The following is a 57,671-nucleotide window of genomic DNA, read 5'->3' on the forward strand; positions in this document are numbered from 1 at the left end:
AAAACTCTAACTTTTGGGGGTCGCCACCTTCGTGGGTTTTCTTTATTTTTGACCGAATAATAGGATTAGGTCAACGGTAATGTGATCAAGGGCGCTGGCGGCTGCGATTTGGTCTTCGTCGGCGTGCCACATGAGTGGTGTCATCTTGATTAAGTCGGACATCTGCGCACTATTTAATGGTACGCGACGTTCAAAATGGGCTGATCCGACATTGCGGAAGGCTGCTTTGAACTTTTCAGTTGATGGGGTCGGGTCTTGAAGACGGTCGGCTTCATCAGCAATGACGATTTCGCGTAATTCGCGTAAGTAATGTGGGCCAGGGATGACCTTGATAAACCAGGCATTGTCTTTCATGACGCGTTGTAATTCTGGATAGTTGGACGGTGATAAAATGGTCAAGGCACCGTCAATACTGGCTTCTTTGAATGGGAGCTGGCTTAAATCTGCGACCATCCATAGGGCGTTAGTGTAGTGCTTGGCGGCCACGAGGATGCCATCCTTGGCCAAGTCTAATCCGAGTGCATTGACCGCTTCGGCTTCAACAGCGCCGGTCCTTTTCCCCCAAGTATCTACGAAATGGTGTAGGTGGGTGCCTTCGCCGGTGCCAAGGTCGATGATTCTTGGCGGACGGGCATTGGTTAATTCGATGCCTTGGGCGATTAATAGATCCAACATTTGGTCGTAAATGCCGTCGTATAATAGGGCTTCGGCCATAATGCGGTAGCGGGATTCGAATAAATCCTTGTTGTAGTGGGCTTCTTGGTGGTTAGGGGCGAGGTTGATGTAACCTTGCTTGGCTAGATCGAAGCTATGATTGTTGCTGCAACGGACTTGGTTGTCGGTCCATGCGAGCGGACTGTGGCAGATGGGACAGGTCATGTCGCTGTCCCAGTTTTGAAATTTCTGAATGGCGCGTGTGCGTTTTGATTCCATAGGTGTCACCTTCACTATATCTATTTTCTTGAATTTGGGATGCTAGGACAAAAGTATAAATCCATAGATTATTGTCCTTACAGCGTTTGTTCCTTGTGAGCCGTGGGACCAACTTAGGATGAGAGAAACAGCGTTTAACCCTCAACCAGTGTAAGAATAGTGATGACGATGACGGTAGTCATCGACAAGCTATTCTGAAGTGGGCAGAGGGTTGCTTTTTCGAACTCGACTTGAAAGCCAAGGTCTTTAACTTTGAAATCGAGCCATGGTCTCGATTTCATCCTTCTTCACGGCTAAGGAACAACACTTCCAGTCCGTCATAATTTCCCATGAAATAATGACTGTCACTGGCCTCTTTATTTGAATAAGGTTTTTGTCCCAGTCTCTGTGCGTTTTTATTATAGCATTTTCCACCGGCTGACTGTGATTAATCACAGGGTTCTGATTTTCTGCAGTTTTTTGTTATAATAAGGTATAAAAAATGCACGTTTTAGAAGTGAGGACAAAATGCGAAACAAAAGATTGATATACAGTGCGTTTATCGGCAGTATTATGAGCCTATTGCACGTCATGTTAGAAATGTGGTTTCCAAACCCTAGCTTCCAAGCCATTCTCCAAGACGGCCTGGCAGTACAGAAAGGATTTTATTATCCCGTACTATTCATCATCTATTGCTTGATTTATACCATGCTGACATTTTCATACTATCTCGTTGATTTTCGTTTGCCCGGACCAAGAAAAGTCAAAGCACTCTTATTTGTCATTTCCGAGCTCATCATCATCCTAGCCTATCGAGCGGAACCCATGCCGCACTTAGTCGATACAGATTGGGTCATCAATCCCATCAAAACCTTGCTGATCTTCATGGTTCAAGGTCCCCTGATTTATCGACTACTCGCACGGCAACGACTCATGTACAAACCCAAACCATTCTTCTACACACGCGGTTTGTACGTCTACGTCCTAGTATTTGCCATATTCCGTCTGATTGCTTACATGGCTTTCGGCGTTTACGGACCAGAATCCGCTCAATTACCACCGGCCATCCTGTGGGCAGGCATCCTCGGATTAGCCATAGGCCTCGCTTTTTCCGCCTTACAACGCTATATCGTCCGTCAGAACCAAATGGGTAAGACCAACCAGTTTACCTTCCAATTCTTCGCCTGGATCGCCCTTGCCAATTACGCCATGCTGTACCTGCGTTTTGACATCGGCATCGTCGACTTCATCGCGCGCATGGGCATGGACATCCTAGCCGTTTGGGTTGCGACCTTCATCGTCCTTCACTGGCAAATCAACGAACGCACACCCGTCTACCCGCTAGACACCAACTCACAAATGTAATCATTTCGAGAATCGATGCCCGTCATCGGTTCTTTTTTCTTTTGGGAAAAGGGCAGACCTTGTTTCGGGCAGGACTAGTAGAATCGTGGTTGCAGCCACTAAAATCACCGCCTAGAAACCCACCAACACGGCTGATCGCATACAAAAAACGGCACCCACCTTTGAAGATGGATGCCGTTTTTTTCACAGTCAGAATCAATTAAGCTTCTGCTTGTTCGTTTGCGTAAACTTGGTCTAATACTTGTTGGAAGACTTCAACAGGTTGTGCACCAGAAACAGCGTATTTATTGTCAAATACGAAGAATGGTACGCCTTGAACGCCGACTTGGCCAGCTTGGAAGATATCTAAGTTGGCTTCAGCTTTGAATTTGTTTTCGTCAGCTAAGATGTCGCGGACAGTTTGGCCGTCTAAGCCAACAGATTCAGCTAAAGTAACGATGGTATCTTCGTCACTGATTAAGGCGCCGTTTTCAAAGTATGCATGGTAGAAAGCTTTGAAGTATTCGTCATCTTTGCCTTCAGTTTTGGCATATTGGAATACACGGTGTGCTGGCATTGTGTCTGCCATTTTCATTTGAGACATGTTGAATGTAAGGCCAGTACGTGCAGCCATTTCAGTCACTTGGTCATTCATTTGTTTTGCTTGTTCGTAAGTTGTCCCTTTCAAATCAGCAAATGATTGATAGAAGTCTTTGCTTGGGTCATGTTTTGCACCAGGCATTAATTCGAATGATTTGTGTGAAATAGTGATTTCGTCGGCGTGGTCAAAATTCTCCATCGCGCGTTCTAAATGTGTTTGTCCGATGTAGCAGAAGGGACATACGAAGTCTGACCAAATTGTGATTTCCATTAAATAAATCGCTCCTTAAATATCTGTTATTTGTTGTTGTTTAATTGACTCAAGTCCACCGTTTGGAAAGGACTATTTGTACTTGCGGCGTCTTGATTTGCTTGATCCGCAGGCATGCAGATGCCAGTTGTGAAGTCGCAATACATACCAGTCGCAGCAGTTTCATCTGCTTTGGCCGTTTCTTTCGCTTTATCCTTGTCCGGATCACCATCGAATGTAACGAGTGATGCGAATAAATCTTCTAACTCAGTGGATTGACGGTTTTCAATGCCCATGATAATGGCTCCTCTCTACATGTTGTCATTGCTTGTATTATAAACAGAGTGGGTGAAAAAAGCAAAAAACTCGGCTTTTCTGAAGGCCTCTGAGTGATACCGTGTAGCTAGTTCTAAATCAGGGCCATTCATCCTCATGCAAGACAAAAACGGGTATGTGTACTGAATGGCATCTCATTCAATAGAAAAACGAAAAATCGTATGGAATGAAGTCCCATTCCATAAAGAAGTGAAAAGTTGTATGGAATGGCGTCCCATTCCATAAAGAAGTGAAAAGTTGTATGGAATGGCGTCCCATTCCATAAAGAAGTGAAAAGTTGTATGGAATGGCGTCCCATTCCATAAAGAAGCGAAAAGTTGTATGGAATGGCGTTCCATTCCATAAAGAAATTGAGATTCGTATCGAATACAAATGCATGCTATACAAAAATGGAAAATCGTATTGAATGGCATCTCATTCAATAGAAAAACGAAAAATCGTATGGAATGAAGTCCCATTCCATAAAGAAATTGAAATTTGTATCGAATACAAATGCATTCTATACAAAAATGGAAAATCGTATTGAATGGCATCTCATTCAATAATCATGATTCTGCTTGTAGATGAGTGCGAGACTCAGGCGCTATTTTCTATAACACATATACAAAAGCAGAAATTTCTGGCTTGAAGGCGCAAGTACTTTTGCCATCACCACCAAAAAAAGAAGCCGGGCGAACCCAACTTCTTTTCATTTCGAGCACTATTTAAATTTCGTGGGATTAGTATTCGTAACCGTATGGGTTGTCGAATAATTCTAAACCTTTAAGGTCTTCAACAGTGTTTGCACCAGTTAATTGCATTACACGTTCAAGGTCTTTTTGCATGTAGTCTAATACTGAGTAAGCACCTTGCCATCCACCTAAAGCTAAACCGAATAATACTGGACGACCTAAAGCAACAACGTCAGCACCTGATGCTAATGCTTTAGCGATGTGTTCACCACGACGTACACCTGAGTCAAAGACGATAGGTACACGTTTGTTTACACGTTTAGCGATTGCAGGTAATGTATCGAATGAACCTGGCGCTTCGTATAATTGACGCGCACCGTGGTTAGATACCCAGATACCTGAAGCACCGGCTTTGATAGCCATGTCAGCATCTTCTGGATGTTGGATACCTTTAACGAATACAGGTAGACCAGAGTAAGCTGCGATATCTTCAATATCTTTAGGAGAGATTTTTTGTTTAGATGCGCCGTAGATGTTGTTCAATGACATACCTTCAGCTGAACCACGTAAGTAACGTTGAACAATTGGCATACCGAATGGGTAAACGAATTTGTTTTTCACGTCACGGTCACGGTTACCAGAAACTGTAGAGTCAGCAGTTAAGATGATTGCAGTTGCGCCATCAGCTTTTGCTTCAGCTAAGATGTCACGGTTTTGTTGGTCATCTTTAGCCATGTAAATTTGGAACCAACGTGGGCCGCCGTTTAAACCTTCAGAAATTTCTTCGAAAGTTGCACCAGAGTAAGCAGAGATTGACATGATAGTACCAAATTCTGAAACAGCTTTAGCAGTACCAGCTTCTTTAGTAGCATGTGCTAAACCGTGAGCAGCGATTGGTGCCATGATGAATGGTGCTTTGATCTTGTGGCCTAAAATTTCAGTAGTTGTGTCTGGATGTTCAACGTTTTGCGCAACACGTGGGTATAACAATTTATGTTTCCAAGCACGGTCGTTTGCACGTTTTGTCCATTCGTCAGCAGAAGCACCAGCGATGTAGTTGAATCCACCATGTGGTACAACTTTACTTGCTTCTTCTTCTAAGTCGTAAGTATTTACGACATCAATGTATTTAACCTCGGTAGGGGCGTTGTATACTACTTCTTCTTCACTCATGAAATGTGTCCTCCTTGTAGAACAAAAAGATTTTTATTTTTTTAAAAGCTTAACAAGCCTATCAACAATGCAAGTTTAATATCTTTTGAACAAAAAAGAAAGTGTTTACATATACTTTCCGTTTTTGGGTAAAATCTTGCAAAAATTTTTGTTTGTTAAAAAAATGAACAATCCCTATTAAAACAAGATTTATTTTTCACAATAGTCATATTAATGACAATATAAATATTATTTATATGAATACAATATTGTACTAAATAATATGGATTTTAATGCAAAAAAGACGTTTTTCCCAAAAATATCATTCAGTCAATTAAACGCTTACATTACATAAACATGAGTGCTTTTGGTATCGTTTTCTTAAAATTAAAAAAATTGACATTTCATAAAATATATGGAAAATGCTCACCCAAGACACACCCCTTAAAAGGGGATTGAAAACGCCTGTTGAAGGTTTGGTCCCAACACCATCCCGAGCTTTAGTGGTTGGTTCATTACGAATGTTAAGGAGGATTTTGGGGTGTTATTTTGGCATCGCCCATATCGAGTTTAAAAAATACGAAATTTGACTACATGAAGGGGCTGTATGAACATTTATGAGAAAAAATGGTTCACAAAACAATCTGTGTGATTCGACTTCAAAAAAGGAAATCACACAGCCCTCTGTGTGACGCAAATTTTCTCATTTTGAACACTTCAGGGCCCTGAAGTGTTCAAATAGTGGTTATTTCAATTTCAATTAATACAATCCTCAACAAGGCGGCTAAAATCCTAAACTATCAGTGTGAAATCCACTGAATCACCTGTAAAAATCAAAATGAAAAGAGGGCCATGCAGCCCTCTTTCCTTATCATCCTATGAAGTTGAATTTATTTGTGTAGATAGGTTGCCATTTCTAGGCCTGGATCCCCTATACGCCAGCGCCACCATTTAATAAAGTTGAGCTCCAATAAGCAGACCCAACTCCACTTCAGAGATATTTGCAGCAAGCTGTGCTTGCTACTGCATATCTCTTCCAGTGTACCTGTCTAAACGCCCGCGCTCGCATCCTGAAGGTCCCACGGCTATATAGAACGTACACTGTAAGGACGAAAATTGAAGGTTTTACATTTTTCAATGGGTTTACATGCCCAAATAAAAAAAGACTGAACCCGAAGGCCCAGTCTTGAAAGTCGTTATTATAAAACGGCTAAGATAATGAAGTTTAATAGGAATAAGAATGAAGATACCCAGATGATTGGGTGAACTTCTTTGGCTTTGCCTAATGTTACTTTCACGATTACGTAAGTGATGAAACCAGCTGCGATACCGTAAGAGATTGAGTAAGCGTAAGCCATGAATACTGAAGCGAAGAATGCTGGAACAGCAACTTCTAGGCTTGTCCAATCGATTTCTTTCAATGAAGACATCATCATGATACCAACGATGATCAAGGCAGGTGCTGTTGCAGCACTTGGTACTAAACCAACAAATGGTGCGATGAAGATACTTAAGAAGAATGCGATAGCGATGAATACTGAAGTTAAACCAGTACGTCCACCTAAGCTGATACCTACAGTTGATTCAGCGTAAACAGTTGTGTTTGAAGTACCGAAGATAGCACCTAATGAAGTACCAACTACGTCACCGAATAATGCTTTGTCTAATTTAGTAGACATACCACTTGATTTGTCCATGTTTTCGATGTCTTCTTTGCTGAAGATACCTGAAGCACGACCTGTACCGATGAAAGTACCGATTGTATCAAATACATCTGATAATGAGAAGGCGAAGATTGTCATGATTACTAATGGGTAACGAGATGGGTCAGAGAATAATGAAATTAAACCTTCTTGACCGAATGCTGCACCAAAAGTTTGTCCTAATTCACCGAATGAAGCGCCTAAACCTGATTGGTCAAAGTTTACAGCTGCTAATGCTTCTGGGTTCAATACTAAGTGAACGGCTGTTACAACAAGGATACCAATTAAAATTGCACCTTTAACGTTTTTCAATAGTAAAATAATGATAAGTAGTAAACCGAATAATGCTAATAAAGAAGTTTGATCAGTGAAAGAAGAGATAGAAGGTAATGTTGCACCTGTTGAGTTGATGCTTAATAGTCCACCTTCATAAGTTGTTTGTGCTGCGTCGAATGGTTGGTTGTTTACTGCTGTGATGTTTGCTGCTTCAGTTGTGAAGTTGATGAAACCTGCATTTTTAACACCAATGTAAGCAACGAATAAACCGATACCTGCACCAATTGCGTGTTGTAATGATTCAGGAATTGCTTTGATGATTAATTGACGGAATTTTGTAACTGTAATTAGGATGTTGAACAAACCACAGATAAATACCATTGCTAATGCTTCTTGCCAAGTAAAGCCTAATGAGAAGACTACTGTATAAGTGAAGAAAGCATTTAATCCCATCCCTGGTGCCAAGGCGTAAGGTACGTTGGCGAATAATCCAATAAATAATGTCGCTAAACCAGATGAGATAACTGTTGCTAAGAATACACCTTGGTAAGGCATGCCTGTTTGTGACAAGATACCAGGGTTAACAAAGATGATGTAACTCATTGCAAAGAATGTAGATAAACCAGCAATAAGCTCAGTTGAAAAGTTGGTGCCATTTTCCTTTAAATGGAAAAATTCCTCTATTTTTTTCACTTTTCTTGCTCCTTTTTTGAAAAAATTTTAGTTATTTGTTGAGTACTTTTCCTATTATAGTCACATTTAAGAAAAAAGCAAGAAAAACACGAATATTTGTTCAAATAAATTTGCTATCGTTCGCTTAATAATAATCTAGAAGGGATAATGATGATGAAAAACATACTAATACTAGGAGATTCCTTGACTGATGCCGGTCGAGATAAGAAAAATGAGAAAGACCTCGGTCAAGGTTATGTCCGTACTATCCAAAACGAAATGCCGGAAACAACTGTAATCAACCGCGGTTTCAATGGGGCGCGCGCCATTGATTTACTATTTGAAGTTGAAAATTTAGCTACTGAAATTCAGGGGGCAGATGCTTTAGTCCTATTTATTGGGGTCAATGATGTGTGGTCCAGTCAATATCGTTCGGAAGCAGATTGGGCCAGCAAGTTGGAAAGTTTCACGGGGCATTTTGCTTTATTAATCGATAGCATTTCCAAACATTTGCCTGCACAATCTTCGGTCTATATTGTTTTGCCATTTGCGCGATTTGCCAAGGATACGGAAGATGGGCAAATTTTACGGGATAGACTCGAACAGCTGAATGGGGTTATCCGTCAAATCATTACAGACTTCAAACCTGACTATATAATAGTAGATTTACGCCAACAATTAGAAAGTGCCGGCTTTGATTGGCAAGGGGGACTAGCGGTTGATGGGGTCCACTGGTCGTCAGAAATGCACGAGTTTGTAGGCAAGGAGATGGCTGATGTCTTGGGGCGTTTTGTACTTTAAATAATAATTCTCATCAATTTCAAAGGATTTGGGCGATTTATATTGGGTGCTTATGCTAAAATGGGTATAACATGATAGAGTTTACATTTTATATAGGAGGGCGCTCATGGCTAAGGTAACGAATTTAACGTTACGTCACAAAACCTTGTATAAGTTATTTGTTCGCAATTTCTCGAAGGAGGGCACGTTTAAGGCGATTTTGCCGGAACTTCCTCGATTGAAGGAGTTGGGTGTGGACATTATTTTGTTAGAGTCTATTTTTCCAACGACGGATATTAAGACGGCGGACAATTTGAAAGGGAATCCCTTGGTGGTGAAGAATTATTCGGAGATTGATCCTGAGTATGGGACGATTGATGATTTTCAAGAGTTGGTTGATCAAATCCACAAAATGGGGATGCAAGTGATGATTAATTTGCAGCTCTTCCATTTGGCCAAGGATTCGGAATTAGTGACGAAACATCCAGAATATTTCATGCATAATCCACAAGGTGAGTTGATTAGTCGAATTAATATTTACGATACGTCGTATGATTTGGACTATACCAACCCGAAATTGTGGGATTATTTAATTGAGAATTTAAAATATTGGGCGAAGTTTGTGGACGGCTTTGCGGCCAACCATGCCCAATTAGTACGTCCAGAGTTTTGGTCGTCTGCGCGTGCTGAGGTAGAGGATGTGCATCCATATTTCTACTGGTTAGCATCTACTTTGCCGCTATCTATTTTGAGCAAATTGCAAAAATTAAGCATTCCGTATTGGTCAGAGGGCGAATTATTCCAAAACTTCGATGTTGTGGACCAATTCCCATTTCCTTTTGCGGCAACGCGTTATTACAAGGGCAAAATGAGTTTGGACAACTTGGTTGCGAGTATGAATTATCGTGAACTGATGATGCCAACGACTTATGTCACGATGCGTTCACTTGAATATGAAGAGTTACCACGTTTTGCGACATTAGTAAAACCAGGAAATGAGCTCGAAAACTGGACAGCTATGGCCTTTTTCCAAAAAGGAATGGCTAGCCTAGCGATGGGGCAAGAGTTCGGGGTGACTGAATACTTCGATTTTAGAAGTGCGGCGCCAATGGATTGGACAGTGAAGCAAGATCTTACTACCTTAATTAGTCGTTTGTCGCGTATCAAGAAACGTGAAGTATGTAAGAGTGGTTACTATGCGATCATGCCATCAGGCGATAATATTGTCGTGATGTCTTATCACTATTACAACCAACATCTATTCGGTGTTTTCAAATTAAAGGATGACGGTTTGACCCATGAAGTCGAATTAGCCATTGTCAACGGCGAATACACCAACCAAATTAGTGGTGAAGTCTACCAAGTCAACAATGGCCGCATGGTCTTAGGTGACAAACCAGTCATTATTTCATATGAAGGTGACATGATTTTACCAGTATATTTTAAAGAAGAAGGGAAATAATCTATGTATAAATTAGTAGCGTTCGATATTGATGGTACTTTAGTAAATTCGAAAAAAGAGGTAACCCCTGCAACACGAGAAGCCTTGCATAAATTGCATGACGCTGGCATTCATGTAGTGATTTCTTCTGGTCGTCCATACAAAGGTGTCTTATTAAATGCTGATTTACTTGGTCGAGAAATCGTACCTTACGTATCATGCTTTAATGGTGGCTTAGTGAAAGAAGTGGCGACTGACCGTACAATTTACAGCCATACCTTAACGAACGAAGACATCCAATACTGGGCGAAATTAGCAATTGATAATGATTTAGACGTGCATGCCCATAATGACGAAAACGTCTTGATTTACGATGAACCACGCGATCAATATGTAGATGTGGAAGCCCGTTTAAATGAAATGCCTACTGAATACGTAGATTTCTTTGATGGTGAATTGATTGCACCAAAAATCATGATTACCGCAGAACCAACGAAATTAGATGCTTTCATTGAAACATTGGATCCAGCCGTTTATGACAAATATTCAATTGTAAAATCTGAACCGTTCTTCTTAGAAATCATGCCTCAAGGCGTATCTAAGGGTGAAGCGTTAGCACATTTAGCTGAAAGTTTAGGGATTGAACAAAGTGAAACTATGTCATTTGGTGACCAAGCCAATGACTTGACCATGATTGAATGGGCAGGTTGTGGTGTGGCAATGGGCAATGCGATTGATGATTTAAAAAATGTTGCGCAATATGTCACAGCATCTAATGATGATGAAGGAATTGCCAAAGCCTTAGAGGCACTTATTTTTAACGCTGAATAATGATAGCCCAAGGGTGTAGTCTTGGCCAAAGTTTGTGCTTTTATACCCAAAGACAAAAGAGCAATAAATAGAGAAACAGGTCTAATTTTGTTATAATGGATTTATCATCAGCTGTTAGTTTTGATTGATTGTATGTAGAGAATTTAAGGAGTGAAATGAATGTTTGACAACACGGATATTTTAGCAACAAATGCTATTCGAGCTTTGAGTACAGATATGGTGGATGAGGCTAACTCAGGCCATCCAGGTTTACCTTTAGGTGCGGCACCAATGGCCTATGCGCTTTGGTCTAAACACTTGCGCCAAAACCCAAAAAACAGTAAATGGACAAACCGTGACCGTTTTGTACTTTCTGCAGGACATGGTTCAGCTATGTTATATAGCTTACTTCATTTAGCAGGTTTTGATTTAAGTATTGAAGACGTGAAACAATTCCGTCAATTTAACTCAAAAACACCTGGTCACCCAGAAGTTCATCATACAGATGGTGTTGAAGCAACAACTGGTCCTTTAGGCCAAGGTTTTGCGAATGCAGTAGGTATGGCTATGGCTGAAGCACATGATGCAGCTGTTTATAACAAAGACGGCTTAAATGTTGTGGATCATTTTACCTATACAATCGTCGGTGATGGCGACTTAATGGAAGGTGTTTCTCAAGAAGCAGCTTCATTAGCGGGTCACTTAAAATTAAATAAACTAATCGCTTTATACGATTCAAACGACATTTCATTAGATGGTCCTACTTCTAATGCCTTTACTGAAAATGTTGGCGACCGTTTCAAAGCTTACGGTTGGGAACACATTTTAGTTAAAGATGGTAACGACTTAGAAGAAATTAATGCTGCGATTGAAAAAGCAAAAGCAAACATTAACCAACCAACTTTAATTGAAGTGAAAACAATCATCGGTTTCGGTGCGAAAAACCAAGGTACTTCAGGTGTCCACGGTGCGCCATTAGGAAAAGATGGTTCTGCAGTTGCCAAAGAAAACATTGGCTGGAACTACGATCGTTTCGAAATTCCTACAGAAGTTTACGACCGCTTCAACGAAGTTGTTGTAGAACGTGGTCAAGCTGAAGAAGAAGCTTGGAACAAAGTATTTGCAGACTACAAAGCTGCATACCCTGAATTAGCAGCGCAATTCGAACGTGCTTACGCAGGCGAATTACCTGAAGGTTGGGATGCAAACTTACCAGTTTATGAAGTTGGCGACGCTGCAGCAGCAAGTCGTAAAACTTCTCAAGCAGCTATCCAAGAAATTGGTAAAGCTTTACCTGAATTCTGGGGTGGTTCTGCCGACTTATCATCTTCAAACAATACAATGAACGATGCTGACGAAGCTTTCCAACCAGATTCTTACCAAGGACGTAACATTTGGTATGGTGTACGTGAATTCGCAATGGCAGCAGCTATGAATGGTATCGCCTTACACGGTGGTTCTAAACCTTACGCTGGTACATTCTTCGTATTCTCTGACTACCTACGTCCAGCAGTTCGTGTAGCAGCAATTTCTGAATTGCCTGTAACATACGTATTTACACATGACTCTATCGGTGTTGGTGAAGATGGTCCGACACATGAGCCAGTTGAACAATTAGCGTCATTCCGTGCAATGCACAATGTGAACGTTGTTCGTCCAGCTGACGGTAATGAAGTTGGTGTGGCTTGGAAGATTGCGATGGAATCTACTAAAACACCTACTATGTTAGTGTTAACTCGTCAAAACTTACCAGTACTAGAAGGTACAAAAGAATTAGCTGAAGAGGGTGTACGTAAAGGTGCATACGTGATTTCTCCAGCTAAAGGCGACCAAGATGGTATCTTAATCGCTACAGGTTCTGAAGTTAGCTTAGCAATTGAAGCACAAGCAAAACTTGCTGAAGAAGGCATCAACGTTTCTGTTGTATCTATGCCATCACAAGAATTGTTCGATGCTCAAGATGCTGCTTATAAAGAATCTGTGTTACCAGCAAACATCACAAAACGTGTTGCAGTGGAAATGGGTTCAACATTTGGTTGGGCGAAATACACTGGTACTGCTGGAGCAGTTGTCGGCATTGACCGTTACGGTGCATCTGGACAAGGTGAATTGATCCAAGAAGCTTACGGTTTCACTGCTGAAAATGTTGCAAATACTTTTAAAGGCTTATAATAGCTAATTTTTTACAACATCATTGTTTCTTATTACTCAGGGATTTAGCTACAGGAGGCTTTTAACAAATGAAATTTTTCTTAGATACAGCGAATATTGATGAAATCAAACGTATTAATGATTTAGGCCTAGTAGATGGTGTAACAACTAACCCTACTTTAGTTTCTAAAGAAGGTCGCGATTTTGAAGAAGTAATTAAAGATATCGCGAGCACAATCGATGGTCCTGTTTCAGCGGAAGTTACTGGTTTAACTTACGAAGAAATGGTTGAAGAAGCACATGTCATTGCAAAATGGGCTGACAATGTTGTTGTAAAAATCCCTATGACGGAAGCTGGTTTGAAAGCTGTAAACACACTTTCTAAAGAAGGTATCAAAACAAACGTTACGTTGATTTTCTCTGTAGCGCAAGGTTTACTAGCTGCTAAAGCTGGTGCAACTTACATTTCACCATTTATCGGCCGTATCGATGATTTAGGCCAAGATGGTTTGAAATTAATTGCTGAATTACGTGAGGTATTGGATATTTATGACCTTGATGCGGAAATTATTGCTGCATCAATCCGTCACATTGGCCACTTTGAAGGCGCAGCTTTAGCTGGTGCCCACATTGGTACTATTCCAGGTACTTTATTCCCTAAATTATGGAGCCACGCATTAACTGACAACGGTATTGAAGGTTTCATGGCTGACTGGGAAACTTACAAAAAAGCACAAAATAAATAAGCTATTTAAATAAAAAATAGTGTTCTTAAGGAAGGTCAACTGACATGGATGAGGTAAAGCGTATATTTCAAACATATGAAGCTCGCCCCTTAGACGTAGAAAAGGCCTATGCAGTGCTGATTCCCCTCATTGAAATTGACGGGCAACTGCATATCCTTTTTGAACACCGGGCAAGCGGCATCTCTCAAGCAGGGGATGCCGCTTTTCCTGGTGGTCGCGTTGAGGCTGGGGAAAACTTCAAAGAGACGGCAGTGCGTGAAACTGTGGAAGAATTGGGAATTTCCCCGGATAATATTGAAATTTTTGGCGAGATGGATTATCTGGTGAGTGGTAAACGGATTATTGGCTGCTATGTGGGGCAATTACATATCGACAGAATCGAGGATTGTCATTTTAACCCGGATGAGGTGGATCACGTCTTCACTGTACCTTTGGATTATTTAAAGGAAATGAAGCCGGATGTGCATTATGTAGCGCAACGCTCTGAAGTGGATGATACCTTTCCGTATGACCGAATCCCCGGTGGTAGAGACTATGGTTTTGGCAAACCGACACGCCAAGCCATTCATTTCTACAACATCAAAGGTGAATACTTATGGGGGATGACGGCCAAATTAACTGCACGTTTCGTTGAGATTTTAAAACACGAACGCATAACCTTTAATCAATAAAAATCCTACAAGAAGATGATGTAGGGGTTTTGCAATCGCTTCAATTCGTGGTAAGATAGCATTTGTATATGGAGCCATAAAAGGCAGAGCATTTGACTTTTGCTAGGTTCCTAAAGAAGGATATCAGAATTAGAGGTTATGATTATGGGTCATGGAAAAGAACGTACAGCGAGGCTAACAGTCATTAGCCTTATACTGGCGATATTAATTATTCAAACATTTGTGCCTGGGATTGGTTACATTCCGATTGGACCAGTTCAGGCAACAATTATTCATTTAACAGTTATTATTGGCGCAAGTCTTTTTGGTGCGCAAACCGGCTTAATTCTTGGGGCATCGTGGGGTGTCTTGCGGATGATTAAGGCAGCCATTATGCCGGATATTATGTCCATCGTCTTCTTGAATCCACTGGTATCAGTGATTCCCCGGATGTTGGTTGGTTTGATTTCAGGCTTATTAGCCACTTATTTAGATGGAAAAGTGAAAGACAGAACCAAGTTTATTATTACTGGTGTTGTCGGATCCATCGTCAATACCGTGACGGTATTAAGTGCCATCTATTTCTTTGCCGCGGATTCTTATGCATCGGCATTGGGCATTCCAACTTCGGCCTTGATTGGTACGTTTATTGTTACCATCGGGACCAATGGGATTTTAGAGGCCATTACATCAGGTATTTTGACGCCAATTATGGCAATACCACTTGCAAAATCATTGAAACGCACTCAAATGGAATAAAGGAGCAATCACCTATATGGAATCAATTACTTGTAAACGAACCAAAGCGGTTCAATCACACCGTATCATGCCAAATGAAACCAATTTTTACAAAAACATGTATGGTGGACAACTCTTATACATCTTGGATAATATTGCCTCTGTATCGGCTAGTCGTATGACAGAATACGGTACGATGACGGGTAATATGGATAGTGTCAACTTCCTAAAACCTTTACCTGAAGGGGATGTTGTGCATGTAGAAACATATGTGACGGGTTCTGGAAAACGATCAATGGAAGTTTTTGCCAAGGTGATTGGTGAAAGTAGACGCGGCGAACGTTATTTGGCGGCGACTGGTTTTATGACATTTGTGGTTTTAAAAGATTATGCCAAAGAGGGCTACGTCCTACCGAGCGTTGTACCTGAAAGCGAAGAAGAAAAATTCTTGTGTGCGGGCTATCTTGAACGTAAACAACAACATCAAGCTAATCGTCAATTAACACAAGAAATGATTCAACATTTAACGGTCGAACTACTAGATTAAGCCGTTCAAATATTGACATTTTGCCCAAAATAACGCAAAATAGGTCTGTAGCAACATACATATATGAGAAATAAAATTTGTAGACTAGTAATTTAGTAATGGCCAGCAAGCGAGATGTGAATTGGTGAGAGCACATCCCCACTAACTAGATGAACCTCCTACTTTGCACAAGCATTTTGGCCTTGAAAAAGGCACGGTGGCGCCGTTACCGCATTCGAGAGAAGTGGGGGATTCCCTGCTTAACAAAGGTGGCACCGCGAGCATTTCGTCCTTTATTGGATGGGATGCTCTTTTTTTATATAGAACAATGTAAATGAGGATGGGACAAGACCCTTTTTAAAATAGCAGAATGTCTATTTTGTGAGGTGAGTTAAAGGACTGGAAGTGCAGTTCCGTAGCCGTGAAAGAGGATGCAATCGAGACCTTGGCTCGATTTCAAACCGGGAGACTTTGGCTTTCGAGTCGAGTTCGAAAAAGCAACCCTCTGCCCACTTCAGAATAGTTTGTCGATGACTAACGTCATCGTCGGCACTATTCTTCCACTGGTTGAGGGCTGAACGCTTTTTCTCTCATCCTAAACTGATCCCACGGCTCACCAGGAACGTACACTGCAAGGACGAAAATCTATGATTTTATACTTGTCCCAACCCCAAAAACAAACAAAAAAAGGAGTAATTACGATGGCAAACAACAAAGAAACCGAAAATCTACAACAAACAGACTTTTCAAAATGGTATTTACAAGCAATTCAACAAGGTGACTTGATGGATTACGGTCCCGCTCGTGGGACAATGATCTTCAAGCCAGACGGATTTGGCTTATGGGAGTCATACAAAGATGCTTTCAACGAAGTATTGAAAAAAGAAGGTATCCGTAATGCTTACTTCCCAATGTTGATTCCAAAACACTTCTTTGAAAAAGAAGCTGACCACGTGGAAGGTTTCGCACCTGAATTACCATGGGTAACGCAAGCCGGCGAAGAAGTCTTAGAAGAACCATTGGCATTACGTCCAACTTCTGAAACCTTATTCGGTAACGCGATGTCTGACTGGATCAACTCATACCGTGACCTACCAATGGAATTAAACCAATGGGCAAACGTCTTCCGTTGGGAAAAACGTACTTTACCATTTATTCGTACGTCAGAATTCTTATGGCAAGAAGGACATACTGCCCACGCAACTGAAGAAGAAGCGCGCGAACGTACAATGAAAATGTTGCATTACTATACTGAACTAGTGAAAGAAGTATTCGCTATGCCAGTTTACGAAGGTCAAAAAACACCTTCAGAACGTTTCGCTGGTGCGGTTGATACGTTCTCAATCGAAGCAATGACAAAAGATACAAAAGCTATCCAAGCTGGTACTTCTCACTACTTGGGTCAAAACTTTGCTAAAGCATTCGACATCAAATTCTTAAATGAAGAAAATCAACACACTTACGTACATACAACTTCATGGGGTTCTTCAACTCGTCTAATCGGTGCCATGATCATGATGCACGGTGACGAACAAGGTCTTGTATTACCACCACGTATTGCGGGTACACAAGTAGCCTTAATCCCAGTTGGTAACTTGAAGAAAAATCCACAGGTCCTTGAAAAATTACAAGAAATCAAAGCTGAATTGACTGCCAAAGGCTTCCGCGTAAACCTTGATGACACGAACAACTCTGCTGGTTACAAATTCAACGAAGCTGAAGTTCGTGGTGTACCATTACGTATCGAATTCGGTCCACGTGATATGGAAAACAACCAAGTCATGATTAAAATGCGTGATTTAGATGAAAAAGAAGCCATCTCATTAGATGAAGACTTAGCTGAAATCATCGATGCGCGCTTTGACTTGATGCACCAACGTCTATACGACAAAGCAGTTGCTTTCCGTGCTGAAAATGAACATTATGACATCGACACTATGGAACAATTGACTGCGCATTTAGAAGCTGCTGAAGCAAACGGCGAACGTCCAGGTTGGATCCTTGCTGGTTGGGACGGTACAGATGAATCAGAAGCAGCTATTAAAGAAGCGACTGGTTTCACTTCTCGTAACATTCCATTCAACCCACCTATGGAAAAAACAGTCGACTTATACTCTGGCAAACCTGCTAAATACACAGTTTGGTACGCAAGAGCTTACTAATTTTTGATCGATATAAGGCAAATAGGACTGCGAAAAATCGGGCATCCGCTCGATTTTTTCGTGTGTATGAGGGTGCTATATGATTCTTCACACATTCTTAATAAAGATTGCACCTAAAATTCACAAAACAAGCTGATTTGTCACACAGTTAACATATTCTCCTGATACAATTGACCAGGTAGAAATTGGTCGAATTTTTCAATACATATAAATACAGTCTTTACATAAGGAGAATGGAATGTCGAACCAGAGAAAAAACAAGAAAAAACATGTGTTGCCCATAATCCCATTCATCGTACTAGGTTTGGCTTTGGTTGCGGTGGTTGTGGCGATTATGAAATTTAAAGAGGATACCGCTATAGCAGAATCAAGCGATATCTCAGGGGTAGTTGAGGAGAGTGCAGCAGAAACGTTGACACCATTAACTGCGACGGATGATGAAATCTATAATCTAGATCAAATGACAGCGGATGGCGTCGAAGCACTAGATGCTAGCCAATACGCTGATATGGCTGCCGTAATAGAGGATACGATGGCCGACTTCGGTGTTGCAGCCGAAGATATTTCATTAGTATATACAAACTTAAAAACCAATGAAACTTATACCGTTAATGAAGACAGCTACATGACAGCAGCTTCAACGGTCAAAGTACCATTGGCAACAGTCATTATTGACGCTATCGAAGCTGGCGATATGACCTGGGAAACACCAGTCACATATGCTTGGGAAGATTACGAAGAAGGTGACGGTACCATCACAGCAGCGGTTGCGAGCGGCACTGGTCAAGCCACTTACACCATTGAAGAATTGATGGGCGAATCACTGATGCATTCGGATAACACAGCAACTAATATGTTGATTGACTATTATGAAACAGTTTATGGTGAAGGATCTTTCAGATCAAATATCGTAGCAGAAGTATATGACCAAGTAGGTTATATCGACGAAGCCATCTATGAAGATAATGTCGCTTCTGCCAACTTCTTGACAGCCTACTATAAACTGATTTCAACAGATGACACCTACCAACCAATCCTTGATTTCCTATTACAAACCTCACCAGATCGCCTATTCACAACCTATGTGAAAAGTAGCGTAATGGCCAACAAATACGGAAACTATGGCACAGCCTTAAACGACACAGGGATTTACTACGAAAACGACGAAGCCCAATACAGCCTAGTCGTATACACAGACGGCTTAACCGAAGGCGAAGACTTCCTAGCCAACCTAAACCTACGCGTTAACGAATACTACCGCGCAACATACGGTGAATAATTTTGATATGAAAAGGAGCATCGCTGCTAGAAAGCGGTGCTCCTTTTTTGTGGGCTGAACTAGTGGATTTCCAGCAAGCACCAGCGCGCCAACCACTACAGCCTAAACGTTCCGGATCTTGTGCCATAGGTGATAGATATAATTCTTGATTTTCGGTGCATGCGCTTCTACCATTAGCAATATTTGCGTACAAACAAAATTGTTAACTACTAAAGAGCCCACAAGGTCTAAAAAAGGCATTTCATTGATTTCAGTTGAGCTAAGGTACGAAACCAGAAAAATGCTGAAGAACGATAATACTAAACTTATAGCAGTTTGAATCAAATACTTGAATAGTACGGATAAAGCGTCTAATTTGTAAATAAAAAAGGTGAATCCAGTGATTGAACAAATAATGACCGTTAAAATGAATTCTACAAAATGAAAATTATCAAAAAAGACAAAGTTAATAAGATTCACAATAGAGAGGATGATGATTAATACTGAACTATTGTGAATACCAAATTTAAAATAACGCATAGAGTCAATCCTTTCATTTTATTAGCAATATGATGTCAATAAGGCAGATATACTAGGGATATTCGTGCTATCTTGCGAATCTCCTGCGATTTTTTCCTATTATGAAAAAAGAGGGCTTGCCCTCTTTTCATTTTGAGTTTTTTGAGCGCTTATTTGGATTAGCAGCACGCTGAAATAAGGTATTTTATCCGGCTTGTTGGGGATTGTATATATTGAATCCCATATAACCCTGATTTGAACACTTCAGGGGGCTGTGCGTTCAAGAATGAGAAAAATCGCGTCACACGGAGGGCTGTGTGACGCGATCTTTTAATGGCGAATCACACAGGTGGTTTTGTGACGTATTTTTTCACATAAATGGTCACACAAGCCTTCCAAAGTGTCAATTTCAGGATATTTATAACCATAAAAATACAATCTCGAATAAACCTAACAAGAATTGTCTTCAACGGGCATATTATTAAACAGAAATAATATGCTGAGACTAAACTTTTTCAGACATGCAATGAAATCAATATTGGAGGACAACTAAAAGGACTGGAAGTGTAGTTCCTCTGCCGTGAAAGAGGATAAAATCGAGACCTTGGCTCGATTTTAAAGCGAAAGACCTTGGCTTTCGCTGGTCCCACGGCAATAAGGAACGTACACTGCAAGGACGAAAATCGAAGATTTATTGTATTTGTCTCCTTCCTATCCGATAGACCGCTTATTCCGGTACTACCTGGATGCGACCGTCTTTGAAGGGGCGCAGGATGACGGGTTTATCATAGAAGGCATGCAAACGTTCAGGAGTCAGGATTTCATCCCGGTCGCCTTGGGCAAAGATGTTGCCTTCTTTTAGTAGCAATACTTTTTGGTAAAAGGCCGGAATCTCTTCAGTTTGATGCGTAACCATGAGCTGGCTAACTTCTGGTTTACGCTCAGCCAACAAGGCCAAGTTATCAAGCAGGCGTTCACGGGCGAATAAGTCCAGACCGCCGGTTGGCTCATCCAATATCAGGAGTTCAGGATCGGTCATCAAAGCGCGCAAGATGAGGACGGTTTGGCGCTCACCTTGGGAGAGGCTGGCAAGGTTACGTCCGCTTAGACGGGACATATTGAAGTCTGCCAGCAGCTGAGCGGCTTGGGCACGGTCAGTGTCGTTGATGTGTTGGTAAATGCCAATGCTGGCAAATTTCCCAGAGATAATAGTATTTTCTACACTCAGATGGGTGGGCAATTGTTGGTTTAGCCAACTGGATACGAGGCCGATACGTTTTTGTAAATCGGGGATGGATGTCTTACCAAAGGCCTGACCCAGCACGGTTACTTGGCCGCTTGAGGGAAAATGGGTCCCGTTTAAAATATTCAAAAGGGTGGATTTGCCGGATCCGTTGAGGCCGAGTAGCCCCCAGTGTTGGGCGGACTGGATGGTCCAGTTGATGTCTTGCAGTATGGTTTTGTCCCCGCGACGAAAGGCGAGATTTTGGAGGTTGATGATGTCGTGTGCTGTGGTCATGGTGATGATCGCTCCTTCGAATGTCATTTAAATATGAGAAAGTCTGTAATTTTTCTAATATAATAAGTCCATTCTAGCAGAAAAATCGGGCAATTTTGTACATTATGAGAAAATAATGAAAATATATTGTTGACATGTTAAAAAATGATGAGTATACTAACTTCAACGAGTAATCAAAAAAGAGAGGAGTTTCATTCAATGAGAGCGTTCAATTTATTAAATGCGAATGTCGTGATTATTATTATCACATAGGACTGGAATTAACCAACGTTAATTTGAGTCCTATTCGATGTTGAGTGGGACTTGGCATCCCATATTGTATGGGATGCCTTTTTTATTGCTTTCGATGACTTGATAAGATTAAAGGAAAAACGAAGAAATGGGGTGCTCATGTGGGCAGTACGAATGAAACCAAGTTAGGAACAGAATTACTGGTGGACGCGCTGAGAGATCAGGGTGTATCGGTGATTTTTGGTTATCCGGGCGGCGCGGCGTTGCATATTTATGATGAGTTTTTTAGACAAAATGTGAACCATGTCCTCACACGACATGAACAAGGGGCAGGCCATATGGCGGATGCCTATGCGCGTGTCACAGGCGAGGTCGGCGTGGCCGTCACAACAAGTGGGCCGGGCGCAACCAATATCGTCACAGCAGTCGCAACTGCGCAAATGGATTCTGTTCCTATGGTGGTGATTTCGGGACAAGTTGCCGTGGACGGTATCGGTAAAGATGCCTTCCAGGAAACAGATGTGGTATCACTCATGACACCCATCACCAAATATGCTTATCAAGTAACGGACGCACGCGATATCCCGCGTATCATCAAGGAAGCCTTCTACTTAGCCAATTCTGGCCGTAAAGGACCGGTACTCGTGGATATCCCTAAAAACATCGGTGTCCAACGCGTTGACCTAAACGACGTCGACGATAGCTTCGATTTACCAGGCTACAAACCCGACACACTTGTTGATTTAGTCGCTGTTGAAGCTGTGAAAAGGGCATTACTTGCCTCAGACAAACCTTTGTTACTAGTAGGGAATGGCCTCGTGAAGGCAGAAGCTGCGCAAGCCTTGCGTGACTTTGCCCACCGCTACCAAATCCCAGTAACGCACACCTTACTTGGTGTTGGCTTACTCACAAGTGATGACCCACTAAACCTTGGTATGGCGGGCATGCACGGGACCTACGCAGCCAACATGGCCCTGATGGAAACAGATTGCTTAATCAACTTGGGTAGCCGTTTCGACGACCGGGTAGCTTCAAATCCCAACAACTTTGCGCCAGGTGCCAAAATTGTCCACGTGGATATTGATGCAGCCGAGTTAAACAAGATTATGGCAACGGATATCGCAGTTGAAGGCGATGCTAAACAATTCTTAGAAGTCTTGCTAGAAAATCCAATTGAAAACTGGACAGACAAGACAGCTTGGTTAGACCATCAAGCGGCTAACCAAGCCTTGCATCCATTACGTGTACCAGAAGCCAATGACTTTATCCGTCCACAACGAGTGCTTGAATATCTAGGGCAAGCAACGGATGGACAAGCTTACATCGTTACCGACGTTGGTCAACATCAAATGTGGGCCGCGCAATATTATCCTTATCAATTCCCGCGTCAATTATTGACATCAGGTGGATTGGGGACAATGGGTTATGGTGTGCCCGCAACTATCGGGGCAGCTTTTGCGACAGCGGGGACTGACCACCCAGTCGTTGGAATCATCGGTGATGGTGGCTTCCAAATGACCAATCAAGAGTTGAACATCATCCAACATTACGGTGTGAAACCAAAATTCATCATTTTAAACAACACCGTATTAGGAATGGTTCACCAATGGCAACATGCCTTCTATGAAGATCGTTATTCGCATTCTGAATTTGGCGCCGGCCTACCTGACTTCGTGAAATTATCTGAAGCCTTGGGCGTGAAAGCAGCGAAAGTAACTGATCCAAATGAATTAGAGGCTGCGATTGATACCATGTTGGCTTACGATGGTGGTTATGTCTTAGAAGTTTTGATTGATAAACATGAGTTGGTAACGCCGATGGTACCATCTGGTAAAGCAAATAATGAAATGGAGGGATTGTCATGAGTGTCAGTTTTATCGAACTACAAGTAGTCAATCGCCCGGGTGTCCTAAACCGGATTACCCAGGTCGTCTTGAAGCCACGCTACAATATCGACAGCTTAACCTTGGTCGCGACTGACGATCCCAAGGTGTCTGTGATCACGGTGGGTATCCGCTTTGATGATGAGGCAGCTGCAAACTTATTGGCCAAACAGTTGGCTAAGCAAGTAGACGTATTGAGTGGTGTGGTCTTGGATAAGGCCCCTGCTGTGATAGAAGGTGAGGCACCTTAAAAGACCTAGGCCGCTGGTCCTAAGGTGCACTGCCTTGGCCAGCAGTCGTATTTTTCACAAAGAGCTGATGATTAGTTACTAGGATTTTATATGGAGGTTTTGAATATGGCAAAGGTTTACTATGAAAAAGATGTTACAGCAAATGCACTTGAAGGTAAGAAGATTGCGGTTGTGGGCTATGGTTCGCAAGGGCATGCGCATGCGCAAAACTTACGTGATAATGGTAATGATGTCATCATCGGTATTCGTGAAGGTTCGTCTGCGAATCGTGCGCGTAATGATGGTTTTGAGGTGTATTCTGTTGCGGATGCGTCTAAGTTGGCGGATGTTGTAATGGTGTTATTGCCGGATGAAATCCAAAAAGATACGTATGCGAATGAGATTGCGCCGAATCTTGAGGCTGGGAATGCCTTAGCGTTTGCCCATGGTTTCAATATCCATTTCCAAAATATTAAACCGGCTGCTGAGTTGGATGTATTTATGGTTGCACCTAAGGGTCCTGGTCATTTGGTTCGTCGTGAGTTTACCAAGGGTTCTGCGGTACCTTCATTGTTTGCGGTTTATCAAGATGCGACTGGTAATGCGCGTGATTTAGCTTTGTCTTGGGCGAATGGTATTGGTTCAACGCGTGTAGGTGTGATTGAAACAGACTTCCGTGAAGAAACGGAATCAGACTTATTCGGTGAACAAGCGGTCCTAATGGGTGGTACAACACATTTGATCCAAGCTGGTTTTGAAACGCTAGTTGAAGCGGGTTACCAACCAGAAATCGCATATTTTGAAGTTATGCATGAATTGAAATTGATTGTTGATTTGATGTACGAAGGTGGTATGGACCACATGCGTAAATCTTGTTCAAATACAGCAGAATTTGGTGACTATGTGTCTGGTACGCGTTTGATTACGCCGGATGTTAAGGGCCGCATGAAAGATATTCTAAATGATATCCAAGATGGTTCATTTGCCAAACGCTTTACTGATGACTACGACAATGGCTTTAAAGAGTTCTACGCTATGCGTGAAAAAGAACAAGGTCACCAAATTGAACAAGTTGGGGCTAAATTACGTGATATGATGCCATTCGTTAAGGAAAATGCAGTAGATACAAACAACTAATTTTTAAAGGGAAATCGCAAGATAGAGATGCACGCAAAATGAGAGTGAGGAAAGGCCATGATGACCAAGCAAGTCAATAAGGAACAGGTATTATATGCCTACAAACAGTTACAATCCGTCGTCCGTCAAACACCATTACAGTTTGATCCATATTTATCGGAAAAATATGAAGCAAACATTTATCTGAAACGTGAGGATTTACAGGTGGTACGGTCGTTCAAATTACGGGGCGCGTATTTTGCCATCAACGAATTGAACGAGGAAGCTTTATCACACGGGGTAATCTGTGCGTCAGCCGGCAACCATGCCCAAGGTGTGGCCTATGCCTGCAATGAAAAGCAAGTAATGGCAACGATTTTTATGCCCAATACAACGCCTGCTCAAAAAATCAACCAAGTCCGCTACTTCGGTGGCGACTACGTTGATATCGTGATTGAAGGGGATACCTTCGATGCATGTAACGATGCAGCGCACGTATACGCAGGCGAAAATTCATTAACTTTCATCGAACCTTATGATGATGAAGACGTCATTGCTGGTCAAGGTTCCTTAGCAGTGGAAGTCCACCAAAGCTTAACGGCTGAAGGCGAAACTGCTGACTATGTGCTTGTACCAATCGGTGGTGGTGGCTTGGTGTCTGGTGTTTCTGCTTATATGAGCGAGGCTATGCCGGAAACCAAAATCGTTGGGGTGGAACCATCAGGCGCTGCTTCTATGCAATTAGCTTTGGCTGAAGGGCAACCAACAGCTTTGGATCATGTAGACAAATTTGCGGACGGTACAGCTGTCGGCAAAGCAGGGAATATTACCTTTGAATACGTGAAAAAATTGGTCGACCACATCGAAATCGTGCCCGAAGGTAAAATCGCGGGTACCATCATCGACCTATACACTCGTCAAGCCATCGTGGCTGAACCTTCGGGTGCCTTATCTGTCGCAGCTTTGGAAAATATGAAAGAGGCGATTAAGGGGAAAACGGTCGTCTGCATCATTTCTGGTGGGAACAATGACATCAACCGCATGGCCGAAATCGAGGAACGTGCCTTGATTTACTCAGGCAAGAAACAATATTTTGTGGTCAATTTCCCACAAAGACCGGGTGCCTTGCGTGAATTTGTATCAGAAGTCTTAGGACCTGAAAATGACATCGCTAAGTTTGAGTATACCAAGAAAATTTCCCGTTCAAATGGACCAGCCTTAGTTGGTATTTTATTAGGCGAGTATGAAACCCTACCAGATTTACTGGAACGATTAGAAAAATTTGACCCTAACTACGTTTCAGTTTCCGAAAATCCAACCTTATATGGTTTCCTCGTTTAGAAAAAAATAATTGCAATTCCTACTCTTGTCTATCATGGCACTTTTATAAGCTAAAAACACCATTGTAGCAGTCTTTTGACGGCTTGATCACCTTTGATAGAAAAAGACTGTTACACCAATGATGAAAACGTTTTATAAAAAGGCTTTCATTTTTAATTGACCCGTGCTATAATGTTTTTGAGGCAATCTAGACCTCTAATAGATTGCATCATCCTTTCATTTTTGTTTTTTCCTTTTTCACCCTCAAGGCTTGAGGGTGTTTTTTTGTATGAAGGCGGTTGGGACAAATGGCCTCTAAAAGGCATACACAATTCTTAAACAGAGTGGTGTACGCCTTTTACTTTGAAAAAATTCTTATACATTTTGATTGAAATATATTATGGGCACAGGTTAAAGGACTGGAAGTGTAGTTCCTTAGCCGCGAAAGGGGATGAAATCGAGACCTTGGCTCGATTTCAAATTGAAACACCTTGGCTTTCAATGGTCCCACGGCTCACAAGGACCGTACACTGTAAGGACGAAGAATCTATGATTTTAATCTCTTGTCCCAGCCTGTATTTTCTTCAAAGGGATAACAATCAGAGTTTTTTAAATTTGCCCCCCTAATCTTTAATTGAAGGAATGTAGTTATAGAGCTGGCGGCAAGATTGGTCAACTGTCATTCTATAGAAGAATAAAAAAATAGCAAAATTTAGAAAACGTTGTCATTTTTTGTTGACACCGTTTTCAATTGGGTGTATGATATGCAATAGATAAATAAACAAGTACTCTGTACACTGGATTCATTACAGTTCGGCTGGCAAGACCAGGCATCAAAGTTGATAGACATTAGACCTTTGGGGTTAGTGTCCACAATTTTAATGTCTGGTCTTTTTCTTTTTTTAAAGGAAGATTGAGTGAACTGAAGGGCTTAATATGAAGAAGGGAATGATAAACAAAACGGAAGCGAATGAAGCACGAATAAGTCACGAGAGTGCGGGCAAAGGTTTTTCTTTACTAGGGTAATCTTAGGATAGGAGTGTGTGTACCTCCCTACATACACTCCCATCCTAAGATCAAAAAGGGAGAAGGGGCGTCGCCCAAAGAAGTAAGTTGCAATTATACATTTATATATGATGAGGAGAAATTATCATGGCAAAATATACAGATTTAGCAGAAGACATTGTCGACAAAGTCGGCGGTGCGGATAACGTCAAAGAAGTTCGTCACTGTGTGACACGTTTACGTTTTTATCTAAAAGATGAAAGCAAAGCTGATACAGAATACTTAAAAAACCGTGACGGTGTAGTAACTGTTATGCAAGCTGGTGGCCAATACCAAGTAGTTATTGGTAACCATGTACCACAAGTTTATGAAGAAGTTGTTAAAGTAGGTCATCTAAATGATGGTGGAGAAGTTCCTGCTGACGATGGCCAAGATGATGGTAAAAAAGCAAGCCTATTCGATACATTTATTGATATCGTTTCTAGTTTATTCCAACCATTCTTGGGCGCGTTAGCTGCAGCCGGTATCTTAAAAGGGATTGCAGCCCTTATGGCGGCATTAGGTGTTGCAACTACTAGTGGTCTTTATCTAGTATTCAACATCATGGGTGATGGTTTATTCCAATACCTACCAATAGTTTTAGCAGTTACAGCAGCTAAAAAATTCAAAATGAATCAATTTACAGCTATTGCAATTGCAGGGGCTTTGGTATATCCAAACTTAGCTACATTATTCGTTGAAGGTACAAACTTCTTCGGTATTCCGTTAACTTTACCAATGGGTGGCTACTACAGTACAGTATTACCAGTAATCTTAGCAATTTACCTTGCTTCTAAAGTTGAACACTTTATGACAAAAATAACACCTGATAATTTAAAAATGTTTGCGGTGCCAATGGTTACAATCATGATTACTGTACCATTAACATTCTTGCTTGTAGGTCCAGTTGCCAATACAGCTTCATCTTGGATTGGTGCATTATTCACAAACCTTTACGCTTTTAGCCCAGTCTTCTATGGTTTAATCTTAGGTGTTGCATGGCAAGTACTAGTTATGTTCGGTTTACATTGGGGTCTAATACCAATCGCAATCTTGGACATGACACAAAATGGTTCATCAGTTCTCTTAATAGCTGCCTTATTACCATGTTTCACTCAAGTAGGTGTGTTAGCAGCAATTTACTTAAAAACTAAAGAAGATAAAGTGAAAAAAGGTGTAATCCCTACATTAATTTCAGCAATCTTTGGTGTAACTGAACCAGCAATCTACGGTTTTACATTACCAATGAGAACACCGTTCATCATTTCATGTATCGTATCTGGTATCGTTGGTGCTTTCCTAGCATTCTTTAATGTAACAGCTTATTCAGTTGGTGCTATGGGTATCTTCGTTTTACCTTCATTAATCAACCCTGCAAATGGATCATTCCATTCACTAATTTATGCAGCTATCGGTATTGTTATCGCAGTTGGTTTATCATTCGCAATCCAAATGTTTGCAAAAGTACCTACACTATACGGTAACGCAGTTCCTGCAACAGCAGGTGCTACAACAGGCACAGCAGCAGCTACAGTAGTAGACGACGAAACAGAAGAAACAGCAGCGCCAAAAACTTTAACAGACGAAACATTAGTAAGTCCTTTAGAAGGTAACGTAGTCGCTTTAGCAGATATTGACGACCAAGTATTCGCTTCAGGCGCAATGGGTCAAGGGGTTGCCGTTGAACCAACTGTTGGTACTGTAACAGCACCAGCAAACGGTGAAGTGAAAATCTTGTTCCCAACAAAACATGCAATTGGTTTCATCACTGATGCTGGTACAGAAATTTTAATCCACATTGGTATGGATACAGTTAAATTAGATGGTCAACACTTTACAGCCCATGTGTCACAAGGTGACCGCGTTCAAGCGGGTGACCGTTTAGTATCATTTGATATTGATGCAATTAAAGCAGCTGGTTACCAAATTACAACACCAGTTATTGTTACAAATACAAATGACTACGCTTCAGTTGAAGCAACAACAGCTGAAACAGTAGCATTTGCAGATGATAACTTCATCAACGTAAAAGCTTAATGTAATCAATTCAAATCAAGTGAAGGGTGAGTGAAATACTCACCTTTTTTATTTCAATAATTGTCGAACAAAGCTAATAGGAGGATTTTATATGTCAGAGAAAGTATTTCCACAAGGTTTTCTATGGGGTGGCGCAACGGCCGCTAATCAATTTGAAGGTGCATGGAATGAAGGCGGGCGTGGACCAGCTACTTCTGATACGGCGGTAGCTGTCTCTCCGGAAGATCGTAAGAAAATTGAAGAATTTGCCGCACCGATGAACCGTGAAAAAGTACTTTTTGCTTTGGAGGATCAAGAAGGTTTGTATCCAAAACGTTGGGGTTCAGACTTTTATCACCGGTATAAAGAAGATATCGCTTTGTACGCAGAAATGGGCTTTAAAACTTTCCGTTTATCCATTGCGTGGTCTCGTATCTTCCCTAATGGCGACGATGCTGAACCAAATGAAGAAGGCCTAGCTTTCTATGACGCTGTCTTTGATGAGTTGTTAAAATATGGTATCGAGCCATTGGTTACCTTATCTCATTATGAAACGCCAATTGGGATTGCCTTAAATTATGATGGATGGAAAAACCGTAAAGTCATCGACTTATTCGTCAAATATGCCGAAACTGTTTTCACACGATACAAAGACAAGGTAAAATACTGGTTGACCTTTAATGAAATCAACGTCATGGGAATTTCAGGTTATGTTGGTGGGGCATTATTATTTGAAGATGGTAAACAAAACTTATCTGATATGTATCAAGCAGCCCACCATCAATTTGTCGCTTCAGCTTTGGCAACAAAAATTGCCCATGAAATTAATCCGGAAAATAAAGTCGGCATGATGTTAGCGCGTATGGAATCATATGCAGCAACAACTAATCCACTTGATGTGATGGAAGCTATTCAAGCAGAACATGAAAACTTATTTTTCTCAGACGTTCAAGTACGCGGAAAATATCCAGCCTATACGAATCGCATGTTCAAGGAAAATAATATTGAAATCCAAATGGCAGATGGTGATGAAGATATCTTAGCTACTTACCCAGTTGATTTCATGTCATTCTCTTACTACATGACCGCAATTTCTCGCCATAACCCAGCTGAAAATGGGGAATATACAGCAGGAAACTTCAGTCTATCTGAACCAAATCCTTATTTGGAAGCATCTGATTGGGGTTGGCAAATTGACCCGGTTGGCTTGCGTGTGACCTTAAATAAATTATACGACCGCTACCAAGTACCACTATTTATAGTGGAAAATGGATTAGGCGCTTTTGATACGCTTGAAGAAGATGGTAGTATCCATGATCCATACCGCATTGACTACTTACAAGCCCACATCCAACAAATGCATGAAGCGATTGAAGATGGTGTTGAGTTGATGGGGTACACACCTTGGGGTTGTACAGATTTAGTGTCTGCATCAACATCTGAAATGTCAAAACGTTACGGTTTCGTGTACGTTGACGCGGATGACCAAGGAAATGGAAGCTATGACCGCTACCGTAAAGACTCATTCTTCTGGTATAAAGATGTCATCGGCTCAAATGGTGCAAATATTTTAAATGATTAGTGATGATTAGTATGAAAGAGGCTGGGACAAAAGGGCTCTAAAAAGGTGTGCACAATTCTTAATAAGCGTTGTGTACGCCTTTTACTTTGAAAAAATTCTTATAAATTTTGATTGCCATATATCATGGGAACAGGTGTTAAAGGACTGAAAGTGTAGTTCCTTAGCCGTGAACGAGGATGAAATCGAGACCTTGGCTCGATTTCAAATTCATAGACCTTGGCTTTCAATGGTCCCATGGCTCACAAGGAATGTACACTGTAAGGACGAAAAATCTATAATTTTAATCTTTTGTCCTAGCCTCTTTTTACATTGCAGTGCTCATCACTGCGCGAAATGGTGTTTTTTTGCATACCAGTTAAGCGATTCCACCAATCAAAAATGCCCAGAGATACCTGCGATTATAGAATGAACCTGCCATTCTATAATTTTGGGCGTTTTTATCAAGCATAAATTACGGTTCTATAAAATATAATGTTTTTTTAACGCATATAATCCCATTCTTGATAAGTTTTACCCTTCTATAAAGTACCAGTTGTCATTCTGTAAAAATTGTCATTTATTTATAGAATGAAATTTTATGCTATAAAATTTTGCTATTTTATCAAATATCTCGAATCATTCTATAATGAACGCGTGCCCAATATAGCAAAAGAGATTGGAACCATGAGTCCCAATCTCTGCCAAATCAATTATTGATTTTTCTTTTTCTTTGCTTCGTCAACTTCCTTAGGTGTGATATCTGCACCTGTTGGGTCGATGACGCGGGTATTTTCAATAATCCCCTTAAATGAACTGCGGAATTCGTTCAAATATTCTTGACGTAGTTCCTTTTGCTCAGCTAACTCGGCTTCCGTAATGGTGCCGGCTTTCTTTTTCGCAGCTAATTCATTGATTCGTGCAATGAGTTTACTCGTTGCCATATGCTATCATTCCTTCATTTCATATTAGCCAACAGCGGAGGCATACCATCCTTTCGCTGCTTGTAATTCAGGCATTGATAGGGAATGGCCGTAGTTTTCCCAGTGAAGGGTTACGGTAGCGCCCGCTGATTCTAGGGCTTTGGTTAAATTTTCACTCTCGCTAGTCGCTACAATTGGATCATTGCTACCAGCACCGATAAAGACGGGTGTCTTGCTTAGATTTGGCATGTTATCCGTTTCAAAAGGTACCATTGCATGTAACAAAATCGCGCCCTTAAACGGATTATCAAACATGTGCAACATACCACCGGCAATGTTGGCACCATTCGAATAACCAATCGGCACAACCTTGTCACGGTCAAAACCTATGGCCTCTGCCATCTCATCTATGAAATTATACAGGTCTTGGGCATGGAATTTCAAGTTTTCCACGTCTAAATTCCCTTCACCATGGCGTTTGAAGAAACGATTGTAAGGTCCTTCTGGCTCATTTCCGCGTAACGACAAGATATTCGCATTCGGATCAATAAAATTCGCCACATCTAGCAAATCGTTCTCCGTCCCGCCAGTACCGTGCAATAATAGCAAAGTAGGGGCATGTTCAACTGTTGATGGTTTGTAGATATATTCGTAACTCATAATGTCTCCTTTAAAAATCCAGTGGTGTCAGTTTCTTCTTAACAACTTCAATAATTGCCTGGTGTTTTGCAGGGTAGAAAAGTTCAGTCCCCAAATTTTCTAGTGATTCATTCCAGGTGAAACCTGGTGCTTTCGTCGCCAACTCAATCAGTAGTCCACCACGTTCACGGAAATATAGTGATTTAAAGTAATCGCGATTTTTAATATCACTTGCCTTGTAGCCTTCTTTTTGCGCAATATCTAACCAATAGACTAAGGTATCTTCATCATCCACTTGAAAAGCAATATGGTGAACAGTACCTATGGCCATTGTACCAAACGTACCAGGTGTTTTACGGATATCAATCCATTCTTTGTGGTCGCCAGGTGCTTGGAGGCGAGTGTATACTGCATCTTCGTCAACAACCGGCCAGTTTAATACGTCTTCAAAGAAATGCAGGGTATTTGCTGGGCGATGACTGTAAATAATGGCACCCGCAAAACCTTGAATGGCTGTTTCAGGGGTAATATCATCCACTGCATAGGTATTCGCTTTGCCCCAATTTTTTTCTACCAATTCAATGTTTAAATTATGGAAATCCTTGATTAATAGGGTTTCTTGGTCAAAACGACTGCCACGTACAAAATCAACACCCTTATCGGTTAGACGTTTCGCCCAGAAATCAATACTGTTTTCTGGAATCGCGTAGATGGTGGTTGCTACTTGGCCATCGCCAAGTTCGCCCATTTTCTTGTTTTCCCAGGGGAAGAAAGTAATAATGGTACCAGGATCAGCATCATAATTACCAAAGTACAAGTGATAAGTGTAAGGGTCATCGTAGTTTAACGTTTTCTTGACTAAACGAAGGCCAAGAATATCTCTGTAAAAAGTTAATACCTCATTCGGATTACCGACGATTGCTGTAATGTGGTGTAATTGTTGAATATCTGTTGCCATCTTTTTTCCTCCTTCTAGGAATATTTCTAAATCGAACTATTTGATATATTTAGTATAACATCATTTCGAATTCGAATCAATAGGTGTTTGATGATTTTTTTGTAAGCAAATAGGGCGTATTGTGAAGTTTATGTAAACTTGTCTCATTTTACGCCATTTCGAAACAGAATTTGTTAGAATGTATTTGTTACACTTTAATAGATAATGTGATAAACAGGAGGAAGAACATGGGAAATTCATATGGTGAATCGACTGCGGTACAAGAATCAGAAAAACGCCCATTTGGTATGCGTGATATTATCGGCTACTTCTTTGGGGATTTCGGTTGTAACTTGAGTTACTCTGTCGTAACCTATTATTTGACGATTTTTTATGTGTCATATATTGGCATTGAAGCAACACATTTTGCTGCAATTATGATTTTAACACGTGTGTTTGATGCAATTAATGATCCAATGGTTGGTTACTTCTCTGACCGTATTAAACCAATTAAAGGCAACCGCTACAAACCATTTATCTTAGTAGGTGGACCGCTATTAGCTTTAATTTCAGCCTTCATGTACTTTGATACATCTGGTATGAGCTATGGTGTGAAGTTGGCTGTCTGTGCAATTTCTTATGTAGCTTGGGACTTCGCCTATACGCTAGTCAACATTCCTTACGGTACCTTGAACTCAGTGATTACTGATTCATCAGAAGGACGTACGAAATTATCAACTGCGCGTTCAATCGGGGCAGGAGTTGCCAAATTACCAGTCGCTATTATTCCTTTAATTGTTTACCAAGACAAACTAGTTGATGGTAAGGTGGTATCACAATTCCAAGGACAATTGATGTTCCCTGTTATGTTGGGCTTGGGTGTTGTCGCGTTAATCTCTTTCTTGTTGCTATACAATAATGTGGAAGAACGTGTAAAACCTGACGACAAACGTGGCGAAAAACAGCCATCAATTTTTACAACATTAAGAACTTTATTCTCTAACCGCGCCCTAATCGCGCAAATTATTGCGGGTACTGCCCAAACAATCTTTATCTACTCTGCGTCTCAGTTACACCAAATGACTTTACAAGTAAAATACAACGACGGTGGTTTATTCTCTTGGTTCACACTAATTGAAATCGCACCACTAGCTATCGGGGTATTGATGATTACACCGTTAGTACGCAAATTTGGTAAACGTAAAGTAATCATCGTTCCTTTAATCGGAACATTAGTGATTTACATCAGCATGTTATTATTCCCAGTTGATAACTCAACAACTTGGATCATCTTGATGGCCATTGCCAACATGTTCACATTTGGTTTCCAATTATTATCATGGGCAATGATTTCAGATGCAATTGACTACAACGAATGGAAACAAGGCTTCCGTTCTGACGGATCATTATATTCTTCATATATCTTCTGTCGTAAGATCGGTACAGCCATTTCATCAGCCAGTGTACCGCTATTAATCGCATACGCTGCACCATCATTAGAATTAAACAACGCCGCAACTTGGACAGCTTCAAACGTGAACGCTATCTACAACATGTCAATCACCTTCCCACTAGTTGGGTTTGGTTTAGTCTTCATTGCCTACCTATTAGTTTTCAACATCACCACCGAAGACTACCATGCAATGCAAAAAGACTTAGGTCACACAATTGACAACGGCTAAACAGTCATCAATAGGGAGAGGCGGGGACATTTGTCCTCGCCTCTTTTTGATTGCTTTAAAACAAGTAATGTAGGGTTGTGCGCTGCACAACCCAACCATTTGATTTTTTTGACGGTGACTTATTTTGCTCAGATAAGTCACAGGTTTGGTTGAGTGTGACTTATTTTCCCAGATAAGTCACAGGTTTGGTTGAGTGTGACTTATTTTCCCAGATAAGTCACGGATTTAGTTGGAGTGTGACTTATATCCCTATATAAGTCACAGGTTTGGTTGGGTGTGACTTATATCCCTATATAAGTCACAGGTTTGGTTGGGTGTGACTTATATCCCTATATAAGTCACGGATTTGGATGAAGTGTGACTTATTTTCCCAGATAAGTCACACCACCCAACAGCTTAAAACGCCTCTCCATAACTGGACACTTCAGATGCTGTAGCGGTATGGCATGGCTGGTGCATGCCATTGAATCATTTATCGCTTAAAATTTCGGTAATTGTTTTCACATTTAGGCTTGGTATTTTGCTATACTAAAGAAGAAAAGATGGCACATTTGCCATGAATACCGACGGCTTGAAAGTCAGGACAATTGCCCCTATAATCAGTAGGTCAGATAGTGGCATTCGGCGTCCTCAAAATAATCAAAAACGTCAATATTACACAATCAAAATCCAAGATAGAACAAGGTGGTTTTATGAAAACTTTAGCAATAGATACATCAACGCAATCACTGAGCGTAGCTTTACGTGATGGCGATAAGGTAGTGGCTGAAACAACCACCAATACCAAAATCAAACACTCAACGCAGTTACTGCCGCTCATCAATCAAATGTTCCAGGTAATTGGTTGGACAGCAAATGATTTAGAGGGCATTGTGGTAACAGCGGGTCCGGGATCCTATACAGGGCTCCGTATTGGGGTGACAGCAGCCAAAACGATGGCCAACACCCTAAGCATTCCTTTATATACCGTCCCAACCTTACAAGCATTAGCTGGCAACGTTCAAACGTTCGAGGCACCGGCACTGGTCTTGCCATTTATCGATGCCAGACGTCAAACAGCATTTGCGACCCTCTACCAAAAAGAGGGCAATACATTTAAACAACTATTCACCACTTCTCATGGTAAATTCGCGACATTCCTAGATCAAGTGAAGGCGCATATCGCAGCAGATGCCTCATTACAAGCACTGCCACTATACTTTATTAGTCCGGATGTCGACCAGTTTACGGAAGCCATTACAGCATTCTTTGGCGAAAATGACAAAGCGCGAATCTTACCAAGTGAACTTGGCCTAATACATGCCAGTCACCTTGGTGCGTTACCATTAGAACAGGTGGATGTGGATACCTTTATTCCTTACTATGCAAAATTAGCAGAGGCTGAAGAAAATTGGCTAGCTCAAAATCCTGAGGAGGCTAAGTTAGATGAAGGCAAATACGTGGAAAGAACAGATTAGTAATTTTTTCAAAAATTTGAATCAACAGGTGTTATTTACGATGAAAAATTCAGTGGTATCCGATTTAGACTTAAACGAAGAACCAATCACCCTTGCAGACGGACGGGTAGTTACCTTTGCCTTACAAAATACGAGAGTCATCTACGAAATGGTAGATGTGGAATATCGTGCCTATCATCAGGTCATGTCATGGACAGCCCAGGATTTCTTGTACGATATGACAGAAAATCCCAATACCTACTACATTCAAGCCTTCGTCGGCGAAGAACTAGCAGGTTTTGTCGGTTGTCGCCGTGACAGAACAGATGTCCATATCTCAAATTTTGTCGTCAACCCAGACTTCCAATCAATGGGGATTGGGGCAGCCATATTACAACGGGCTATTTGCTGTGCCAAACAACTGGACCGCAACGCCATGTCCCTAGAAGTACGCGCCTCAAACCATGGCGCCCAACGCTTCTACCAACGCTTTGGCTTCTACGAAAGTGCCACCAAAGAGCGTTACTACTCAGACAACGACGAAGACGCCTACGAAATGCGTCTGATGCCACTCATGAACATCGACCAGATTGAAGTGATCGAAAGTGCCTAAACAGACCATGCAAATCCATAAAATCGATGCCGAGTGGGCGAGCAGTCAATCACCTGCCACTGTGGGGGAAATGACAGCCGACCTCCATGGCGCACTAGTCCAAGCATTTCCAGAAGGGTTTTCGTGGACGGAACAGACTATTCAAACCAGCCTACACAACAGATTCCATCAATTTTTCTACATGCGCGACCAAGCAACGAGCGAGATTGTTGCGGTGGCGCATTTTCAATTGATCTTTGACGAAGCGGAACTCTTTAATATTGGCGTGGTGCCGAGTCATCAAAGACGGGGTTTGGCCAAGCAAGTCTTACAATATGTCCTTGACCACTATCACAATCAAGACGTAGCCACGGTTACCTTAGAAGTGCGCAGCCGCAACCAAGCAGCCCGCAAACTATACGAAAGCCTGGGCTTCAAACAAATTGCTAGCCGTCCGGACTATTATCCGATAAACTTAGACGACGCGATTATTTATCAAATACAATTGAATCAAATATAAATAGTATTTCAGAAAGGAGTTTTCAATTTATGGCAACAATATTAGCCATTGAATCATCATGTGATGAAACGAGTGCAGCCATCGTCTTGAACGGAACAGATATGCGTTCAAACGTGGTGGCCAGCCAAATCAAAAGCCACATGCGCTTTGGTGGGGTTGTACCCGAAATTGCCAGTCGTCACCATGTGGAACAAATTACCCAAGTCATCGATTTAGCCATGACCGAAGGGGACGCAACGTGGGATGACGTAGATGCGGTCGCTGTTACCCAAGGGCCAGGCCTAGTCGGGTCACTCCTAATTGGGATTACCGCAGCGAAAACCTTAGCCTTTGCCCATCAAAAACCCTTGATTGGGGTTAACCATATGGCTGGTCACATTTATGCCAACCAATTAGTGGCACCAATGGACTATCCATTATTAGCCTTGGTTGTTTCTGGTGGTCATACCGAGCTTGTATTAATGCGCGGTGACAACGATTTTGAAACCATCGGTGATACCCGCGATGACGCAGTAGGTGAAGCCTACGACAAAATTGGCCGAGTGATTGGGGTACCATATCCAGGCGGTAAAATCATCGACCAAATGGCGCATGAAGGGGAAGATGTCTACAATTATCCACGTGCCATGAAGGGCGAAGATACTTTAGATTTCTCATTCTCAGGTCTAAAATCAGCCGTGATTAACCACATGCATAATGCCAAACAAAAGAATGAAGCGTTAGATATGAACAATGTGGCGGCTTCATTCCAAGCAGCAGCCCTAGATCAATTGGTGGGTCGCACCATGCGCGCCTTGGAATTGCATCCTGAAATCAAGCATGTCCTAGTAGCCGGTGGGGTGGCAGCCAATAAAGGCTTGCGTACCCAACTAACTGCAGCTATCGAGGCCTTTGACCAAGAAATTACCCTGCAATTCCCACCGTTAAGCTTATGTGGGGACAATGCAGCCATGATTGGTGCCGCAGCCGAATCTTTATATGCGCAAGCGGACTTTGCGCCCCTAGGCTTGGATGCTAAACCAGGCTTATCACTCTAGTCAAGCCACCAGAGCTTAAGCATTTAGCAGTACTTTCTTAAACAACTTAATCTTTATGGACCAATGCCGGTTAATTCCTCTAGCATTGGTTCTTTTTTTGCCCCAAAAACTTCATACTTTCATCGTATTTCCAACCTAATATAAGACCTATCAAACTACAAGCACAACAAAGGAGTCGTGAAAGGCATGAAAATCAGCACATTATTTCAAAAAAGTGTCGTTAGCACTAGTCAACCTATCAGTAAAGCAATCGGCGAAATGACCATCACAGGCATTAGCGAATCATCTCAAACCGTTGCACCAGGCTACGTATTTGTTGCGATTTCAGGCTTCCAAAAGGACGGCACGGCCTATATCCAAGACGCCATTGACGCCGGCGCAGCCCTTATCGTGACCGATCGTCCGCTGGATATAAAAAGAACTGGCGCTAATAATAACACCGCCTTCGTCCAGGTGGCAAATGCCCGTAAAGCCTTGGGAGCCCTCGTGGCCGCCTACTACGGCTTCCCTAGTCAGGACAAACTGGTCATCGGGATTACGGGTACTAACGGCAAAACGACTACTGCCTTATTTCTACAACACCTACTGGAAAAAGCTGGTTACCAAGTCGCATACTTTGGGACCGTCTATAACGAAGTGAACGGCCAACGCTATGATGCCACGCTGACCACACCAAGTGCCACTGAAATCCAAAAAGCCCTCGCCAATTCAGATGACGACGCGGTCATCATTGAAGCATCTAGTCAAGGGCTAGATCAATACCGCATGCAGGGGATGACCTTTGACTATGCCTTATTTACCAACATGTACCGCGATCATCTTGACTACCACGAGTCCATGGAGAATTACTTCCAAGCCAAGAAAATGCTTTTTGACTTGCTGAAAGAGGACGGGACTGCGGTCATCAACACCTATACCATGTGGGGCCACCGTTTAGCCAGTGAACTGCAAGCGGCAGGCAAGCAGGTGGTTACCGTTGGCCAAGAAGAGGGCGCCAACGCCCACGTGCTAGATTGTTATGACGATGCTGCAGAGGTTGATTTCAACGGCCAAGTCGTGACCATCACCGCGCCACTAGCCGGGACCTACAACCAGGAAAATCTGATTCTAGCAACAGCCGTGGTCGACGATTTGGGTCTCGATCCAGGCAATACCAACCAAGCAATTGCTGACTTCCCGGGCATTTCCGGACGTTTGGAGACCTATGAAGTCAGCCCTGAAGAAACCATTATTGTCGATTACGCCCACACACCGGATGCCATCGAAGCCTTACTGACTAGTCTGGGCAATACCTATCCCGGTCGCGACATCATCCACATCTTTGGTTTCCGCGGTCAACGTGATAGTGGCAAATTTCCCAAAATGGTCCAAGCATCTCAAGCGAATGCAGATTTCACCATCCTAACTACAGATGATTTGAATGGCGTGACCCAGGACAAGATGGTCGCAAATTATAGCCAATACATGACTTATTATGGCTTCGATAACCTAGCCATCATCATGGACCGTTTTGAAGCACTACAAACAGCTTTTGAAATGGCAAAAAGGCCAACCCTCTTAGTGATGACAGGCAAGGGCCACGAAAACTACCGGATCCCTTGCCGTACAGGGGTCATTTCTGACCAAGAAGCAGCAGAAGCCATGATGCAGAGTAGGGTTGTTCACTTTCGGTAAAGCCACGGATTATGGTATCATCAATAGTAATCAAGAACACAAGAAAGGTGAGTGATTGGGTGGCATCTTGGAAACATACCAGCAAGACAGATAAGCACAAAGAAACCCAGACCAATAAACGGTCTAAAAAATATACGCCCCAACCTAGAGACACCTTCGTTGATATCATTATCTTTCTACTGATAATCGCCGTCATTTCAGGACTTGTCTTCTTCTATTGGGCCATGAAATTATAAACGTTAGATAAGGAAAAGGCGGAGTGATCCGGCTTTTTTCTATTTGAAGAAAGAGATTTCTGCACTTGTATATTTTTTACTCTAAAAAGTCAAAAAGTTATAACCAGAAGGGGCTGTGCGTCCATTTATGAGAAAGAATGGAAAGCAAAAATGGCTGAACTTTTCATTTCCCAAAAAAAGTGAAAGTTCAGCCCGCTGTGTGACGCAATTTTTCTCATTATTGAAACCAAAGCATCCCGAACTTTCCAATTACTGGTTATTTTAGATTGCATATATACAATCCCAACAACCTAGGTGGAAAATTTTATGCTAGCGTGACCTTCATCCGAATAAGGTCTTAAAAATATCAAATGGTATAAATTAACCATATTGTGACAAAGTAAACAAGAATTAACACTGTAAAATAGACGATTAATGAACATATAAGCAAAGGATATATATATTATGTGAAAATATGCACTTGTATTTCATCTAGAAAGCGATTACAATTGAAATAACCTCACCGATGAGCATCCGATTGCTGTGGGGTTTTCAAAAAATAGGGTGCGTTCCTAGTGCGATGAACCAGTATTGCCCGGCAATACTGGTTCATGTGCTTTTTGTCCTGCCTCCTAAGCGTGCACTTAGGGGGTTTGTTTGTGTCTAAAAATAATCATATTACAAGGGAATTCATCTTTTTCATGCTAGAATGGAGGCGTAAAAGACCAAGCTAGTTGAAGAAGGAGTGGCGCCAATGTTTGAACAATTCGCTTTCTATTTTCCCGCAAAAGATGTCGACAAACAGATTCACCTGTATTTACCCGACAACTATGAAGAAAGTAAGGAACACTTTCCAGTAGTCTATATGTACGACGGTCACAATTTATTCTTCGATGAAGATGCTACATACGGCACTTCTTGGGGGTTACTCGATTTTATGGATTCCTATGACAAGCAGGTCATCATCGTTGGAATTGAATGCTCACACGAAGAGGGTGAACGTATTCGCGAATACTGCCCGTATCCAGTTGATACCCAATACTTCGGTCACGTAGCCGGCTATGGTGATGTCTATATGGATTGGTTGGTCAATGAACTCAAACCCTTCATCGACGATAACTATCCAACCATTCCCGACCGCGAAGCAACTGCGATTGCTGGTTCATCGATGGGTGGCTTGATGGCATTCTACTCTGTCATCGCCCATAACGACGTCTTCTCCAAAGCTGGCGCCCTATCACCAGCCTTCGGATTCGCAGTGCCTGAACTGGAAGCCGAAATAGCGCAACACGAAATTGATCCAGACACCCGCGTCTTCTTCTCGTATGGTGACGAAGAAGTCAACTTCGAACGATTGAAACCAACAGCTACATTCAACGACGCCATCATCGAAGCCGGTGGCGAAACCCATGTCCACATCGAAGAAGGCGGAGACCACTCCGAAGCCACCTGGCGTAAGCAAAACCGCTTATATATGGACTTCTTGTGGAAATAATATAGATAATGTAAAAAGGCAGAGACGTGTTAATCTCTGCCTTATTTGTTCTTGTGTGTAAATTTTATTTTTCTAAAGCCGTCACGTAGGCGTCAACCGCTATTAAAGCGTCGGCAACATCATCAGGTGTCACTTTGAATGGTAATGCATGAATGGTTTCACCTTCGATGGTTGCTTGTTTCCCAACTTTTAAGAGAGATTCTCGGTCATTGGCGTCCAAGTGGAGTTCAGCTAATGTTGTAGGTAAGTCTAATTTTTGATATAGGGCAATATAAGCATCAATTTCTTCAAGGGGACGATTTTCCAAGAAGAGCTGTGTTAGTGTACCGTAAGTAACTTTCTCACCATGGGTTAAATGGTGAATGTCACCATCAAGGGCGGTGAAGCCGTTGTGGATGGCATGTGCCGCCGCAAGACCACCAGATTCAAAACCAAGACCACTTAATAAAGTGTTGGCTTCAATCACGTTTTCAACTGCAGGTGTTAATACTTTTGCTTGAACAGCACGGTAAGCTTTTAAGCCATCAGCGAATAGCACTTCACGACATTTGTCGCCGATCGCTTGGGCTGCGAGCGTTGTTTTCCCACCAGCCATGGTATTTGAATTACTGATGACATTGGGACGGATTTCAACCGCAGTTGCTAAGGCATCCGCGATACCTGAAGCAAATAAACGTGCGGGTGAGTTGGCAATGACGTAGGTATCTAGTAAAACGAGATCAGGATTCTTTTTATAGAAACGGTATTGTTCAAATACACCGGCTTCTGAGTAAATGACAGATAGGGCAGAGGTTGGGGCATCGGTAGACGCAGTCGTTGGTAAGACTGCAATCGGCGTACCCAATTCATCCGCAATCGCCTTACCAGCATCGATTGCTTTCCCACCACCAAGGGCTAGGACAACATTTACACTGTGTTGACGACCAATTTCAGTGACACGATTGATTTCAATTGTTGAAGCTTCACCATTGAAGGGTTCACGAACCACTTCAATACCAGCATCAGTCAAGACACGAGCCAATTCTTCACCAACAATACCCCATACTACATCATCGGCAAGTAACAGGGCTTTGTCACCTAATTTTTGAATATATTCAACCCCAGTAGGGCTAGTTAAGAGATGTTCACCTTGTACATAACGAGAGGGACTAGCAAAAACTTTTAGCATGATATTTCCTCCTATGTTGTTAAAACATTCACAAATAAACAGATACACATTCAAATTGTTCTTTTCAATTAACTTTCTTACATGTGAATAATATCACAATATAAAGTGAAAGGGAAATGATTTCGTGAAGAATTTGCAATAAATATTTGCATAATAATTCCATACCCTTAAATACACTTGCAATTATCGCGACTGTGGTAGAAGATAAGTTTTACAAATACAGAGATGAGCATCAACATTAGCAACTGATCAAGATGCAAGAGGAGGCAAAACAGAATGACTAGTATGGAGAAAGTAAACGCCTTTCGTGATGCGCGCAATTGGCGCCAATTTCATAATGAAAAAGATTTAGCGCTTTCGATTTCTTTGGAGGCATCTGAATTACTAGAAATCTTCCAATGGAAAACCGCTGAAGAAGGTAAACAAAATATAGACGCTATTAAAGACGAATTAGCCGATGTGTTAATTTATTCCTATATGTTGGCGGATAATCTAGATTTAGATATTGATGAAATTATTGAACGCAAACTCATCAAAAACAATGAAAAATATCCAGTAGAAAAAAGTAGAGACAATAAAGAAAAATATACTGAATTATAATCATTTGCATATGGGTGGAATAAAATCATAGATTTCCGTTCTTATTGTGTACATGCCTTAAAAGTCGTGGCACCGTCAGGATGTGAGAAAAAGCGTTTAACCCTCAACCAGTGGAAGATTTGCGCCTTTGATGAAGTTAGTCATCGCCAGCTAATCTGAAGTGGGCAGAGGGTTGCTTTTTCGAACTCGACTAGAGAGTCAAGGTCTCGATTTCATGCTTTTCCATGGCTAAGGACGTACACCTATAGGTCCTATAATCTTTCAGGAGATTATCAATATAAATATGAATACTTGATTTCAGAGAGGGGCTTGTCCAACCCTCTTTTTTTTATGGGCATGCCTAAAACATTTAAATTAGAAAAAGATGAAAATTTCATGAAAATACAATTGACTTGCCAGGATGACACGAGTAAAATTTTGCATAACCAACAAAAATTGACCAGTCACACAGATTTTCAAAAGAAAGTAGGGATTTTTATGGCAGAAACAAGCATTCAAACAAGTACACTTTACGATTTATGGGCAAGTGACCTAGAAGCCAACTATGAAGAAACAGTAGCAGTTCGACGCTACCTTCACCAACATCCCGAGCCATCTTTTGAAGAAAAAGAAACCGCAGCGTACATTGTCGACAAATTGAAATCATTTGGTATCACGGATATCAGACAAAACGTTGGGAATGGCTACGGTATCGTCGCTAAAATCAAAGGCGGACATCCCGGACCAACGATTGCTTTCCGTGCCGACTTCGATGCCTTACGTATCAAAGAGGAAAATAATATTTCTTACAAATCAGAAAATGACGGTGTGATGCATGCATGTGGCCACGATACGCATACAGCTACCTTGCTAAGTGTGGCAGAAATCCTTGCGCAATCAGCAGCTGACTTACATGGTAATATTGTACTTATCCATCAACACGCGGAAGAAGTGTTGCCTGGTGGCGCTAAGAGTATGGTTGAAGACGGAGCTATTGACGATGTAGACTTTGTCTTTGGGCAACATGTGCAATCACAATTACAAGCAGAAAAAATTGGTTATGCACCAGGGTATGCTATGGCGGCGGCAGATTTCTTCAACATCCAAATCCAAGGTAAGGGGGGCCATGGTGCCCATCCACAAGATACCGTCGATTCAGTAATCATTGCAACGAAAATTGTTGATGCCTTACAAACCTTGGTCAGCCGTGCCATTAACCCATTACATCCAGCGGTAGTGACAGTATCAACTGTTCAAGCCGGGGGTGAAGCCAACAATATCATTGCCGACTCAGCTATGATTCGCGGTACAGTAAGAACTTATCATGAAGAAGCCCGTGGTATCATTGAAGATGAATTAACTATCTTAGCTGAAGGTGTTGCCGCTATGTATCACGGAACAAGTGAAGTGACATATATTCGTGGGTATGACGCTGTATACAATCATCCAGCGGAAACAGACCGTTTCGTGAGTGTAATGAAAGAGAAATTTGGTGAAGATGAAGTAATCCAACTCGAACCAAGTATGGGTGGCGAGGACTTTGGTTACTTTACCAGTGTTCGCCCAGGAACTTTCTTCAATGTCGGCGGCTTTAATCCAGAATATGACGCAACCTTCCCCCATCACCATCCACGCTTTAATGTCGACGAAAAAGCCATGCTTGTAGCCGGAAAAGTCTTCTTAGCAATCGCTGAAGACTACTTAATTCCTAAAGACTAAACAGAAAAATGAAGGCCAGCATATAATTGTGTTGGCTTTTTACTTTCTTAGCGAATTTTTATGCAAAAATAAGAGGTTTTCCTTTCTTTTCATGGCGGATTTTGAGATAATAAACCGCTGTAAACACCATTTTGCAATCAAACAGAAAAGCTCTTGTGGCTTTTTTTATTTTGACCGATTTATAAAAAGAAAAAACAAAAGGGAAAGGAACTTATTGTGGAACAAAAGAAGAATTTTTGGCAAGAATTGCCTCGTCCATATTTTATATTAGCACCGATGGAAGATGTTACTGACACCGTATTCCGTCATGTAATCCAAAAAGCCGCCAAACCAGATGTATACTTTACTGAATTTACCAACTCAGAAAGTTACGTACATCCAAAAGGGCGCGATTCATTAAATACACGTCTACAATTTACACCAGATGAAAAGCCAATCGTGGCACATATTTGGGGAGATAACCCAGCTCATTTTGCAGAAATGGCAAAGGGCATGAACGAAATGGGTTATGCCGGTCTTGATATCAACATGGGTTGTCCAGCACCCAACGTATTCAAACATGGTCGTGGTTCAGGTTTGATTTTACGTCCAGAAGTGGCCGTAGAATTGATTCAAGCTTCTAAAGAAGGCGGCTTACCAGTATCTGTCAAAACACGTTTAGGTCATCAAGACGTGAACGAATATAAAGAATGGTTAACTACGATCTTAAAACAAGATATCGCTAACCTTTCTATTCATCTACGTACTAAGACAGAAATGTCTAAAGCAGACGCACATTGGGAATTGATTCCAGAAATCAAAGCCCTACGTGATGAAATTGCACCAAACACACTATTAACTATCAACGGCGACATTCCAAACCGTCAAGTAGGTCAAGAATTAGTCGACAAATACGGCGTAGATGGTGTCATGATTGGCCGTGGCATTTTCCATAATCCATTTGCCTTTGAAGAAGAACAACGCGAACACTCACCAAAAGAATTACTAGACTTGTTTAGATACCACCTAGATTTATTCGACAAAAACGCCGCAGAAAATGGACGTCCCTACAAGCCATTACGTCGCTTCTTCAAAATCTATATCCGTTCATTCAAGGGTGCCAACGAATTACGTATCGGTTTGATGGAAACAGAATCAACAGACGAAGCACGCGCACTACTAGATGAATTCGAAGCAAAACACTTACATGAAGCTTAATTGAATATGAAGGAAAAAACCGCTATCCAGCGGTTTTTTTATACTTATATCAACAACTCCAACCTAAATTTGCTATAATAAAGGTAATTTACCTAACTTATGTTGTATACCAGCGTAAGTCAAGTTATGGAGGATTAAGTAATTATGGCAGAAGAAAATGCACAAAAGTTATATCAAGCCTTGTGGGCATCAGCAGATATCTTGCGTTCAAAGATGGATGCAAATGAATATAAATCATACTTGTTGGGACTCGTTTTCTACAAATATCTATCAGATACGATGTTAGTGTATTCAACTAAATTATTATCTAATGAATCAGAGAATTTAGAGGAAGCACAATCTATCTATTCAAAAGCCTATCAAGATGCTGAAATTCAAGAAGATTTAAAAGATGCTTTAAAGGATGATATGTCTTATGAAATTAAACCTGAATTAACTTTTCAGGCTTTAATTGAAGAAATTGACAATCATACCTTCCAAAGAGAACATTTGCAACAGGGTCTACGTGATATTGAACAGTCAGATAAAGTATTTGAAGACTTATTTGAAGATTTAGATTTAAATTCTAAAAAATTGGGATCCACACCTCAAAAACAAAATGAAACAATTTCTGCAGTAATGAAGGCATTAGCAGAGCTAAATCTAAATGAATATAATGGGGATGCGCTTGGGGATGCTTATGAGTATCTTATTGGCCAATTTGCCTCAGAATCTGGGAAGAAGGCGGGGGAATTCTACACCCCTAAAGAAGTTTCTCGCTTAATGACCAGAATTGTTATTGCTGGAAAAGAAGATAAAAAAGGATTCACTGTTTACGACCCAACTATGGGATCAGGTTCACTATTATTGAATGTGCCAAAATTTTCAAAAGAACCAACCTCGGTGCGGTATTTTGGTCAAGAATTAAATACCTCAACATATAACCTAGCACGAATGAATATGTTCTTGCATAAAGTGCCAGCAGAAAACCAAACATTGCGCAATGGGGATACTTTAGATGCTGACTGGCCACAAGATGAACCCACAAACTATGATGGTGTGTTGATGAATCCACCTTATTCAGCCAAATGGTCAGCAGAAAAGGGTTTCTTAGATGATCCACGATTTTCACGGTATGGTGTTTTGCCACCCAAATCTAAAGCTGACTTTGCCTTCCTATTACATGGTTATTATCATTTGAAAAATGATGGTGTGATGGCTATCGTATTGCCACACGGTGTATTATTCCGTGGTGCAGCTGAAGGGAAAATCAGAAAAGCATTGTTAGAAAACGGTGCAATTGATACAGTGATTGGCCTTCCAGCGAACATTTTTTTCAATACGTCCATTCCTACTACTGTCATCATTTTGAAGAAAGATAGAACTAGTAGAGATGTATTTTTTATAGATGCCTCAAATGATTTCAAGAAAGAAAAAAATCAAAATGTCATCACTGAAGAACAATTAGAAAAAATCATTGATGCTTATACAGAACGTAAAAATATTGATAAATATGCATACTTGGCTAGTTATGAAGAAATCGAAGAAAATGATTTTAATTTAAATATTCCTCGCTACGTGGACACGTTTGAAGATTTTGATCCCATTGATATCGTTGAAATAAGTAAAGAAATCAAAGACATCGATGCTCAAATTCAAGATGCTGAGGCACAACTATTAGTTATGTTGGATGACCTACAAGTGACTGATGATACAAAAGATATCATTGAAGCAACTAAGGTGGTGTTCGGACATGGCAGATAAGCAAGTGCCAGAGCTACGTTTCAAAGGCTTTACTGAGGATTGGGAACAGCGTAAGTTAGGTGAAATTTCTGAATCATATTCTGGAGGGACGCCAAGTGTTTCAAATCATTCATATTATGGTGGGAGTATTCCTTTCATACGTTCTGCTGAAATAAACTCAAAAAATACTGAACTCTATTTAACAGATGAAGGGTTAAATAATTCTTCAGCAAAGCTTGTGGAAGTGGGAGATATCCTGTATGCATTATATGGTGCTACTAGCGGGGAAGTCGGTATTTCTCAAATAAATGGAGCAATAAATCAAGCCATTTTAGCTATACAACCAAAATGTGAATATGATTCGAATTTCATAATGCAGTGGCTAAGAAGACAAAAAAATTCAATTATTAGTACGTATTTGCAAGGTGGTCAAGGTAATTTGTCAGGTGGAATTGTTAAGGACTTAACCTTATACGCTCCTACTGAATATGAAGAACAGAAAAAAATCGGTACATCCTTCAAACAGATTGACGACGCTATCGCTCTTCATCATCATAAATTAGAGTTATTAAAGCAAGCCAAACAAGGATTTTTACAGCAAATGTTTCCTAAAGAAGGTGAAAAAGTACCTGAATTAAGGTTCGCTAATTTTAGTAAAGAGTGGGAACAGCGTAAGTTAGATGACAATAAAGATGTCCGTGATGGTACCCATGACTCTCCTAAATATCATCAAGAAGGACATCCCTTAGTCACATCAAAAAATCTAAATGATTATGGTTTGGATATGAATGATGTTTCTCTTATTTCTGATGAAGATTTTGAAGCGATTAATAAGCGCTCTAAGGTAGATAACGGAGATATTTTGTTTGGAATGATAGGAACTATTGGAAACCCTGTTATTGTTGATAGAAGCGATTTTGCTATAAAAAATGTCGCTTTAATCAAAGAAGGTGGGAATATTCCAAATAGATTTCTTATTCAATTATTAAAGTCGCCAGTTTTTAAAAAATATATTCGCAGTGAAAATGCTGGGAATACTCAAAAATTTCTCGGATTGAGTAAAATAAGAGAATTTACTTTTTTTACCCCAACTATTGAGGAACAAAAACTAATTGGAACGTTCTTTAAACAACTCGACGACACTATCGCTCTTCATCAAGAAAAACTTATACACCTCGAATCTTTGAAAAAATCCTATTTACAAAAAATGTTTATCTAAAACTTAACTTTATATATAAAATTAACTTCCTAATAATTGTAGAGATGCATGCATCAAATATCATTGGGAGGTTTTTTATGGTACGAAAGAGTAGGTCAAATCAATTGTTTCATGAATATTTTGAGGAATGGATAGAGGTATATAAGGAAGGTGCGATACGAGAGGTTTCATTACAAAAATACTACATAACGCATAAACATTTGAAGAGATTGATTCCTGACTTAAAAATAATTGATCTAACAAGACGCGAGTATCAGCTGTTATTAAATCGATATGCACACACTCATGAAAAGCAAACTACTATGGATTTTCATCATCAAGTAAAGGGAGCGGTTTTAGATGCCGTTGACGAAGGATTAATTCCTGTAAATCCTACTAGAAAAATTATTATTAAGGGAATTAAACCTAGAGAGAAAAAACAAAAATTCTTGAATCAATTTGAAGTTCAATTACTGCTTAAAGAATTAAATTTAGAGCCACAACTAAATTGGGATTGGTTTCTATTATTAATTTGCAAGACAGGTATTCGCTATTCAGAAGCACTAGCAATTACACCAGATGATTTTGATTTCTCAAAGCAGATACTGACTATAAATAAAACATGGAACTATAAGAAAACCCACGGAGGATTTGAACCCACGAAGAATGTTTCCTCAAACAGAAAAATTCAATTAGATTGGCAAACCGCCATGCAGTTTTCACAACTTGTAAAGGAACTCGATAATGATTATCCAATATTTATTAAAGGAAGACCATTTAACTCGACAATTAATAATAGACTTAAGGTGATTTGCAGAAACTGTGATATACCTATGATAACGGTTCATAGTCTCAGACACACACATGCTTCATTGTTGTTATACGCAGGTGTATCAATTGCAACAGTTGCCAAGAGATTGGGCCATTCCAATATGAACATTACTCAAAAAACATATCTGCACATTATCAATGAATTAGAAAGTAAAGACAATGATAAAATTATGTCCTATTTAGCCAATTTAATATAATTAAAAACCCGAAATGATTTCAATTTAATCATTCCGGGTTTATTTTATATGAACATCTTTTGGAGGTATGCTTGTTTAAGTACCTCTAAATCCGTCAGTTTTTGTTGATAAAGGGTGATAGTGTCATCAATTTGTTTGAAGAATTGACCAATTGCTTGTTGTTCTTTACTAGATGGGCAACTAATTGGCATTTCTACAAAAATAGAATCTTTTATTGCAAATCTATCGGATCTAGCTCCAGAATCTCCATTTAATTTCATGAACTTATGCCAATTTGTTGAGTCAAAATATTTTTCCAAAAAATTTTTATTGATTTCTTTTGTGGTAAATACATAATAAAGTGGAGACATTATACCAGTTCTACCTAAATTATTACGTTTTATAGGTCCAACAGGTGCGTAATTTGAGATCCTTGGATTATAAACAAAATCATCAGGTTTAACTATATAATAGCTATCAATATTTTTTTTGTTTGATATTTCTTTATCAAAAAAATCGGTCTGAGAAATTATTCCAAATTCTGCAGAGTTTGTCAGGGTTTCAGTAAATTCTATTTCCTTATTTTTGTTTGTAACTTTCTCTGAAATTTCTTTTAACTTACGCTGTTCCCATGCTTCACTAAAGTTAGCGAACCTTAATTCGGGTACGTTTTCACCTTCTTTAGGAAACATTTGCTGTAAAAATCCTTGTTTTGCTTGCTTTAATAACTCTAATTTATGATGATGAAGGGTGATAGTGTCATCAATTTTTTTAAGAAATGTACCAATTTTTTCTTGTTCATCAATAGATGGAAAATTACCTTCATATTTTAAGATATTTGTGACACTAATTCCAAATACTTTCATTCCCGTCCCTGTTTTATATCCATATTTTCGAAATGTACTAGATTTAAATAAATAATATAAATATAGTCCATTAACAGTAATAGGTCTTAAAGCGATAGTATGTAACCCCGATACTAATTTAAATGTAGGTTCTTCATAGATTACAGCAGGAGTAGCAATACCTTGATAATCTTCTGAAGCATCAGCTAAAACAATATCTCCTTTTCGCAATAGTTCAAAATCACCTTCGTTAATGTCAGGTAAGAGACTATTATTTGTTACAATATCTGCAACTTTAGTATGGATATCTCCATAGTGAATATACTTGAAACCGGTGAATGTATCCGATTCTATTTCTCTTGACAAAGAATAGGATTTAACCCTCTTGGTCACATCGGCTAACTTACACAGTTCCCACCCGTTTTAACTTATATTACATAAAGGTACTTTGTCTGCTTTTTCTATTTGAAATATGCTATATTACAGATAAGTAAAATTATGTGATGGAGAGCGATTGTATGAGAAGTATGATTAGTGAGAAGGAAATGGAAGATTCTCTGATTAAACAATTGGAATTTGGAGAATCACAATGGAAGTATCGCAACGATTTGACGGATGAGGAAGCGTTATGGGCAAATTTTCGAAAAATTTTGCATACAAATAATAATGCGAAGTTATCTGAACATCCGCTAACTGATCTGGAGTTCGAGCAAGTGAAAAACCAACTGAAGTTCACTTCTTTTTATAATGCAGCAGTATGGTTACGTGGTGAAAATGGTGTAGCAAAGGTCATCGTTCAACGTGAAGATGCTAAGTTGGGTACGATTTTATTAGAAGTGTTTCGACGTGAAGATATTGCGGGGGGGACTTCTGTTTATGAGGTGATTAACCAATATCGAGTAGATCGAGTGGATGCGTTAGACCACGACCGACGTTTTGACGTTACCTTATTAATTAATGGTTTACCTATGATTCAAATTGAATTAAAAAATCGTTCTGAAGGATATATGGCTGCCTTTGAACAAATTAAAAAATATGAAGAAGAAGGAAAATATCGCGGTATTTTCTCTACTTTACAAATGTTTGTGGTAACAAATGGTGTAGATACTAAATATATTGCAGCGGCGGATGCCCAACATTTAAATAAAGAATTCCTTACTTCTTGGGTGGATACAAAGAATGATCGTGTAGATAATTACCTTGATTTTTCTAAAGCTGTTTTGTCAATTCCCCAAGCTCACAAGATGGTAACGGAGTTTTCAGTGTTAGACAGTGAAAAACATGCCATTATATTATTACGTCCATATCAAATTCATGCTATTCAAGCTGCGGAACGAGCGGTTGGTCAACAACAATCAGGTTATATTTGGCATACAACCGGTTCGGGTAAGACGTTGACTTCTTATAAAGTAGCACGCAACTTATTGCGTAAGAGTTCTAAATTGGACAAGACTATTTTTGTGGTAGACCGGAGGGATTTGGACCAACAAACCTCTACAGCCTTTCAATCATACGCAGAACATGATTTAATTGCGACTGACAAGACAGAAAATGTGAGCGATTTAGTTAAAAAATTATTATCAAATGAACGAACTTTAATTGTAACCACCATACAAAAATTGAATCATGTGATGAAACGCTATGGTAACAAGGAAGATAATCGAAATGCAAAGAAACTTCGTGACTTAAACATCGGTTTTGTGGTTGATGAATGTCATCGAGCAGTATCACCTGAAAAACAACAAGAGATTATCCACTTTTTCCCTAAGTCGCTATGGTATGGATTTACGGGCACACCAATTTTTAAAGAAAATGCCCGTAATGAAAAGGGAGATTTGGCTCGGACAACTGAAGAACAATATGGACCTCGTTTACATGAATATACGGTTAAGGAAGCTATTCATGATAAGGCCGTTTTAGGTTTTCAGGTTGAGTATATGGATACAATTGACGAGGACTCACTTTCAGACTATTTGCATATGCAAGGAATTGATGAAGTTTCTCTAACAGATTTAAATAAGGAGAAATACATTCCTAAAGAAGCATATGAAGATGATGCCCACAAGTTACAAGTGATTGATAAAATCATCAATCATTCACGAAATAAATTTGGCTTAAATCGTGGTGCTGGGAAAACGTATAGTGCTATTTTGACAACAAAATCTATTCCTGATGCACAGCGGTATTATGAATTATTCCAAGCAGTCATCCGCGGTGAATCAAGTGTTAAAATTTCTGAAAAAGTGAAACGAAGCGTTTCTGATTTTCCAAAAGTGACAGTAACTTACTCGCTACAAGAAACTGAAGAAACGACGATTGAACGCCAAGATCAATTTAAACAAGTAATTGCGGACTATAACGAAACGTTTAACACGAATTTTGACTTAGGACAAATTCAAGCCTATAACAACGATGTTAACAACCGTCTTGCACGTAAAAAATCTTTATATGCTAGCCGGAGTGAACAAATAGATATTGTCATTGTTGTAGATCGACTATTAACCGGTTTTGACTCACCTGCAACAGCGATTTTGTTCATCGATCGACCACCTATGACACCGCAAGGTCTTATTCAAGCCTTCTCTCGTACTAACCGTATCTATGATAGAGAGAAACAGTATGGTCAAATTATGATATTTGAATATCCCAACCGCTTTAAAACAGCTGTTGAAGAGGCTTTTATACTTTATTCGAATGGTGGAGAAAATGCTATTCAAGCACCCACTTGGGCAGAAAGTTACGACCGATTTGTTGAAGCACATGAAAAGTTAGTATCTGTATCTTCAATACCTAGCGATATCAGTATGGATGATGACACTGAAAAATTACAGCTATTTGTAAAAAGTTATCAAGCCTTCGATAAGGCCTACAGTGCAATCAGTGTGTATTCAGACTATGATGAGGATGTCATCAATCAACAGTTCCATTTGGATCCTAAGTTAATTGAAGAATATCGTGGTAAGTATGAGAATGCTTTAAGGGAAATTAAGGTCCGTGTTGATCGTATTAGTCCTCTTATACCAATTGATTTTGATTATCAATTATCTGAAGTAGGTAAACAACAAATTGACTATGAGTATCTTGTCTTATTAATGCAATCAGTCTTGAAAGATAACAATATTAATCAAGATGCCAAACGCCTACATGATATTGAGGTCTACCTAGCTAAATTCAAGGATACAAATCCTAAACTCGGGGCTATTATTGATGAAGTATGGCGTGAATTATTGCATGGCCAAGAGGATGTCGAAGATTTGGATGTTGCTTACCGGATAAGAAAACGTGTAGATCAGCGTAAAAATAAAATTACTAATAATATAGCAGCTGAAAACTATTTCGATCTAAAAGATTTTAAATATGTAGTTGAAAACTATAATCCAGATAAAGAGGATGGTAATCAAATCGGGGAAAATGATTTGAAGGCTAGTATGGATAAAGATCGCTATATCGAAGATCACAAAGATGAGGGCATTAGCCGTTTGAACTTCTGGAAACGTGTAAAAGCCCAATACAGAGAAGAAATAGAAGAGGAAATTTTACCATTGGATCGTATAAACTAGGAAGAATTTATGGATACCATAAGCAAGGAAGAGTTTAAAAACAGATCTATCAAATATTGATAAAAGTTTCAAATAATATTTGGAGGTGACAAATGACTAGAGGGATAATTTATGTAATGAAAACTACTGTACCAGGATTGATAAAGATTGGAAAAACAGGGTTAGATAATTACGAGACGCGGATGTACTATTTAGAACGCAATGGTTACTTTAACGTAACTGCCTTAAAGAGAAAATTTGCGATAGAAGTGGAAGATTATGATGATAAAGAAAAGCTTATTGATGAAATATTCAGTAAGAGTAGAGTTTACAATAGTGAATTGTATGCATTAGATGTAGATTTGGTCGTACAATTACTATCATCATTTGAAGGTACACAAGTATATCCAAAAGAAAAATCTAAAGATACTATATTTGATGAAGCAACTCAGGAACGGGAAATCAATGCTGATAAAGGGCTTCTACCGGATGGGGAATATTACTATAGTAGACAGGTAAAACCTTTTGGAAAAACAAACGGTATAGCAGCCAAAGTAGAAGATGGCGTATTTAGGGTTCTTAAGGGAAGCATTTGTGCACCTACTCTGCCAGGGTTAGTTCCTGAAATTAGAAAAAATGCACCTATAGTAGATAATATTCTACAGGAGGATGTTATTTGTACATCCCCATCAGGTGCAGGCTGGATAGTCGCTGGTAGACCAAGTAGTGGGTGGATGGAATGGAAGACCAAAGACGGTAAGCCAATTGATATTTTTCGAAAAAATAACTTATAGAACTAATAAAATATTCGAATGATTCAAGTAAATAAATCAAAAAAGGCGGTAGATTCCAATTGGAATCTACCGCCTTTTGACTTGATATTAAACTAAAATCACATATTTTTCGGCTCTCTTACAAGTAGTGTTGGTGAATAATTCCAAACAATTTAATTTTCATCAATTCTATTTGTTATAAATCCTTATTTTGTTGAGGATATATTTATGGGAATTTAATCCTGAGAGAAGTAAATTTGATAATTTATGTTTATTTTTGTTTATTAATGTTGACATATGTTGTGTAAGCGCTATAATATAAGTAAATAAAAAATCTGGAGGAGGTTATATAGTGTCACACACAGATACGTCTTTAATTAATTTCGAAAATGTTTATATTTCTCAAGCTGAGACTAGTGAACAGGTACTGATTGAAATTGGTCAGCAGCTGGAACAGAAAGGCTTAGTAAAAGAAGCTTTCATCGATAATATTCTTGAAAGAGAGCGGAATTATCCAACGGGATTGGATTTACAAGTTGTGAACCCTAAATATGGGAATATTGCTGTACCACATACTGAGGGTGAATTTGTAAATACCACTCAAATAATTCCTGTGAAACTACTTCAACCTGTGTCATTTAACAATATGATTCAACCAAAAATGTCTTTAGAAGTATCTATATTATTTATGATTTTAAACAATGATCCCGAGGAACAATCGCAAATTTTAGCACAGATTATGGATTTTATTAATAACTTAGATGAAGATGAAGCAATTAAAATGTTTGAATCAACAACTAAAGAATTATTCTATCAAATAATTGAAGGTAAATTATAAGAAAAATTAAGGGGGAAAATATTATGACAAAGATTTTAGCGGCATGTGGTGCAGGTGTAAACTCAAGTCATCAAATTAAACATGCAATTGAAGAAGAAATGAAAAAACGTGGTTATAATGTTACTTGTGATGCTGTTATGATTAAAGATATTACCGAAGATATGTTGAAGAAGTATGATATTTTTGCTGAAATTGCTGAAACAGATTTCTCGTTCGATGTAACTATTCCAGTAGTGAATGCCGGACCAATTTTATATCGAATTCCAGCTATGGCAAAACCTGTATATGACGAAATTGAATCAATTATTAAGTAATTGAATAGGGGTAGGGGGAAAATATTATGGAGTTTATCATCAAATTGGCAAATACGGTTCTGCAACCGCTAATTGATATGGGAGCAGCGCCTTTGATGACTATCATCTTAACTTTGATTGCACTTCTATTTAGGGTAAAATTTTCAAAGGCTTTAGAGGGTGGAATTAAATTAGGTATCGCTTTAACCGGTGTAGGGGCCATAATGAATATCTTAACCGGTGCTTTTTCTAATGCGTTAGGAGAGTTCGTTGCAAATACTGGTTTAAATTTAAATGTAACCGATGTTGGTTGGGCGCCATTAGCAACCATTACTTGGGGTTCACCATATACGTTATACTTTATGTTCGTTATATTAATTATAAATGCTGTAATGTTAGTAATGAACAAAACTAACACGCTAGATGTAGATATTTTTGATGTATGGCATTTGTCAATTGTGGGATTATTCGCCATGTATATGGGGGCTAACCTAATTGTGACTACTTTATTAGTTGTCTTTATTGGTGTATTAAAAATTATTAACTCTGATTTAATGAAACCAACGTTTAATGATTTATTACATGCTCCAGATGATAATCCAATGACTACAACACATATGAACTATATGATGAATCCTATCATCATGCTATTAGATAAAGTGTACGATAAGTTATTCTCTTGGTTGGACAAATACGATTTTGATGCAGCGAAATTAAATAATAAAATCGGTTTCTGGGGATCTAAATTTGCTATAGGGATTTACCTAGGTATTTTTGTAGGGTTATTAGCAGGAATTAGTGTTAAGGAAATGATTACTTTAGGATTTACGGCTGGGGTATGTTTGGAATTGTTCTCAGTTATTGGTCAATGGTTTATCGCAGCGGTAGAACCATTATCTCAAGGGGTAACTGATTTTACAAGTAGCCGTTTTTCAGATAGAACATTTAATATTGGTCTTGACTGGCCGTTTATTGCTGGTCGTGCAGAAATGTGGGCAGTAGCCAATGTACTAGCACCAATCATGCTGT

General features: G+C 40.1%; 47 protein-coding genes (1 of these 47 running past the window's edge). 36 read left to right on the forward strand and 11 right to left on the reverse strand.

Annotated features, from left to right (window positions below; genetic code table 11):
- Positions 1 to 42: 42 nt before the first annotated feature.
- Positions 43 to 879, reverse strand: coding sequence for a putative RNA methyltransferase (locus tag EF384_RS04590; protein ID WP_233570034.1), 837 nt, complete (start codon positions 877 to 879; stop codon positions 43 to 45).
- 561 nt (positions 880 to 1,440) lie between these two features.
- Between EF384_RS04590 and EF384_RS04595 the strand changes: the two genes are divergently transcribed.
- Positions 1,441 to 2,277, forward strand: coding sequence for a hypothetical protein (locus tag EF384_RS04595; protein ID WP_233570035.1), 837 nt, complete (start codon positions 1,441 to 1,443; stop codon positions 2,275 to 2,277).
- A gap of 199 nt (positions 2,278 to 2,476) precedes the next feature.
- Here EF384_RS04595 and EF384_RS04600 read toward each other — a convergent pair whose 3' ends face one another.
- From EF384_RS04600 to EF384_RS04615, 4 genes are all read right to left on the reverse strand, one after another.
- The gene (locus EF384_RS04600) at positions 2,477 to 3,127 is read right to left on the reverse strand and encodes a DsbA family oxidoreductase (protein WP_123779812.1); all 651 of its coding nucleotides are present in this window, start codon (positions 3,125 to 3,127) and stop codon (positions 2,477 to 2,479) included.
- Positions 3,128 to 3,153: 26 nt separating this feature from the next.
- Positions 3,154 to 3,402, reverse strand: a complete 249-nt coding sequence (locus tag EF384_RS04605) for a hypothetical protein (RefSeq protein ID WP_123779813.1) — start codon at positions 3,400 to 3,402, stop codon at positions 3,154 to 3,156.
- A gap of 759 nt (positions 3,403 to 4,161) precedes the next feature.
- Positions 4,162 to 5,286, reverse strand: a complete 1,125-nt coding sequence (gene lctO, locus EF384_RS04610; protein WP_123779814.1) for an L-lactate oxidase — start codon at positions 5,284 to 5,286, stop codon at positions 4,162 to 4,164.
- Positions 5,287 to 6,464: 1,178 nt separating this feature from the next.
- The gene (locus tag EF384_RS04615) at positions 6,465 to 7,928 is read right to left on the reverse strand and encodes an NCS2 family permease (protein ID WP_199729721.1); all 1,464 of its coding nucleotides are present in this window, start codon (positions 7,926 to 7,928) and stop codon (positions 6,465 to 6,467) included.
- Positions 7,929 to 8,087: 159 nt separating this feature from the next.
- Here EF384_RS04615 and EF384_RS04620 point away from each other — a divergent pair, with 159 nt between their 5' ends.
- From EF384_RS04620 to EF384_RS04665, 10 genes are all read left to right on the forward strand, one after another.
- Positions 8,088 to 8,717 (forward strand): SGNH/GDSL hydrolase family protein, encoded by a 630-nt coding sequence (locus EF384_RS04620; RefSeq protein WP_158607410.1) that lies wholly within the window; start codon positions 8,088 to 8,090, stop codon positions 8,715 to 8,717.
- Positions 8,718 to 8,823: 106 nt separating this feature from the next.
- Positions 8,824 to 10,158 (forward strand): alpha-amylase family glycosyl hydrolase, encoded by a 1,335-nt coding sequence (locus EF384_RS04625; RefSeq protein ID WP_123779817.1) that lies wholly within the window; start codon positions 8,824 to 8,826, stop codon positions 10,156 to 10,158.
- A 3-nt stretch (positions 10,159 to 10,161) separates the two neighbouring features.
- Positions 10,162 to 10,968, forward strand: a complete 807-nt coding sequence (locus tag EF384_RS04630; RefSeq protein ID WP_123779818.1) for a Cof-type HAD-IIB family hydrolase — start codon at positions 10,162 to 10,164, stop codon at positions 10,966 to 10,968.
- Between the two features lie 159 nt (positions 10,969 to 11,127).
- Entirely contained in the window at positions 11,128 to 13,119 is a 1,992-nt protein-coding gene (gene tkt / locus EF384_RS04635; protein ID WP_123779819.1) for a transketolase, read from the forward strand.
- 68 nt (positions 13,120 to 13,187) lie between these two features.
- Complete coding sequence (gene fsa / locus EF384_RS04640; RefSeq protein ID WP_123779820.1) at positions 13,188 to 13,844, forward strand: fructose-6-phosphate aldolase; 657 nt, start codon at positions 13,188 to 13,190, stop codon at positions 13,842 to 13,844.
- A 44-nt stretch (positions 13,845 to 13,888) separates the two neighbouring features.
- Positions 13,889 to 14,515, forward strand: coding sequence for an NUDIX hydrolase (locus tag EF384_RS04645; protein ID WP_123779821.1), 627 nt, complete (start codon positions 13,889 to 13,891; stop codon positions 14,513 to 14,515).
- A 144-nt stretch (positions 14,516 to 14,659) separates the two neighbouring features.
- Positions 14,660 to 15,253 carry an ECF transporter S component gene (locus EF384_RS04650; protein ID WP_123779822.1) on the forward strand — a complete coding sequence of 198 codons (594 nt, stop codon included), beginning with the start codon at positions 14,660 to 14,662 and terminating at the stop codon, positions 15,251 to 15,253.
- 16 nt (positions 15,254 to 15,269) lie between these two features.
- A complete protein-coding gene (locus EF384_RS04655) occupies positions 15,270 to 15,779 on the forward strand; it encodes an acyl-CoA thioesterase (RefSeq protein WP_123779823.1) in 510 nt (169 codons plus the stop codon).
- A 680-nt stretch (positions 15,780 to 16,459) separates the two neighbouring features.
- A complete protein-coding gene (gene proS / locus EF384_RS04660; RefSeq protein ID WP_123779824.1) occupies positions 16,460 to 17,920 on the forward strand; it encodes a proline--tRNA ligase in 1,461 nt (486 codons plus the stop codon).
- A gap of 238 nt (positions 17,921 to 18,158) precedes the next feature.
- Entirely contained in the window at positions 18,159 to 19,199 is a 1,041-nt protein-coding gene (locus EF384_RS04665; RefSeq protein ID WP_123779825.1) for a serine hydrolase, read from the forward strand.
- A gap of 1,225 nt (positions 19,200 to 20,424) precedes the next feature.
- On the opposite strand, the gene EF384_RS04670 is transcribed toward EF384_RS04665, so the two are convergent.
- Entirely contained in the window at positions 20,425 to 21,216 is a 792-nt protein-coding gene (locus EF384_RS04670) for an ABC transporter ATP-binding protein (RefSeq protein WP_123779826.1), read from the reverse strand.
- A 392-nt stretch (positions 21,217 to 21,608) separates the two neighbouring features.
- Between EF384_RS04670 and ilvB the strand changes: the two genes are divergently transcribed.
- The 6 genes from ilvB to EF384_RS04700 all read left to right on the forward strand — a co-directional run bounded on the left by ilvB (position 21,609) and on the right by EF384_RS04700 (position 30,638).
- Positions 21,609 to 23,312 (forward strand): biosynthetic-type acetolactate synthase large subunit, encoded by a 1,704-nt coding sequence (gene ilvB / locus EF384_RS04675; protein WP_123779827.1) that lies wholly within the window; start codon positions 21,609 to 21,611, stop codon positions 23,310 to 23,312.
- Positions 23,309 to 23,581 (forward strand): ACT domain-containing protein, encoded by a 273-nt coding sequence (locus tag EF384_RS04680; RefSeq protein ID WP_123779828.1) that lies wholly within the window; start codon positions 23,309 to 23,311, stop codon positions 23,579 to 23,581. The genes ilvB and EF384_RS04680 overlap by 4 nt, the downstream gene beginning before the upstream one ends.
- A 105-nt stretch (positions 23,582 to 23,686) precedes the next feature.
- Positions 23,687 to 24,697, forward strand: a complete 1,011-nt coding sequence (gene ilvC / locus EF384_RS04685) for a ketol-acid reductoisomerase (RefSeq protein WP_123779829.1) — start codon at positions 23,687 to 23,689, stop codon at positions 24,695 to 24,697.
- 60 nt (positions 24,698 to 24,757) lie between these two features.
- On the forward strand, positions 24,758 to 26,017 hold the full coding sequence (gene ilvA / locus EF384_RS04690) for a threonine ammonia-lyase IlvA (protein WP_123779854.1): 1,260 nt from the start codon (positions 24,758 to 24,760) through the stop codon (positions 26,015 to 26,017).
- A gap of 1,131 nt (positions 26,018 to 27,148) precedes the next feature.
- The gene (locus EF384_RS04695; RefSeq protein ID WP_123779830.1) at positions 27,149 to 29,077 is read left to right on the forward strand and encodes a beta-glucoside-specific PTS transporter subunit IIABC; all 1,929 of its coding nucleotides are present in this window, start codon (positions 27,149 to 27,151) and stop codon (positions 29,075 to 29,077) included.
- A 91-nt stretch (positions 29,078 to 29,168) separates the two neighbouring features.
- The gene (locus tag EF384_RS04700) at positions 29,169 to 30,638 is read left to right on the forward strand and encodes a glycoside hydrolase family 1 protein (RefSeq protein WP_123779831.1); all 1,470 of its coding nucleotides are present in this window, start codon (positions 29,169 to 29,171) and stop codon (positions 30,636 to 30,638) included.
- Positions 30,639 to 31,327: 689 nt separating this feature from the next.
- Here EF384_RS04700 and EF384_RS04705 read toward each other — a convergent pair.
- Genes EF384_RS04705 through EF384_RS04715 form a run of 3 tightly spaced genes read right to left on the reverse strand, consistent with a single transcriptional unit; the run spans position 31,328 to position 33,134 of the window.
- Positions 31,328 to 31,558 (reverse strand): DUF896 domain-containing protein, encoded by a 231-nt coding sequence (locus tag EF384_RS04705; protein WP_123779832.1) that lies wholly within the window; start codon positions 31,556 to 31,558, stop codon positions 31,328 to 31,330.
- Between the two features lie 24 nt (positions 31,559 to 31,582).
- Positions 31,583 to 32,197, reverse strand: a complete 615-nt coding sequence (locus EF384_RS04710; RefSeq protein ID WP_123779833.1) for an alpha/beta hydrolase — start codon at positions 32,195 to 32,197, stop codon at positions 31,583 to 31,585.
- 10 nt (positions 32,198 to 32,207) lie between these two features.
- Positions 32,208 to 33,134 (reverse strand): VOC family protein, encoded by a 927-nt coding sequence (locus EF384_RS04715; RefSeq protein WP_123779834.1) that lies wholly within the window; start codon positions 33,132 to 33,134, stop codon positions 32,208 to 32,210.
- Between the two features lie 227 nt (positions 33,135 to 33,361).
- Here EF384_RS04715 and EF384_RS04720 point away from each other — a divergent pair, with 227 nt between their 5' ends.
- The 8 genes from EF384_RS04720 to EF384_RS04755 all read left to right on the forward strand — a co-directional run bounded on the left by EF384_RS04720 (position 33,362) and on the right by EF384_RS04755 (position 41,764).
- Positions 33,362 to 34,795, forward strand: coding sequence for an MFS transporter (locus EF384_RS04720; protein WP_123779835.1), 1,434 nt, complete (start codon positions 33,362 to 33,364; stop codon positions 34,793 to 34,795).
- 692 nt (positions 34,796 to 35,487) lie between these two features.
- Positions 35,488 to 36,252 carry a tRNA (adenosine(37)-N6)-threonylcarbamoyltransferase complex dimerization subunit type 1 TsaB gene (tsaB, locus tag EF384_RS04725; protein ID WP_123779836.1) on the forward strand — a complete coding sequence of 255 codons (765 nt, stop codon included), beginning with the start codon at positions 35,488 to 35,490 and terminating at the stop codon, positions 36,250 to 36,252.
- Positions 36,253 to 36,292: 40 nt separating this feature from the next.
- Positions 36,293 to 36,844, forward strand: coding sequence for a ribosomal protein S18-alanine N-acetyltransferase (rimI, locus tag EF384_RS04730; RefSeq protein WP_233570036.1), 552 nt, complete (start codon positions 36,293 to 36,295; stop codon positions 36,842 to 36,844).
- Entirely contained in the window at positions 36,837 to 37,343 is a 507-nt protein-coding gene (gene rimI / locus EF384_RS04735) for a ribosomal protein S18-alanine N-acetyltransferase (protein ID WP_233570037.1), read from the forward strand. Before rimI (EF384_RS04730) ends, rimI (EF384_RS04735) begins: the two co-directional genes overlap by 8 nt.
- A 29-nt stretch (positions 37,344 to 37,372) precedes the next feature.
- Positions 37,373 to 38,380 carry a tRNA (adenosine(37)-N6)-threonylcarbamoyltransferase complex transferase subunit TsaD gene (tsaD, locus tag EF384_RS04740; protein WP_123779838.1) on the forward strand — a complete coding sequence of 336 codons (1,008 nt, stop codon included), beginning with the start codon at positions 37,373 to 37,375 and terminating at the stop codon, positions 38,378 to 38,380.
- A gap of 186 nt (positions 38,381 to 38,566) precedes the next feature.
- On the forward strand, positions 38,567 to 40,054 hold the full coding sequence (locus EF384_RS04745) for a Mur ligase family protein (RefSeq protein WP_123779839.1): 1,488 nt from the start codon (positions 38,567 to 38,569) through the stop codon (positions 40,052 to 40,054).
- Positions 40,055 to 40,113: 59 nt separating this feature from the next.
- On the forward strand, positions 40,114 to 40,290 hold the full coding sequence (locus tag EF384_RS09715; protein WP_158607411.1) for a hypothetical protein: 177 nt from the start codon (positions 40,114 to 40,116) through the stop codon (positions 40,288 to 40,290).
- Between the two features lie 733 nt (positions 40,291 to 41,023).
- Positions 41,024 to 41,764: an alpha/beta hydrolase gene (locus EF384_RS04755; protein ID WP_123779841.1), complete on the forward strand. Its 741-nt coding sequence runs from the start codon at positions 41,024 to 41,026 to the stop codon at positions 41,762 to 41,764.
- A 64-nt stretch (positions 41,765 to 41,828) separates the two neighbouring features.
- Here the strand turns inward: EF384_RS04755 and EF384_RS04760 are convergent, their stop codons facing one another.
- On the reverse strand, positions 41,829 to 42,932 hold the full coding sequence (locus tag EF384_RS04760) for a glycerol dehydrogenase (RefSeq protein ID WP_123779842.1): 1,104 nt from the start codon (positions 42,930 to 42,932) through the stop codon (positions 41,829 to 41,831).
- A 276-nt stretch (positions 42,933 to 43,208) separates the two neighbouring features.
- Here EF384_RS04760 and EF384_RS04765 point away from each other — a divergent pair, with 276 nt between their 5' ends.
- The 6 genes from EF384_RS04765 (at position 43,209) to EF384_RS04790 (ending at position 50,375) form a co-directional block, all read left to right on the forward strand.
- Positions 43,209 to 43,532 carry a nucleotide pyrophosphohydrolase gene (locus EF384_RS04765; protein WP_094518077.1) on the forward strand — a complete coding sequence of 108 codons (324 nt, stop codon included), beginning with the start codon at positions 43,209 to 43,211 and terminating at the stop codon, positions 43,530 to 43,532.
- 477 nt (positions 43,533 to 44,009) lie between these two features.
- The gene (locus EF384_RS04770; RefSeq protein WP_123779843.1) at positions 44,010 to 45,230 is read left to right on the forward strand and encodes a M20 metallopeptidase family protein; all 1,221 of its coding nucleotides are present in this window, start codon (positions 44,010 to 44,012) and stop codon (positions 45,228 to 45,230) included.
- Between the two features lie 276 nt (positions 45,231 to 45,506).
- The gene (locus EF384_RS04775; RefSeq protein WP_123779856.1) at positions 45,507 to 46,427 is read left to right on the forward strand and encodes a tRNA dihydrouridine synthase; all 921 of its coding nucleotides are present in this window, start codon (positions 45,507 to 45,509) and stop codon (positions 46,425 to 46,427) included.
- A gap of 144 nt (positions 46,428 to 46,571) precedes the next feature.
- Positions 46,572 to 48,170, forward strand: coding sequence for a type I restriction-modification system subunit M (locus EF384_RS04780; RefSeq protein ID WP_123779844.1), 1,599 nt, complete (start codon positions 46,572 to 46,574; stop codon positions 48,168 to 48,170).
- Positions 48,160 to 49,368, forward strand: a complete 1,209-nt coding sequence (locus EF384_RS04785) for a restriction endonuclease subunit S (protein ID WP_123779845.1) — start codon at positions 48,160 to 48,162, stop codon at positions 49,366 to 49,368. Before EF384_RS04780 ends, EF384_RS04785 begins: the two co-directional genes overlap by 11 nt.
- A gap of 77 nt (positions 49,369 to 49,445) precedes the next feature.
- Complete coding sequence (locus tag EF384_RS04790; RefSeq protein WP_123779846.1) at positions 49,446 to 50,375, forward strand: site-specific integrase; 930 nt, start codon at positions 49,446 to 49,448, stop codon at positions 50,373 to 50,375.
- Positions 50,376 to 50,419: 44 nt separating this feature from the next.
- Here the strand turns inward: EF384_RS04790 and EF384_RS04795 are convergent, their stop codons facing one another.
- Positions 50,420 to 51,610, reverse strand: coding sequence for a restriction endonuclease subunit S (locus EF384_RS04795; protein ID WP_123779847.1), 1,191 nt, complete (start codon positions 51,608 to 51,610; stop codon positions 50,420 to 50,422).
- Positions 51,611 to 51,717: 107 nt separating this feature from the next.
- Here EF384_RS04795 and EF384_RS04800 point away from each other — a divergent pair, with 107 nt between their 5' ends.
- The 5 genes from EF384_RS04800 to EF384_RS04820 form a co-directional block, all read left to right on the forward strand.
- Positions 51,718 to 54,759 carry a type I restriction endonuclease subunit R gene (locus EF384_RS04800; RefSeq protein ID WP_123779848.1) on the forward strand — a complete coding sequence of 1,014 codons (3,042 nt, stop codon included), beginning with the start codon at positions 51,718 to 51,720 and terminating at the stop codon, positions 54,757 to 54,759.
- Positions 54,760 to 54,851: 92 nt separating this feature from the next.
- A complete protein-coding gene (locus EF384_RS04805) occupies positions 54,852 to 55,532 on the forward strand; it encodes a DUF4357 domain-containing protein (protein WP_123779849.1) in 681 nt (226 codons plus the stop codon).
- A 331-nt stretch (positions 55,533 to 55,863) separates the two neighbouring features.
- Complete coding sequence (locus EF384_RS04810; RefSeq protein WP_123779850.1) at positions 55,864 to 56,349, forward strand: PTS sugar transporter subunit IIA; 486 nt, start codon at positions 55,864 to 55,866, stop codon at positions 56,347 to 56,349.
- Positions 56,350 to 56,372: 23 nt separating this feature from the next.
- On the forward strand, positions 56,373 to 56,663 hold the full coding sequence (locus EF384_RS04815; protein WP_123779851.1) for a PTS sugar transporter subunit IIB: 291 nt from the start codon (positions 56,373 to 56,375) through the stop codon (positions 56,661 to 56,663).
- Between the two features lie 26 nt (positions 56,664 to 56,689).
- Positions 56,690 to 57,671: the 5' portion of a PTS galactitol transporter subunit IIC gene (locus EF384_RS04820; RefSeq protein ID WP_123779852.1), read on the forward strand. The gene runs 425 nt beyond the window's last position; 982 of the gene's 1,407 nt are visible here — the first part of the coding sequence; the start codon lies at positions 56,690 to 56,692; its stop codon lies beyond the right edge, outside the window.

The organism is Aerococcus agrisoli (assembly GCF_003797145.1).
In the GTDB taxonomy this organism is placed as follows: domain Bacteria; phylum Bacillota; class Bacilli; order Lactobacillales; family Aerococcaceae; genus Aerococcus; species Aerococcus agrisoli.

Bases quoted from the DNA above. Each gene is read 5' to 3' on its own strand.
- EF384_RS04590 (WP_233570034.1), bottom strand. From the start codon at position 879: ATGACCTGTCCCATCTGCCACAGTCCGCTCGCATGGACCGACAACCAA.
- EF384_RS04595 (WP_233570035.1), top strand. From the start codon at position 1,441: ATGCGAAACAAAAGATTGATATACAGTGCGTTTATCGGCAGTATTATG.
- EF384_RS04600 (WP_123779812.1), bottom strand. From the start codon at position 3,127: ATGGAAATCACAATTTGGTCAGACTTCGTATGTCCCTTCTGCTACATC.
- EF384_RS04605 (WP_123779813.1), bottom strand. From the start codon at position 3,402: ATGGGCATTGAAAACCGTCAATCCACTGAGTTAGAAGATTTATTCGCA.
- lctO (WP_123779814.1), bottom strand. From the start codon at position 5,286: ATGAGTGAAGAAGAAGTAGTATACAACGCCCCTACCGAGGTTAAATAC.
- EF384_RS04620 (WP_158607410.1), top strand. From the start codon at position 8,088: ATGATGAAAAACATACTAATACTAGGAGATTCCTTGACTGATGCCGGT.
- EF384_RS04625 (WP_123779817.1), top strand. From the start codon at position 8,824: ATGGCTAAGGTAACGAATTTAACGTTACGTCACAAAACCTTGTATAAG.
- EF384_RS04630 (WP_123779818.1), top strand. From the start codon at position 10,162: ATGTATAAATTAGTAGCGTTCGATATTGATGGTACTTTAGTAAATTCG.
- tkt (WP_123779819.1), top strand. From the start codon at position 11,128: ATGTTTGACAACACGGATATTTTAGCAACAAATGCTATTCGAGCTTTG.
- fsa (WP_123779820.1), top strand. From the start codon at position 13,188: ATGAAATTTTTCTTAGATACAGCGAATATTGATGAAATCAAACGTATT.
- EF384_RS04645 (WP_123779821.1), top strand. From the start codon at position 13,889: ATGGATGAGGTAAAGCGTATATTTCAAACATATGAAGCTCGCCCCTTA.
- EF384_RS04650 (WP_123779822.1), top strand. From the start codon at position 14,660: ATGGGTCATGGAAAAGAACGTACAGCGAGGCTAACAGTCATTAGCCTT.
- EF384_RS04655 (WP_123779823.1), top strand. From the start codon at position 15,270: ATGGAATCAATTACTTGTAAACGAACCAAAGCGGTTCAATCACACCGT.
- proS (WP_123779824.1), top strand. From the start codon at position 16,460: ATGGCAAACAACAAAGAAACCGAAAATCTACAACAAACAGACTTTTCA.
- EF384_RS04665 (WP_123779825.1), top strand. From the start codon at position 18,159: ATGTCGAACCAGAGAAAAAACAAGAAAAAACATGTGTTGCCCATAATC.
- EF384_RS04670 (WP_123779826.1), bottom strand. From the start codon at position 21,216: ATGACCACAGCACACGACATCATCAACCTCCAAAATCTCGCCTTTCGT.
- EF384_RS04680 (WP_123779828.1), top strand. From the start codon at position 23,309: ATGAGTGTCAGTTTTATCGAACTACAAGTAGTCAATCGCCCGGGTGTC.
- ilvC (WP_123779829.1), top strand. From the start codon at position 23,687: ATGGCAAAGGTTTACTATGAAAAAGATGTTACAGCAAATGCACTTGAA.
- ilvA (WP_123779854.1), top strand. From the start codon at position 24,758: ATGACCAAGCAAGTCAATAAGGAACAGGTATTATATGCCTACAAACAG.
- EF384_RS04695 (WP_123779830.1), top strand. From the start codon at position 27,149: ATGGCAAAATATACAGATTTAGCAGAAGACATTGTCGACAAAGTCGGC.
- EF384_RS04700 (WP_123779831.1), top strand. From the start codon at position 29,169: ATGTCAGAGAAAGTATTTCCACAAGGTTTTCTATGGGGTGGCGCAACG.
- EF384_RS04705 (WP_123779832.1), bottom strand. From the start codon at position 31,558: ATGGCAACGAGTAAACTCATTGCACGAATCAATGAATTAGCTGCGAAA.
- EF384_RS04710 (WP_123779833.1), bottom strand. From the start codon at position 32,197: ATGAGTTACGAATATATCTACAAACCATCAACAGTTGAACATGCCCCT.
- EF384_RS04715 (WP_123779834.1), bottom strand. From the start codon at position 33,134: ATGGCAACAGATATTCAACAATTACACCACATTACAGCAATCGTCGGT.
- EF384_RS04720 (WP_123779835.1), top strand. From the start codon at position 33,362: ATGGGAAATTCATATGGTGAATCGACTGCGGTACAAGAATCAGAAAAA.
- tsaB (WP_123779836.1), top strand. From the start codon at position 35,488: ATGAAAACTTTAGCAATAGATACATCAACGCAATCACTGAGCGTAGCT.
- rimI (WP_233570036.1), top strand. From the start codon at position 36,293: ATGAAAAATTCAGTGGTATCCGATTTAGACTTAAACGAAGAACCAATC.
- tsaD (WP_123779838.1), top strand. From the start codon at position 37,373: ATGGCAACAATATTAGCCATTGAATCATCATGTGATGAAACGAGTGCA.
- EF384_RS04745 (WP_123779839.1), top strand. From the start codon at position 38,567: ATGAAAATCAGCACATTATTTCAAAAAAGTGTCGTTAGCACTAGTCAA.
- EF384_RS04755 (WP_123779841.1), top strand. From the start codon at position 41,024: ATGTTTGAACAATTCGCTTTCTATTTTCCCGCAAAAGATGTCGACAAA.
- EF384_RS04760 (WP_123779842.1), bottom strand. From the start codon at position 42,932: ATGCTAAAAGTTTTTGCTAGTCCCTCTCGTTATGTACAAGGTGAACAT.
- EF384_RS04765 (WP_094518077.1), top strand. From the start codon at position 43,209: ATGACTAGTATGGAGAAAGTAAACGCCTTTCGTGATGCGCGCAATTGG.
- EF384_RS04770 (WP_123779843.1), top strand. From the start codon at position 44,010: ATGGCAGAAACAAGCATTCAAACAAGTACACTTTACGATTTATGGGCA.
- EF384_RS04775 (WP_123779856.1), top strand. From the start codon at position 45,507: ATGGAAGATGTTACTGACACCGTATTCCGTCATGTAATCCAAAAAGCC.
- EF384_RS04780 (WP_123779844.1), top strand. From the start codon at position 46,572: ATGGCAGAAGAAAATGCACAAAAGTTATATCAAGCCTTGTGGGCATCA.
- EF384_RS04785 (WP_123779845.1), top strand. From the start codon at position 48,160: ATGGCAGATAAGCAAGTGCCAGAGCTACGTTTCAAAGGCTTTACTGAG.
- EF384_RS04790 (WP_123779846.1), top strand. From the start codon at position 49,446: ATGGTACGAAAGAGTAGGTCAAATCAATTGTTTCATGAATATTTTGAG.
- EF384_RS04800 (WP_123779848.1), top strand. From the start codon at position 51,718: ATGAGAAGTATGATTAGTGAGAAGGAAATGGAAGATTCTCTGATTAAA.
- EF384_RS04805 (WP_123779849.1), top strand. From the start codon at position 54,852: ATGACTAGAGGGATAATTTATGTAATGAAAACTACTGTACCAGGATTG.
- EF384_RS04815 (WP_123779851.1), top strand. From the start codon at position 56,373: ATGACAAAGATTTTAGCGGCATGTGGTGCAGGTGTAAACTCAAGTCAT.